The organism is Winogradskyella maritima (assembly GCF_042650215.1).
Classification (GTDB): Bacteria; Bacteroidota; Bacteroidia; order Flavobacteriales; family Flavobacteriaceae; genus Winogradskyella; species Winogradskyella maritima.
The window spans coordinates 1-57,671 of sequence record NZ_JBHSAT010000020.1; the positions used below are offsets into that span (position 1 = coordinate 1).

The window sequence follows — 57,671 nt, forward strand, 5'->3', positions numbered from 1 at the left end:
AATAAGTTGTTAAAACAGGCCTTTGCCATAGCAAAATCAGGACTGATATACGACGATAGTTACAGAAGTACTTTAGTGAAAAATTAATGGGATTTTACTTGTTTTCTACCACAGTACTTTGTTGTGCGTTCGTTATTTTTCGATACATAATATCTGATCTTAATACAAATTTTTCTCCTTCGCTAACTGGTGCTCCTTCGTGTTTTTGTTCGTGGATAAAACATAATGCAGTTCCAGTTTTTGGATTAATAGTTACGTCATTAAATTTAGTTTCTCCTCCAATATAGTCGTCATTTAGGTAAATCATAAAAGTTATTCGGCTTTCTTCAAGTTCATTTCTTTTAAAACGTCCGTCAATATGTTTTTTAAACCTTTGTTCAGATTCATATTTATAAAATCTAAATTGTTCATTTAGTCCAACAGCATTATTGTCTTCAATTTTCTTTGGACAAAATTGATTTAATTTCTTCCAATATTTCTCTGCTAAATTTGGGTCAGAATGGATTAATCGATAATTATTTCGAACTCCTTTCATCATTTTTGCGCCAGATTTTAAGCTAACTGTCGCTTCTTCGTATCCTTTTTGTTCGCTAAAGATAATCAGTTCATCACATTCAGTTTGAGTTAGGAAATTTTCAATTATCCATATAGAATCTGTTAAATGCTGAACTTTCATATTATTCTATTAGTTTGGTTTTTAATGAAGCACAACGGTTTTGTATAAGATTAGTTGCGTGTTTTAAGCACCTAATTTAGCAAATACAAACTGAATAGAAAATCCGCGAGGATTTTCGTAAGTAGGCTTGCACTAGCAATTAATTTTATACTGTGTTGTACACCGTTTTTTTCTTTTTTTTAATCAAATATTCCAACTAACAGGAATGGAATGCAAAAGGTTAGTATTATTAACCCAATTGTCAGTAACGTAAATATATTTGTAATTTTTTTTGTCTTAAGTCCCGCTATTATTGTTATTAAAAATAGTATTCCTGAAATGATTGAATTTATAGTCCAAGACATCATAAAAATCATTGCAACACCAATTCCTGAATTTGCAGAACCATAATTAGGCGTATTACTTTTATATTCGCTTATGTCATAATGAATATATAAATTCACTAAAATTAGAATTAGACAAATTATAGTCATTATGATATTCAATTTCTTCATTCAGCTCTATTTTCCAATCTGTTTAGTTTACGAAATTTTATTTTTCCAAGTGTAGTTTAGTCACGTTTCGTTTATTCAATTCTGTTGGAATTGTTTGATTTTCATAAAATTCTTTAAAAATCAATTCCGCATCTTTTAAATTTAACACCTCTTCTTTATGAACCATAATTGGTCCGACATTATTTTGTAGAGCAATCCAACTCACTTTCATAGGACTTTTATCTTTCCCTTTTCCGAGAACATAATGTTTGAAATTAGGTTTTGAATTCAGTCGATATTCCACTGTCAGCATACTTTTATTCCCAGCACATTGAATATAATCGCCATTATCATTTTCTAAAGTCAAATATCCGTTTTCAATTCCGTCCAACTTATTCAGTTCAGATTTTATTCCGTCCCAATTTATGCTTTTCAATTCCGCTTTTTGAGTTTTTAAATCCATAGTATTATTGTCCGACGAAGTTTTTCTCAAATGGTGTACAACTCATAAATATACGCAATATCCCAAATACTATATAAATTGAATCAAACCTTTAGTTAACAGATATATATTCGCTTCCAAACGAAAACAAATAGTTGTAAACGACAACAAACACCTACTGATATAGTTTGTAAAAAAAAAGCCAAACCACAAGTCCTTCAACCCGTCGTTCAGCTTTTTATAGATTTAGTTTATTTCTTTATTTAGCGTTCTGCTTCTTAATTAAATTCAATGCAGAACCTTCATCAAACCATTCTATCTGTGCATGGTTATAGGTGTGGTTCAATTTAATCACGTCCTTAGAGCCATCAGCATGCACAACTTCAATCGTTAATTGCTTGTCTGGTGCAAACTGGTCTAAATCCAAGAAGTTGAAGGTGTCGTCCTCTTGTATTAAGTCATAGTCGGACTCATTTGCAAAAGTCAAGCCTAGCATCCCTTGTTTTTTCAAGTTGGTTTCGTGGATACGTGCAAAGGATTTTACAATAACCGCTGCAACACCTAAATGTCTTGGTTGCATGGCTGCATGTTCTCTAGACGAACCTTCACCATAGTTATGGTCACCCACAACAACTGAAAGTACACCTTCTTTTTTATAGGCACGTTGCACATCTGGCACACCACCGTAATCCCCAGTAAACTGGTTCTTTACAAAGTTGGTCTTTTTGTTAAAAGCGTTTACCGCACCAATTAAGGTATTGTTGGCAATGTTATCTAAATGTCCACGGAAACGTAGCCACGGTCCTGCCATAGAGATATGGTCAGTGGTACATTTTCCAAAGGCTTTAATCAATAGCTTAGCACCTTTAATATCTCTACCTAAAGGTGTAAAAGGCGTCAATAATTCCAAACGCTCAGAATCTGTGGCAACCTTTACTTCTACGCCGCTTCCGTCAGCAACTGGTGCTAAATAACCGTTCTCTTCGACTTCAAAACCTTTTGGTGGCAATTCCCATCCTGTTGGCTCTTCAAAGCGCACTTCTTGGCCGTCTTCATTAATCAACGCATCGGTCATTGGATTAAAATCCAATCGGCCGGCGATGGCAATGGCTGCAGTTAATTCTGGAGAGGCAACAAAAGCGTGTGTATTTGGGTTTCCATCCGCGCGCTTAGCGAAGTTTCTATTAAAGGAATGTACAATACTGTTCTTTGGTGCATTCTTTGGGTCGCTATATCTCGCCCACTGACCGATACACGGCCCACAGGCATTGGTAAATATCTTAGCGTCCAATTCTTCAAACACCTGTAAAATTCCATCGCGCTCAGCCGTAAAACGGACTTGCTCAGAACCTGGATTAATCCCTAATTCCGACTTCATCTTTAAGCCTTTGTCTAAGGCTTGTTGTGCAATGGATGAGGCTCTCGATAAATCTTCGTATGATGAGTTGGTACAAGACCCTATCAATCCCCATTCTACTTGTAATGGCCATTCGTTTTCTGTGGCTTTTTTGGTCATATCAGTTCCAACAGAGGTCGACAAGTCTGGCGTAAAAGGTCCGTTCAATAATGGCTTCAACTCATCGAGATTGATATCAATTACCTGATCGAAATAGTTTTCAGGATTGGCATAGACCTCGGGATCTGCCGTTAAGTACTCTTTTATTTGGTCTGCAGCATCGGCAACATCAGCACGTTCCGTCGCTCTTAGGTAGCGCGACATAGAGTCGTCATACCCAAAGGTTGACGTCGTAGCTCCAATCTCCGCACCCATATTACAAATAGTACCTTTACCAGTACAAGACATGGATAAAGCGCCTGGCCCAAAATATTCAACAATGGCACCTGTACCGCCTTTTACGGTAAGGATTTCCGCCACTTTAAGAATCACGTCTTTTGGTGCGGTCCATCCTGATAGTTTTCCGGTTAAGCGCACACCGATTAATTTTGGGAATTTAAGTTCCCAAGGCATTCCTGCCATTACGTCTACAGCATCTGCTCCACCAACACCGATAGCTACCATACCAAGACCGCCTGCATTCACGGTATGTGAATCCGTACCGATCATCATCCCGCCAGGGAAGGCATAATTTTCCAATACCACTTGGTGAATAATTCCCGCACCTGGTTTCCAGAACCCGATACCGTATTTATTAGAGACGGACTCCAAGAAGTTAAAGACTTCACTACTGGTTTCGTTGGCGTGCTTTAAATCAGCTACAGCGCCAGATTTTGCCTGTATTAAATGGTCACAATGTACCGTGGTTGGCACAGCGACTTTTGGCTTTCCGGCTTGCATGAATTGCAACAAGGCCATCTGCGCCGTTGCGTCCTGGCAAGCTACTCTATCAGGGGCAAAATCCACATAGTCTTTTCCTCTTGAAAAAGCCTTAGTTGGTTTTCCATCCCAAAGGTGTGAGTATAATATTTTTTCTGAAAGGGTTAAAGGTTTTCCAACGATGTCTCTGGCCGCGTCTACACGCTCTGCCATACTGGAATACACCTTTTTTATCATATCAATGTCGAATGCCATATTTTAGTTTTAAAAGGTTGAATTTTAAGTCTTGCAAAATTACGAATTATCTAGGATTTTTGAAAATATGCAACGATATCTATTTTTCTTTGAATTATATTCAGCACTAGTGAATATTTGAAAGAGAATATTGAAGGATTGATAGAAAAGAAGATGTCAAATTACGAAATTGGTAAATCACGAATGGACAGCTTATGATAATCTAGGGACTAAAGTCTTTCGAATTTTCAAGAATGGACGTTCAATGCTTCTATAAAGTATTTCAGAAAGAACGAATGACAGCACTAGAAAAATAATGATAACGCCCCACGAATTTTCAACATAACGTTGCAAACTCAACAACACTAAAGAGTAATTGACGAGGTATAGGGCATAAGAGCGTATACTGATGTAGGTCACTATTTTCTTTAAGATTCCATATCCTGAAAGCGACATACAATAAGGGAAACAAAGCCCCAAACTGAGTACAACTACCGTAAGGTAAACGAAGACGTAAAATGCCAAATGTGTATTCGGGAGAAGATTGAACCCAAAGATTAAGGCATGTATTCCCATGAATGATGATAGACCTACTAAAAATAATAACCTTTTCTGAGTCGTAAACCAGTTTAGTCTCGAATACAAGTAAACCAATAAAAAACCAAAATATATGGCATCCAATCTGTAGATAACAACTTTTCTAAAAGTGGCGCTCCATGTTTTATAATCTTCAACTGAAGCATTCAAATAATACAGCACTTTCAGTCCGAAAAGCAATACAATAGACAGTATCGTTAGATTTAAAAAGGTCTTCGATTTATCGGTTTTCTTAAACAATTTGGATGCTCCAAATAACAGCAAAGGCAATAACAAATACGCATATTCTTCAATGGACAGACTCCAAGCCTCTGTAAAGAAATCGGGATGAGGCCAGGCAAAATTCTGAAGAAATAAGGCATAAGATGGTGCTTTGGGCATTATATACCCTTCAAACCAATAGAAGACCAAAATATTCAGAATGAAAATGACCACATAATTTGGGAGTGTTCGTAACCAACGTCGTTTCCAAAAGTGAACCAAATGCTTCATTGAGATTTGATTATTTTCAAACTTCCGAAGTAGAATGCCTCCAATAAGAAAACCACTTAAAATAAAAAAGAGATCAACGCCAATGGCGCCCATTAACCGAATCCCCTCAATAATAAGACCGTCTTGATTAGGCAAAAGATAGGTACAATGCGAAAGCAACACCAAAAGAATGGCAATGGCTCTTATTACATCTAATCCGAAATTGCGCTGGGTTAAAGTCGTCACCTTACAAATGTAAGATTCTGGACGGATTGCTTAAAATAAGCTTTTGATGATTTGTTGATCGGAAATGTTTTCTGCGTCGGCCTTGTAATTCTTAATGATTCTGTGACGTAGAATGGACGTCGCAACGGCTTGCACATCTTCAATGTCTGGAGAGAACTTCCCATTTACAGCTGCATGTGTTTTAGCCGCCATAATTAGGTTTTGCGAAGCTCTAGGACCTGCACCCCAATCCACAAACTCCTGAACTAATTCTGCCGCCGCATCTGTATTCGGACGCGTTCTTCCTACCATAGTCACCGCATATTCAATAACATTTTCCGGTACAGGAATACGTCTAATTACCTGTTGATAGTCAATAATTTCTTGGGCTGTAAATAAGGCATTTACCGTTTGTTGCAAATCACCAGTTGTTGATTTTACAACATCAACTTCTTCATCAAAGCTAGGATATTCTAGATTTATGGCGAACATAAAACGGTCTAACTGCGCTTCTGGCAAAGGATAGGTTCCTTCTTGTTCAATAGGGTTTTGCGTAGCCAATACAAAATAAGGTAAGGCCAATTTATATTGATGTCCGGCAACAGTGACTGCACGTTCTTGCATCGCCTCCAACAAGGCGGCCTGCGTTTTTGGTGGTGTTCTGTTAATCTCATCCGCCAAGATGATGTTGGCGAAAATCGGGCCTTTTATAAATTTAAACTGTCGGTTTTCATCTAAAATCTCACTCCCCAGAATATCACTCGGCATCAAATCTGGCGTAAACTGAATACGCTTAAAATTCAAGCCCAAAGCCTGTGCGATGGTATTGACCATTAAGGTTTTTGCCAAGCCAGGAACACCAATCAATAACGAGTGCCCTCCTGAAAATATAGAGATAAGTATTTGGTCGATAACCTCTTCTTGACCAACGATAACCTTGGCAATTTCAGATTTTAAAGACGCGTATTTTTTTACAAAATTTTCGATGAGAGACACATCAGACATAGACTATTCGTTTTTAAGCCAGTTACTTGTGAATTCGCAAGATCTGTATTCTCCATTAATTTTAATATAGGTAGACATAATGGTTTCCTCTTGCCATTCGCCAACGGCATCAAAATGCTTACTCTGAAGTGCCAATCGTTTTATTTTTAAGTAATCTCTAGAGAAATCAGCTTCGTGCTCATCAATTCTATTGGTTACTGTAACTAACTTGAATTTAAAAGGGTTTAAGCGGTCGCCATCCTCCAGAACCTCACTGATTTCACCGTCTTCCAAATCTTGTATTTGTGCATAGATTTCAGGTTCCATCTTGGTTAACTCAAAATTAAAATCTTGAGTCAGTGGATTGGTGAGTTTACCACCTTCAAACTTCGTTTCTTCTTCATCACTAAACTCTCTTGCCGCCTCAGCAAAGGTAATTTTGCCTTCTATTAATTTTTGGCGAACTTCATCAATCTCATCTTTCGCTTTTTGAATAGCTTCTTGAGATAATTCTGGACGCAATAAGATATGACGAACTTCGTAATCCTGACCTCTAATGGCTTCTAGCCACACAATGTGGTACCCGAAATCTGTTTCAAATGGTTCAGAAATATCACCTTCTTGCATAGAAAACACAACATCCCTAAATTCCTTTACCATACGTGGGTTTTTACGGTTCATAACCCCAAGTTTACCACCGTTATTTTTTGAGCCATCCATTGAATAGAATAAGGCTTTTGTATTGAAACTGGCGCCATTCTCTAAAATATCGGTTCGCATTTCCTTTAAACGGTCTACGGCATCTTGCTTGGCTTCTTCGGTTACTTCAGGAATGATAACAATGTTGGCGACGTTTAGCTCGGTACCAAAAGTTGGCAATCCGTCTTCCTTTAATTCATTATAAAACTGACGAACTTCTTCAGGAGTGATTTCTATATCAGCAATGATCTTTTCACGCATTTGAGACGACAACGCTCTGTTTTTATTGATTTCGTACATCTCCTCACGTAAATCTGCTTCATTATCTTTTTTGAAAATTTCCAGTAAATCTTCGATCCCATCAACATTAGGTTGCGCTAAAAACGACTGAATTTGCTGTTCAGTCTGAGAACGCATCTGCAACTCATTGACAATGATACTATCTTGAATTGCTTGATGAGCATATAATTTTTCTTCTAAAAGACTTCCAAAAAGCTGACATCTTGTAACCTCAGAAAGGTCGGCGCCTTGCACTTCGAGTTGATCAATACGACGGTCTAAATCTGAATCTAAGATGATATAATCACCAACAACTGCTGCAACACCATCTGCTTTTATTCTATTACCTAATTTAACAGGTGTCTTTACCTCTACCTTTTTCTCTTCATCATTTATAATTTCCTGTGCCTGTAAAATTTGAAAACCAATCGCCATTAGGGCGAAAACCATCGTTTTAATTAAAGACTTCAAATTGTTTGTTTTTAATTGCATCTGTTCTAATATCATTTTCTAACTGCTTGATCAGCTCTAGTTTACGTTTGTTTATTACAATCTGTTTTATGGATGGTTTTACGTACTCAAGTGGTGCATAGTCATTGCGAAGGAGCACGTCATTAATCTGCATCAAATATAGGTTTAATGAATCTTTGAGCTGTATAAAATTAGATTTTTTTAACAGTTGATCTTTATCTCCTGTATCTAAAGCCGGAACCTTCTCTATCACCTGACTTGCCCTTACCCAAATGGAATCATTTAAGGAGTAGGCCCTAAACTGTGTGGATATGGAATCTAGAACTTTTTTATCCTCGCTATTAAAGCGCTGAAAGCGTGTTTTTAGATCAGAAAGGTTTACTGCATTTTGAGGTAAACTGATATAACGCAAGCGCAATAATTCATCGTTAAGTTTAAAGCTTTCTTTATTGGCTTCAAAATATGCTTCGGTTTCTGAAGCATTAACGGCTGTGTCTATGTTCTTTTTCACCAAAGCTTCTAAGTACGATTTGGTATACAGATCTACTTTGTACTGATTGACCAACTGCTCAAACCGTGCTTGCTTGTCTTCTTCAAGATTCAGCTTGGCATTATCTAACAACAAGAGATTACTCGCCCACTTATTGATATAACTGGTGACAATTTGAACGCTATCATCGTCGGACACATTGGCTGGTAATAAATTTTGAACGTCTTCAGTATATAAATAATTATCGCCCACACGAGCTATTGCGCCTTCGCTCCTATCGTCTTTTTTACAGGAAACATATCCCAAAAGACTGATCAATATGATTATAATGACACGTTTTCGCACTATTTATTGATTTAGTCGTTTTTTCAAGGCTTCTAGTGCCTCTTCGTTCACTTTAACTTTATATTTTTCCTTTAGTGCGTCAATCCAGTTGGCTTCCAATTGCGTTTGGTAATCATTAATGACTGCGCCTTTGGTTTCATTAAACGGTTTTATTCCTGAAGGCAAAACCTCTAAAACATTTAAACTATGATAGTTTTCATTATGCTTATAAATTGGCGATAATCCCAAGTTGAACTGAAGATCCTGTGGGAATTTTGTGTCATCTCTGGCAAACACGCCGTTTGTAAAAAGTACTGCTTTTCCTGAAGCATCCAAAAGCGTTTTTATTTCCTCTTTGGATTTTCCTTGTGCTCTAAAGCTATGAATACGTTCAGCCAAAGCCTTATCCTTTGTAGAGGCCATTTGCACTTTAACCCTATCCTTATATGTGTAATTTGAAGCGTTAGCCTCATAAAAAGCTTTTAATCCCAAAGTATCCTTTGAAGCTTTATTCCAGATTTCCTTCTCCATAAGGTCAAAAAGCAATAAGCCATCTCTATATTCCTTTAGGATACTTGCGAATTCTTTGTCTTCAAACTCTAAATTTTTCTTTCTATAATCCAGCAAGCTGTTCTCTTTAAATAGGGTCAATTCATCACTTAGCATTTGCTTAGTAGGAACTTGCTTTCTCATATATTTACGTCGAGCACCTTGCAAATGTTTTATAAAATCGGAATTTGAATACACCGAATCATTGATTTTCAAAACATAGTCTTCACCCTTAAACGTTTCAGGCAAAACAAATTTTCCTGAAAAGAAATCATCGTTTATAATAGTGGATAGATAAGTTTGCGCATTCGGATTAAGATTCACAGTATAGCGCTCCATTAATTTTGAAGCCATGGCACTATTGATTAATTTAGATCTAGAATCTCTCTTTATCTGTGCTTCCAAACCTGGCTTGGCATCTTCAAATTCTGGTACTTGTTTTTTGTTAAGTAGCTTTACAATGTGCCAACCATTTTGGGTTTGGATCGGTTTTGAAATATCGCCGACATTCGCCAAGCCGAAAGCCGTATCTTCAAATACCGTAGAATTAAGTTGGCCACTTTTGAAGGGTGACAATTTTCCACCATTCCGAGCTGAGCCTTTATCATCGGAAAACTGTTTGGCCAAAGCTTCAAAGGATTCACCTGCTTCTATTTTAGCATAAATATCTTTAATACGAGATTCAGCATTTACAGTAGAGTCCTTCTGCTTATGCAATACCATAATATGTGCCGCAGTGACAGTCCCTCTTGAGGGTTTTTTATCCAAAACCTTAACCACGTGGTACCCAAAACTCGTCTTGAATGGCATAGAAATGGTACCGACAGGTGTATTATAAGCTGCGGACTCAAAATCATAAACCATTTTAAATGATGAAAAATAACCTAAGTCTTCTACAAAAATGGTTTGGCCGTTATGCAGTTTAGCTTTGGTGGCTTCAAATCCTTCATCATCTAGTTGTTTTCTATAGTCCAACAATTGGTTGTAAATCGCTAATGTATCTTGACCTGTTGCGCTAGATTTAACTAAAATATGAACGGCATTGACATCATATTTCATACGGTTATAGGCTTCCTTAACCAATTGGGAGGTCACCTCGTGCTCTTTTACATAACTGTTGATAAGTTGCTCCTTGTATTTCTCGTAATCCTTAAGGTAAGTTGGGGATTTATCTAAACCCAATTGTTTCGCTTCTTGAAGCTTGAGTTGGTAGTTGATAAATAAATCCAGATAACCATCAATGCTTTTTTGCGATTCGTCTTGAACTAAATCTAAATTCTTTTTATAAACACGTAAGAATTCCTCTACTGAAATATCGTCCTTTTCTACGGTTAATAAAATGGTGTCTGAGGATTGGGACACGCCTGATAATGAAGTCAATAAAAACAATAAAAATAAAAAACTGTTTATAGTTTTGTTCATAAGTACTTATGGTTTTTTTTTAATTGATTTAAATAATCACAAACTTTGAGCCAAGGCCAAAAATGACACGGTTTTTTCATAACGCATTGGGATCAAAAATAATATAAAATGCTAAAAATAAGTCCTTCGTCGAGGATATGTTGTTCTGTGTCTAAAAAAGTTTGCCAGCTTTTATAGCCAACTTACATTTAGGCTCTAAACTTAAACCTATTACTTATGAGGAAAATTTACACTACATTTTTTTCACTTTTGTTCTGTTCTGCTATTACGGCGCAAGAGTTTTTATTGTTTGACAACTATGACGGCGCCACCGAAACAGTAACTTCTGGTGCGGCAACCGTTAATGATGGAATTATTATTGGCCTTAAAGACTTAGATATCGTCAATAATTTCTTTACCCAAGGATTTACTGAAATTTACATGTTTGCAGGATTAGATACTGAAAACGGAACCTTTGATGGCGCCCCAATGCAAACGGATCTAGCTAACCAATTAGAATTGGGCATTATTGATTCTAACGCAAATACACCTGCAAACACCTACACGGGTTTTATAAACTTGTCAGAATTATTTACTAACGTTGCCGATGGTACTGAGGTTTATGGTGTAAATCTTAAGTTTCAAAATGCGAATGCAGACGGTGGTAATAACGAAACAGTTGAGCTTTATATCGATTTGGTTGACGCAGAATTGCGTGGTATGACTTTAGGAACACCTAACGCCATTGCCAATACCTTTGATGTTAAGTATTTCAACAACAGCTTAAATATTGCCAATTACCAAGGTTCAGTTAACATATCTGCTTATGATTTAAATGGTCGTGAGTTGGTTCGTACAGAAGCTACGGTATCTTCAAATACACAACTACAATTGGATCTTCCAAGCCAACAGATTGTGATTTTGCAAGTATATACTGATCTTGGTATAAGAAAGACTTTAAAGGTAATTACGCAGTAATCATACTTTTTTATAACACAAAAGCGCCTTTTTAGGCGCTTTTTTTATGAAGCCTTAGTATCTTTAACTACATGAAGTATTCATCTGAAATAATAATTGAACAAAATCTAGACTATGTCATTGAAAAGCTAGATTCACGTGATAATCTTAAACATTGGCAGAAAGGCTTAGTTAAAGCAGAGCATATCTCAGGAACACCTGGAGAACTCGGCTCTAAAATGAAGTTGGAATATGATATGGATGGTCGAAAAATGGAATTGATTGAAACCGTAACAAAGCGTAATTTTCCAAAAGAATTTCATGCCACTTATTCTACTAAAGGAATGCATAATCACCAAGAAAACACCTTTGAATCCACACCTGAAGGGTTTACAAAATGGATATCTAAAAATGAATTCTTACCCACCTCTTTTTTTATGAGGCTTATGCTCGTGGCCATGCCAGGCGCTTTTAAAAAACAGTCCATGGTTTTTATGACCAATTTTAAGAATTTTGTGGAGAATGGAACTTCAGTAGCTAATGCGTAAACTTAAGCTCATTTGGGATTTTAGAGGACCTGCTTCTGAAAAAACGGCGGAACACCATCTTGTTCACCTAAAAGAGTACATAAATCTTGAAAAGCTTGAAGTCACTGTTACTGGTGTAGAAAAGTTCGGTGAGATGCACAGCTTGGCATATATGGTCGTGGACGAAAGTGATATGCCAAAGGTAAGAGATCTACTAAAACCGCATCGTGGACAAGTGTATTCTGACTAAAACAAGCGCTTAAAAAAAGCTCTTATAAAACGATTTGGTGGCACAGCTGCAATGATTTTTAGGTCTTCTGAAAAATGCGATTGCTCATCTAAAAATCGGAATACGCTTTTTAAGGATGTCTTTTGAAATAAACTTGAAAACAATCGTGACCCAAAAGCATTATCGGCATACAGAACATCCAAAAATATTAAATCGTAAAACCAAAATTTCGACCGTTTGTGAAACGATTTGAAGGATTTTCTTGTTTTCAAAAATTCAGTTAATTCCGAAGATTGTCGCCAAGATTTCATAAAGGTAAAGCCAGTACTCGCCTTAGTCCAACCGCCAGCCGTACCAATATGTATCACATTTTCCGTATTTTCCTTATTGAATTTGTATGAAGTCATTGGTATAATCCCGAACTCAGTTTCAATAATATCGTAATCGTCAATACCTTTCATTTTTAGGTAATCTTTGATTGAAGATTCATATTCGGATATGTCCAGAATATCTTCAGAAAAAAGCGTGTATTCAAACAAAGCGTAATCTTTAGCAAAAGGTAAAACATACATAAAGCGCGTGTTGCCATTTTGGGGCAAATCAAAATCCATAAAAGTGGCTACGCTATCATCAAACTGCGGTGTTTTGGTTTTTATGAACCATCCCAAAAAATGCTGATTGAGCAATGGATATTTGTCTTGATTCTTATAGTTTGAAGACAGCATAAGACTATTCAAAACACGCTTGGCGTTTACAGTTGATGTCGACAACTGAACCTCGACCTTATCTTCAAGATCTTGAATAGAAACTACTTCAGATTGTAAAAATTCGATATTGGTTTTTGTTTGAAGAACATCCCAAATTTTTGAATAAAAGTCTGAACTTCGAATCGTTTTGTAATTGTAATTATCACCTTTAAACGTTTTGGAAAAATATGAACTTCCGAAGTAAATTTTAGACCACGCCTTTATGACACAATCGTCCCATTCGCCTTGCCCCTCTTCCCAAAATGACCAGGTTCGGTCGTTGCCCTTATCTTTTTCCTTATCTATGATTAAGATGGAAGATTCATCAAAAAAAGGGTCTTTCGCCATGCGATAGGCCATCATTAAGCCGGATGCGCCTGCACCAAGAATAATATAATCGTATTGCCTAATCTTTAAAGTCATAGCATTACGAATATACGATGAAAAGACGTTGAATTATCTCGAATAATTTGGAGCTTCTTTGGTAATGGTAACATCGTGAGGATGACTTTCATGGATACCAGAGCTCGTGATTTTCACGAAGCGTCCTGTTTCCTTTAAGGTATTAATATCCTTTGCGCCACAATAACCCATACCTGCTCTCAGTCCACCTACGAACTGATGGATACTTTCGTATAGTTCACCTTTGTATGGAACACGACCTACAATACCTTCAGGTACCAGCTTTTTGATATCGTCCTCCACATCTTGAAAATATCGATCTTTACTGCCTTGTTTCATGGCTTCAACAGAACCCATGCCACGATACGATTTAAACTTTCGTCCTTCATATATAATCGTTTCGCCTGGACTTTCCTTTGTTCCAGCCAACAATGAGCCTAACATTACTGTGTCCGCACCTGCTGCAATAGCCTTAGGAATATCACCTGTATAACGAATACCACCATCTGCAATCACTGGTACACCAGAACCTTTAATGGCTGCTGCAACTTCCAATACCGCTGAAAACTGTGGGAATCCCACACCAGCAACAACACGCGTTGTACAAATGGAACCTGGTCCAATACCGACTTTAACAGCATCGGCACCAGCATCAACTAAATATTTTGCTGCTTCTCCTGTAGCAATATTTCCGACGATAACGTCTAAATCTGGGAATTGGGATTTGATATCTTTCAATACCGAAACTACACCTTTGGTATGCCCATGTGCCGTATCAATAACAACAGCATCAACACCTGCTTTGACCAAAGCTTCTGCGCGTTCTACTGCATCGCCTGTAACGCCTAAAGCCGCCGCAACTCGTAATCGACCGTAATGATCTTTGTTAGCAATTGGCTTTTGAGTGACTTTAGTAATGTCTCTAAATGTAATTAACCCTGCCAAGCGATCACCGTCGACAATGAGGAGCTTTTCAATTTTATTTTTCTGTAGGATTTTTTCAGCGTCTTTTAAAGACGTTCCTTCTGGAGCCGTTACCAAGTTTTCAGTAGTCATCACTTCAACTATTGGTCGATCGTTCTCATGTTCAAATCGTAAATCACGATTAGTGACAATACCTTTTAGTAATCCTTTGTCATCCACTATTGGAATACCACCAATACTATGCTCGCGCATAGCGTTTTTAGCATCACTAACTTTGGCGTCCATCGGCAAGGTAACAGGGTCGATAATCATACCGCTTTCCGCACGTTTTACTTTACGAACCTTCATGGCCTGTGCCTCAATAGTCATATTTTTGTGAAGTACACCAATGCCACCTTCACGTGCCATGGCGATAGCCATCTGACTTTCGGTTACCGTATCCATAGCAGCTGAAACCACAGGGATATTAATGGTAATGTTTCTCGTAAACTTTGTTTGAATATTGACTTCTCGTGGAAGAACTTCCGAAAAAGCCGGAACTAAAAGAACGTCATCATAGGTTAAACCTTCTCCTAGAATCTTATCGTTATGTGCAGTCATCGCAATTAAAATATAATTGCATGCAAATATAGACTATTTCTAATCATATTGAGGCGAAAATCTCTCAGAAACTGAAATTCAAAGGGTTAAATATTCGTCTTAAATCGAAAGAAGAATTTTAACACATCTTATTTTTATTTATTCTAAATAAACTTGTTTAAAGTTCATATTGGTTATAAATTTGCCGACTGAAAACCAAATCTTATTTTTAATCAGTCTAAATAAATGAAAAAAATACTGCTTTCAGGCGTAGCATTCTTAGGTTTAATAGCTAGCGCACAAGAGACCAAAAAAGCAAACGATTCTATACAGAAATTAGATGAAGTTCTCATCAATGCCAACACCATCTTTGGAAGTAAATATGTTGCCAGAAACCGCACAGGTTCTTCCTATTACGTATCACCTAAAGAATTAAAACGATTCAACTACACCAACATCAATCGTGTGTTGAATAGCGTTCCTGGTGTTAACTTCTATGAGGAAGATGGCTTTGGTCTACGTCCAAACATTAGCTTACGAGGTACGTCTCCAGAGCGTAGCGCTAAGATCTCTTTAATGGAGGATGGCGTTTTAATTGCCCCTGCGCCTTATAGTGCGCCTTCGGCCTATTATTTTCCTAGTGTTGCCCGTATGCAAGCTGTTGAAATCTTAAAAGGAAGTAGTCAAGTACAATATGGTCCGTTTACTACTGGCGGAGCTATCAATTTTGTTTCCGCACAAGTTCCAAAAACATTTAATGGCGAAGTAAGAGCACAATATGGGTCTTTTGATACCGCACAACTCTTAGCCCGTATCGGAGATACCAAAGGGCAATTTGGCTATGTGGTTGAGTATTTGAATTACAATTCCAACGGATTCAAAAACCTGCCAGATGACAGTAATACAGGATTTGACAGAAATGAAGTATTGGCCAAAGTAGGATTTGCCAGCAAGGCAGAAGCAAAAACACCACAATCATTAGAATTGAAATTTCAATATTCTGACGAAGTCTCTAACGAAACGTACTTGGGATTAACCGAAGATGATTTTGCATCAAGTCCATTTTCGAGATATGCTTCGTCACAGGAAGACCAAATGAATGCGGATCACCTTCAATTTATGCTAACCCATAATATTGACTTTGCGCCTAGCATGCGTTTAACTACAACGGCTTACAACAACAATTTTAAGCGTAACTGGTATAAGTTAGATGACGTAACCTTTAATGACGATAAGCAGGGTATTGCCAATGTTATTTCTAATCCGGAAGCGTTTCCAGATCATTTTGCCATCCTTAGAGGTGATGTCAATACTGGTGCAAACGATGCACTTTTAGTTAAAGCCAACAACAGAGAATATTTGGCGCAAGGTATTCAAACTAAGTTCGATTATCACTGGTCTGGTGGCTCTGTATTTCATGATCTTGAAATTGGTGCGCGTTATCATTATGACGAGGAAGACCGTTTTCAATGGGAAGATGAATTTAGTTTAATCGACGGCGAAATGGCAAAAACACTTGATGGTCCACGTGGAGCCCAAGGCAATAGAATCAGTAGTGCAAAGGCATTTTCGGCTTTTACAATGTATAAAATCAAATTTGACAACTGGACGTTCACCCCAGGATTGCGTTACGAATCTGTAAAACTAGAACGTGAAAACTTTGGAGATAATTTTGATCGTGAGCCAGCTGGTGATGTGTCTGTAAGAGAAAACAGCATTGATATCTTTATTCCTGGGATAGGATTTAACTACAAGTTTTCTAATGATGCCTCTGTATTTGGTGGTATACACAAGGGTTTTTCACCTCCGAGCAATCAGCCAGGGCAGAAAGCAGAAGAAAGCATCAATTACGAAATCGGAACACGTTTTATGATTGGTCAATTGCGTGGTGAGGTCGTTGCTTACTACAACGACTACAGCAATCTTCTAGGTAGTGATTTGGCCGCAACTGGCGGTACAGGTTCCCTAGAACAGTTCAACGCTGGTGAAGTTGCTGTGAAAGGTTTAGAAGTTTTATTCAACTATGAATTATTGCCAAACTCACAAAAATTCAAATTACCGATTACCTTCGGATACACCTTAACAGATACAGAGTTCTTGAATAGCTTTGGCTCCAACGATGACCTTTGGGGGGAAGTGACTGCTGGCGACGAGTTGCCTTACATAGCAAAACATCAGTTTAATACCGCCATTTCATTGGAGCATGAAAAATTCAGTTTGAATCTGAACGGACGCTACAACGGTGAGTTTAGAACATTAGCTGGCTCTGGGGATATTCCAGATGATGAGCGTGTAGATTCTAATTTTATTGTAGATTTTTCAGGGAAATACCATATCTCAAAAAGCTGGAGCTTAACGGGTCGCGTTATTAACTTATTTGATGAAGCCTATGCGGTGTCTCGCGTACCAGCAGGTTTACGACCAGGGCACCCTTTTGGAGCATCAGCAGGATTTGAATTTAGATTTTAAAATCTGAACATTATTTAAAATTGAAAAACGAAAAGCGTCCAGAAATGGGCGCTTTTTTAATGGTATTTGCTGAAGATTTTTGTGGCTTCATTATAAGCGCTTTCGAAACTCATGGCATTAAGATCGTGTGCTTTCTTTTGTGTGAGATAAGACAGTACTTTTTCAGTAGGCATATTACCTGTTAATTCGTCTTTGGCCATGGGGCAACCGCCAAAACCTTGTATGGCACCATCAAATCGACGGCATCCTGCTTTGTAGGCGGCATCTACTTTTTCGAACCACGAAGAAGGTGTTGTATGCAAATGCGCCCCGAATTCAATATTGGGATACTTCGGGATTAAGTTCGAAAATAGATAATCAATGTTCTCCGGATCAGAACTTCCAATGGTATCGCTAAGCGACAAAATCTTTACACCCATTTTCGCCAAGCGTTCGGTCCACTCGCCTACAATATCGACATTCCAAGGATCACCATACGGATTTCCAAATCCCATGGAAATGTAGACCACAACTTCTTTGTTGTTCTTATCGGCCAATTCCAAAATTTGCGATAAGGTAATAACGGATTGCGCAATGGTTTTGTGGGTGTTACGCATCTGAAAATTCTCCGAAATCGAGAATGGAAAACCTAAATAATCAATTTCAGAATGTTGCACAGCATCGTTGGCACCTCGCGTATTGGCAATGATCGCCAAAAGTTTACTAGTGGTTTTGCTTAAATCGAGCTCTGCTAGCACAGCAGCAGTATCCACCATCTGCGGAATGGCTTTTGGCGAGACAAAACTTCCAAAGTCAATGGTATCAAATCCAACCCGAAGCAAAGATTGAATATACTGCACCTTTTGTTCCGTAGGAATAAAATCTCTAATGCCTTGCATGGCATCCCTTGGACATTCAATAATCTTTACGGGTGCTTTCATTTCTTCAAATATAAAACTAAAGTCGTCTATATCATAGCGGTCTTAGGGCAATAAAATAAATACCGCTATGCCAATAAATACGACAATCTGTAGCCATTTTAAAATTAATGCCGCATTATTACTTCCCAATAATTTATCCTTTATGCTACCCGCCAAAAGAGCAATCAACGAGAAAATAAAGAAGCTCACCAACATGAAAATACCTCCAAGAATATAAAACTGCCAAACCGTGCTTAGAGTTTCACTGAACAAAAATCCTGGAAAAAAAGCCAAAAAGAAAATAGTGACTTTAGGGTTGAGGACATTCATAAAAAAGCCTTGGACAAACAATTGCTTTGGTGATTTTTTGGGTGCACCAGAGGCGTCGATATTTAAACGTGCATCACTTCGAAATACCTTGTATGCCAAGAACAGTAAATACAAGGCTCCAAATAGTTTTATGATAAAGAAGACGGTATCGTTCTCAGCTATAATTGTGGACAAACCAAAAGCCAACAAAGAGGTATGAATAATGCACCCTGTAATCAATCCAGCTACGGTAGCAATTCCATATTTAACGCCATTGGTTAAACTTTGCACTAGGACGTAAATATTATCCGGTCCGGGAGATATGGCCAAGGCGGCGGTTGCGGTTACAAATAAGAAGAGGGTTTGATAATCCACTTTAAGCGCGCTTTAAAATAGCCTTGTTAATGGATTTTATCAATCGTGGCCCTTCGTAAATAAAGCCCGTGTAAACTTGTACTAAATCCGCGCCAGCGTCCAATTTTTCCAAGGCATCTTCAGCAGAGTGAATACCGCCAACACCAATAATCGGGAATGCTTTATTACTTTTTTCCGCCAAGAATTTAATGACACGTGTCGATTTAGTTTTAATCGGCTGACCACTTAATCCACCATTTCCAATGTCTTTTAAACGTTCGTCCGAAGCTTTTAAACCAGCTCTATCGGTTGAGGTGTTGCTGGCAATGACGCCATCGAGTTGCGTTTCGTTGACTAGATCTATGATTTCTTGAAGTTGGCCGTCGTTTAGGTCTGGTGCTATTTTTAGCAATATAGGTCTCTCCCGACGCTTCGGGACCGCTCGACCTGACAGACGGACATTTGCATCTTGCACTGTTGCAATCAATTCCAATAAATAATCCTTATCGTTAAGCTTAGCGTGGCTATTCACATTTGGGCAACTGACATTCAGTACAAAATAGTCCACATACGGATGTAAAGCCTCAAAACATTCTAAATAATCATTGGTGTAATCTTCAGGTTGGGTTTGGGTGTTTTTCCCAATGTTTCCCCCGATGATGACTTTACCTTTATTAGTTTTTAGCTGTGCAATCGCTGCTTCAAGCCCTTCGTTATTAAAACCCATCCGGTTGATAATCCCTTTGTCATCCTTCAATCTGAATAAACGTTTCTTAGGATTGCCAATCTGGCCTTTTGGCGTGACTGTTCCGATTTCTATAAAACCAAATCCGAAGTTGGCCAATTCATTATACAAGACTGCATTTTTATCGAATCCGGCCGCCAACCCGACTGGGTTTTTAAATGTCAATCCGAAAAGCTCTCGTTCCAATCGCACATCTTGAATTACATACAGGCTTCTGAAAATCGAAGGAACTCCAGGGATTTTTGACAAGAATTTGATGAGGGCAAAGGTAAAATGATGTACGTTTTCGGGGTCGAAGCAAAAAAGAAGGGGTCGTATGAGTGACTTGTACATGCGTTGTGTTTTGCAGAGCAAAAATACATCAAATTGTATGAATTATAAATATTCAATCGATACCGCTTGTTTGCCTTCTAGGCTATGATTATTTTTGAATAAATCTACAGTAAAAATGATTAATAAACAAGATATCATCAACCGTTTTATCAGTTATGTCACCATAGATACAGAGTCCGACCCAGAATCTGAAACCACGCCAAGCACAGAAAAACAGTGGGATTTGGCTAAAAAATTAGCTGATGAACTTCTTGACATGGGCATGAGTGACGTCAGCATTGACGACAACGCTTACATTATGGCCACCTTACCGAGTAACGTTGATCATGAAGTGCCGACTATTGGGTTTATTTCGCATTTTGATACCAGTCCCGATTTTACAGGCGCTAATGTAAAACCTCAAATCATAGAGAACTATGATGGCAAGGATATTATCTTGAATGCTGAACAAAACATTATTCTTTCTCCAGATTATTTTGAAGATTTGTTGCAATACGAAGGCCAAACCCTTATCACTACAGACGGCACTACCCTTCTTGGTGCGGATGATAAAGCAGGAATTACTGAAATCATGTCCGCCATGAAATATTTATTAGAACATCCTGAAATAAAACACGGGACCATTAAAGTAGGCTTTACGCCGGATGAGGAAATTGGACGTGGCGCGCATAAATTTGATGTAGAGAAATTCGGTGCCGATTGGGCGTATACCATGGATGGTAGCCAAATTGGGGAACTAGAGTATGAGAATTTTAACGCGGCAGGTGCTGTGATTACGGCTAAGGGTAAAATTGTTCATCCTGGTTATGCCAAAGGGAAAATGGTCAATTCCATGTACTATGCTTCAGAATTTATTAATACTTTACCACCACTAGAACGTCCAGAACATACGGAAGGTTATGAAGGCTTTTTCCATTTATATGATATTGATGGGAGTGTTGAAGAAACCACATTAAAATATATCATCCGCGATCATGATGCCGACAAATTTGAAGCGAAGAAAGCCCTCATGGAAAAAATTGTTCTAGATCTGAACACCAAGTTTGAAGCCCTAATTTTTGATATCGACATCAAAGACCAGTACTTTAATATGAAGGAAAAAGTTGAGCCTGTAATGCATATTGTTGATATCGCCGAAGACGCCATGAAAGCCTTAGATATTGAACCACTCATTAAACCAATACGTGGCGGTACGGACGGCTCACAATTATCCTACATGGGCTTGCCCTGTCCTAATATTTTTGCAGGTGGGCACAACTTCCATGGACGCTATGAATATGTTCCTGTTGAGAGTATGATTAAGGCGACAGAAGTGATTTGTAAGATTGCGGAGCTGACTGCGGAGCGGTATGAGTAGTTGGCAGTGGTTTAGTAGGCAGTTTATATATGAACGCCTTTTGAGGCAATTAAGGTTGATGATTCAAGATTTTACAAAATTCCACTATATTTATTGGACATGTAATGCAATGTCAAATGAAAAATATATACATCTTCGTAGTTGCACCCTTCCTGTTTTTTTCCTGCAAAAATGAGGAAGTCAATGCACCAACCTTTGAACTTAAGCAACAAATCGAAGCCATTACCCTTTTAGGCGATACCCTTAGGAGTCCGTCTTTAGAAGATAATCAAGCCTACAAAAATTACCAAAATGCCAAAATAGCCTTTGAAAACGCACCAAAAAATGCCGATTCTATTATTTGGTTTGGGAGGCGTACAGCCTACCTAGGTTATTTTAAAGACGCGATAGATATTTATTCCTACGGGAACGAATTGTATCCAGAAGATGCTCGGTTTTTACGTCATCGTGGGCATCGCTATATTTCCATACGGCAGTATGATAAAGCGATTTCTGATTTTGAAAAGGCCGTTCAACTCATAAAAGGCAAAAAAGACATGATAGAACCCGATGGTCTCCCTAATGCCCGAAACCTGCCCTTGAGCACCTTACACGGAAACATCTATTATCATTTGGGTCTGGCCTATTATTTAAAAGGCGATATGACCAATGCATTGAAAGCCTATTCCAACCGAACCGTGACGGAAAAGTATCCAGACAATTTGGTTTCTGGGGGCTATTGGCAATATATGATTCAGAGGCGACTTGGTAATGACGAAAAAGCCAAGGAAGTTATTGAAAACATTGATCCAGAAATGGATATTATTGAGAATATGAGTTATCATACTATGTGCCTATTCTTTAAAAATGAATTGGACGATTTAAAAATTGAAACTATTGGCACCTCCTCTAGCGATGTCCTAAGTTATGGCCTTGGAAACTGGTATTTGTTTGAACAGCAAGACAGCCTGAAGGCCCAAGCCCTTTACGGACGATTGCTCCGCGAAGGTAATCCTTACTCATTCGCCTATCTCGCGGCGGAATCGGATTGGAATCGCTTATTTGCTGAAAACGATTAATCTCTATAGGCATGAAAAAAGTTTACTCCGTAGAAGAATACATAGAAACCAATGACCATTGGAAAAAGGAACTTGATCTGTTGAGAAGTATCTTACTTAAAACTGAACTTAACGAAAACATTAAATGGAGCGCTCCCGTTTATGATGTCAACGGAAAAAATGTGGTTGGGCTTGGCGCTTTTAAACAGCATTTCTGCTTATGGTTTTTTAATGGTGTTTTTCTAAAAGATAAAGAAGGGCTTTTAATGAATGCCCAGGAAGGTAAAACCAAAGCCTTGCGACAAATGCGATTTACGAGCATGGAAGACATTCAACCCAATGTAGTGTTCGACTATGTAAAAGAAGCTATCGCTAACCAAAAAGCGGGTAAAGAGCTAAAACTCACCCGAACGATAAAACCCGTAGTAATTCCTGAAGAACTAAAAGCCGTTTTAAAAACCGACAAAGACCTCAACACAGCATTTAAGGCCTTAACGCCCTCCAAACAGCGGGAATACTGCGAACACATTGCATCAGCCAAACGTGAAGCGACAAAGCTATCGCGACTGGAGAAAATTACCCCGATGATTTTAGAGGGTAAAGGTTTGCATGATAAGTATAAGAATTGTTAAATAAATCACTTAATATTTTACACTAGGATTTCCTGTTTCCAAATAACTAATGAGGTTGTGATAAGACTGCTCATTTCCCTTAATGAAAAACTTCATTAAAGACATATACTTTTCGTTGTGCTTATAGCCTATACCATAGGATGTAATCTTTGTTTTAGCTGCATCTATCTCTTCAAAAAGAATCATGTTATATAAGTTCTTTTCATCTTCCTTCATAAATTCAGGGAAGTTTTCTGTAAGTTCAGCTTGCAACGTTATCATACGCTTAGGAACATAATTAATAACATGCAGTACAATTGTAGAATTATCACCTACTTGCCCGTCTTTATTGTAATTGGTCTTTATAGTTCCGTTAATTTTAAAATCTACTTCAGCAATAGCAGTTGCCCAACTTTCCCAGCCGTTCTTTGTAGTGTATGCATTCCAAACAGAATCAACACCTACCTGCACAACAAAAGATTGCTTTAAAACCATGTTATTGAATTGGGAAGAATCCACTATAGACTCTACTCTACCTTGTGCAGATATTGATGAAAACGATGATACGAGAAAACAACTAAACAGTGTTATAAAAAGAAATTTCTTCATGATATTAGGTTTTTGAGAGGAATTGAGATAAATATACCAAATATGTAGAATACTGATATGAAAAACGCCCCCTTTCGGAGGCGTTTTCAAAATTATAACCAACGTTTTATTTCGCTGGGGTGTTTAGTTTTTTACTCATTTCCATGGAAATGGCAGAACGGTCAAACTTAATTTTACCAGCTAGGGTTTCAATAACACAGCTGTTATCCTTATCGTTGAGATCCGCTACTTTTCCATGCATACCACTTTTGGTAATGACACGGTCGCCACGTTTTAACTCCGAAGAGAACTTTTTTTCTTGCTTTGCACGCTTCATTTGAGGTGCAATCATAAAAAAGTAAACCACAGCGAACATTGCCACAAATGGCAGTAATGAACTTAATCCTTCCATTAAAGTGCTTTCTTAGTTGTGGTTATGACCTTCGTGTCCTGGTTGTGTGCTGGTCTTAACCGCTGGCTGTGACAAGATAGACTGAGTACCTGCCGTTGTTGCTGGCTTAGCTGCATTAGGATCAGCCTCTACAAAAGCAGAAATACGTACTTGCTCAGAACCTTTCTCTGTATTAGTTGTCAAAGTAACTGTTTTAGATACTTTATTACCGTTTCCTTTTCCGTTGAACTTTACCACAAACTGGCCAGTTTCTCCCGGAGCTACATTTTCAGTCCAATCTTTCGGTACCGTACAGCCACAAGTACTTTTAATATCACTTACCACTAACATAGAGTTACCTGTGTTGGTGTATTTGAAGATCGTTTCTACTGGTGTACCGTTTTCAATCGTTCCGAAATCATGATCAGTCTTGTCGAAACTGATTGCTGGAAAATCACCTGCATTAGCATCACGTTCTGCTGCTGCTGCAACGTTTTCAGAATTCACTTTACTCGTTGCGTCATCTTTACAAGATGTGAAGGCAATCATAGATAAGGCGCTAAGACCTAAGATTAACTTTTTCATTTTTATTCTTTTAAATTAATAAGTAGATTATAATTTTCTGGGCTAAATGTAACAATAATATCGAGAAATAGAAACTTTTGGGCAAATTCTTAACAAAGAAAAGCCTTGTAAACAAAAGCTTTTCGAGCTGAAAACCTAAACCAATCCTCTACCGATTTTGTTGTGAATATTGGCCTGTTTATATTCTTTAATCGTTTTGTCTAAAATACCATTGATAAACACACTACTTTTTGGCGTGGAGTATTCCTTAGCGATTTCTAAATATTCATTAATCGTTACTTTAACAGGAATAGACGGGAATTTCTGAAGTTCGCAAAGCGCCATTTTTAATAACACACCGTCTAGACTCGCCAAACGGTCAGCATCCCAATTGGTGGTTTTTTTTGATATTTCCTCTTGAAACGCACTACTATTCAGCAATGTTTTGTACAACAGGTCTTTAGCAAATTTTCGATCATCCTCATCTTTGAATAACTCCGCAATCAAAAACGTTTCAGGTTTTGTGAGTTTTAACTTTTTAAATAATCGAACGATAGCCGTATTAACTACCGGAAGATCATCTACCCATGTTAGGCGTTTGTCTTCAAAATAATCATAGAGCTTATCGTTAGGTGCAATGACTTCGGAATAAATATCAATAATAAAATCCTTGTCTTCCTTTAATGTTGAAGGCCCTTTTGCCATATACTCCTTGTAGACATCACTTTCTTGAATGGCTTTGTAAATTACATCGACATATTCAAAATCGAGATCCCAAAAATTGAGTTTTCGCTTTTCAATAACTTCTCTCAGCATGGTGTTGGAACTGATAAATTCCAAAACCACATTATCGGCAAATTTCCTATTTGGATTGATATCCGCTTCTGTAGCAAGTAGCTTTTTTTGGGATTTTTCGAGATGGCTTCTAGATTTCTTTTGTACTTCAATGAGCAATGCCATAATGGCGAAGTACAAATCGGACATGCTTTCTATACTGTGAAACAAGAATTTTTCGTCTTTTGAAAAATCATCACTTTCCGAACCTTTGAATGCAAAAATGGATTGCATGACTTTTATACGGATGTGTCTTCGGTTTAGCATGTCTAAGAACTTTATAATTAAAGAGTTAAGCAGTAAAAAGGCGGAAACGAATTTCCACCTTGCAAAAATAGTATTATTTAGTTTCCGACGAAACTATTTGTTGTTTTCTCGCTTACGTGCGGCGATTCGTTCTTTGGCGATATTGAGTGCTGCAACGTGTGTTGTAATCCCGTTAGCATTTGCATTATCTAAAATCTCCAATGTCGTATTATAGATATTCTCTGTTTTACGCATAATTTCTTGTCGGTCGTAATTTTCCAACTCCGCATACACATTGATAATTCCACCTGCATTGATTAAGAAATCTGGCGCATAAACAATACCGCGTTCCTGTAATAGTTTACCGTGCACATTCTCATCGGCAAGCTGATTATTTGCTGCACCTGCCACGATTTTTGCCTGCAATTTATTAATGGTTTCATCATTTACGGTTGCTCCTAAAGCACATGGCGCATAAATATCCATAGCTTCAGAATAAATATCATTACCACCGTAAATAGTGGCTCCGTATTTAGAACGGACTTCCTCCAAACGTTCTTGGCTGATATCGCTTATGGTTACCAAAGCACCTTCGTTTGTTAAATGCTCGACTAAAGCTTCGCCAACATTACCAATACCTTGCACAAAGACACTCTTGCCTTCCAAAACATCTGAGCCGTATTGATACTTTGCAGCAGCTTTCATCCCCATGAATACGCCGTAAGCTGTAATTGGGGAAGGATTCCCGGCACCACCGATACTTTCTGAAATACCGGTAACGTAAGGTGTTACCTCTCTTACCGTATCCATATCGCCTGTAGTCATCCCAACATCCTCAGCTGTAATATATCTACCGCTTAACGAGTGGACAAACTCTCCAAAACGACGCATTAATTCAGGCGTTTTCTGTGTTTTTGCGTCGCCTATGATTACTGCTTTTCCACCACCAAGGTTTAATCCGGTAATGGCCGACTTAAACGTCATACCACGAGATAGACGAAGCACATCATTAAGCGCTTCCCATTCGTTATTGTATTGCCACATTCTGGTGCCACCAAGTGCAGGTCCCAAAACCGTATTGTGAATTCCAATTATTGCTTTTAAACCAGTATCTTTGTCGTTGCAAAAAACGATTTGTTCATGGTCGTCAAAAGAAAGTTGACCGAAAACAGGATCTGCTTTTTTAAGGTCTTCAGGAGCAATTATATCAGATGTCATAAGGTGTAATTGTTTTTTATTTTAAAAAATCTGTAAAAACAGCGTGCAAAAATAAATCAATATTGGAGGATTAGCAAAATATTAACTATTAAATAGGAATATGACAATAGCTTTGTTCTACCAACACTATTAATGAAAGAACTAAAACATTTAAATAAGTACTTCTACAAATACAGATATCGACTCTTGGTCGGTATTTTTATTACCATCATTGCCCGAATATTTGCGCTCTTTACACCGCGCTTAATCGGTGCCTCGATTAATGTCGCCTCCGATAAATTGAAAGGCAACATTTCTATGGAACAGTTTAAGGATGATTTAATGCTAAACATCCTCTTGTTGTTAGGTGCCGCCGTTTTGGCTGGCATTTTCACCTTTATGATGCGACAAACCATAATTAATGTGTCGCGTTACATTGAGTATGATCTTAAAAATGAAGTGTATCAGCATTACCAAGTATTGTCGCTAAAATTCTATAAGTCCAATAGAACTGGCGATCTAATGAACCGTATTAGTGAGGATGTGGGCAAAGTACGCTCCTATGCTGGTCCGGCATTGATGTACAGTATCAATACGGTGACCTTATTTATCGTCGCGCTCATATACATGTTTAATCGTTCGGTAGAATTGACTTTATATACCATCTTACCCTTACCAATTCTATCAGTCTTGATTTACAAGATTTCGAAAATTATTAATCAGCGTAGCCGTATTGTTCAGGAATCACTGTCGACATTATCCACGTTTACCCAAGAACACTTTAGTGGAATTTCTGTCATAAAGTCCTACGGTATTGAAGACCGAACCAATACAGATTTTGAAACCTTGTCTTCAGAAAACCGGCAAAAACAGATCAACCTCGCAAAAATACAGGCGTTGTTTTTTCCGCTAATGATATTGATTATCGGACTTAGCACCATTATGGTCGCTTACATTGGTGGGCGTCTATACATTAACGGCACTATTGCGGATATTGGGACCATCGCCGAATTCCTTATTTATGTAAATATGTTGACCTGGCCCGTTGCCGTTATAGGCTGGGTGACCAATATGGTACAACAGGCGGAAGCTTCTCAAAAACGAATCAATGAATTTTTGGAAACCAAGCCGGATATTGTCAATACCAAAAATGAACTTACAGACATACAAGGCGCGATTCGCTTTGAAAATGTTTCATTTGAATATCCCGACACCAATATTGTAGCATTAAAAGGGGTAAGTTTTAATATTGAAGCCGGAAAAACGTTAGCCATTCTTGGTAAAACTGGCTCAGGAAAAACAACCATTCTTGATTTAATAGGCCGATTATACGATATCCAAGATGGCGAAATTTGGATTGATGACACCAAAATAACCGATCAGAATTTGTATTCACTTCGCGAGGCTATTGGTTATGTACCGCAGGATGCTTTTCTGTTTTCGGATAGCATAAAGAACAATATTAAGTTCGGGAAGGAAAATGCCACAGATGAGGAAGTCATTACTGCTGCGAAAAATGCCATGGTGCATAAGAATATCGTCGGGTTTAAAAACGGTTATGACACTGTTTTGGGAGAACGCGGTATTACATTATCGGGCGGACAAAAGCAACGGATATCCATTGCAAGAGCCATTATAAAATCACCTCAAATTTTGTTGTTTGATGATTGTTTGTCGGCAGTAGACACTGAAACGGAAGAGAAAATCCTCAAAAACCTCAACAAAGTTTCCAAAGACAAAACCACGGTGATTGTGAGTCATCGGGTATCTTCTGCCAAGAATGCCGACCATATCATAGTGTTGGAAGATGGTAAGATTATTCAGACAGGAAATCACGCCAGCTTAATAAATACAGACGGTTACTACAAAGACCTTTACCTTAAACAACTCTCCGAAAAAGAAATTTCATAATTTCTTGTAAGCTCCATTTTTTTTTAGATATTTGGATTGAAATTAAAATTTGAAATTGACCTATGAGCGATAACGGAATGATGGACAGGGAAGAGATTTACTCAAAAGTATTGCGTGCAGGAAGACGTACATATTTTTTCGATGTACGTGCCACAAAGGCTGGTGATTACTACCTTACCATTACGGAAAGTAAAAAGTTCACCAATGACGACGGTTCTTTCCATTATAAAAAACACAAAATCTACTTGTACAAAGAAGATTTCACCGAATTCAATGAGATTATGTCAGAAATGACGGATTATATCATCAATGAAAAAGGTGAGGAAGTGATCAGTGAGCGTCACCAAAAAGATTTTAAGCGTGAAGAGGATGAGTTTCAAATCGCAGAAGCCAAAACCCCTGAGGACGCAGATTTAGGAAAGACAGAATCTTTCACAGATATTAAATTCGAAGATATTTAGAACATATCTTTCTGTTAAATAAATTGAAAACCGCTAATATCCATAGCGGTTTTTTTATTTTTAATGCTTTCGAAAAATAAACTTCAGACTAACTAACCAACTTCGATATGAAATTACGTTTTGCCTGCCTTGCCTTTTTTGTTTCTGCTTTTCTTATTGCTCAAAATCCAAAAGGACTCGACTACTTTTTACCAACAGATGTTTCTTATAACGAAAACATGCCAACACCTAAAGATATTATCGGTCACGAGGTTGGCGAATGGCATATTACCCATGACAAGTTAGCCCAATACATGATGAAGCTCGCAGAAGTTTCAGACCGTATTACCATTGAAGACCGAGGCAAAACCTTTGAAGACCGACCACTACTGCTTTTAACGATCACCTCTCCAGAAAACCACCAAAATCTTGAATCGATTAGACAAGCGCATGTTGGTGCTACAGAATCCGGAAATGCAAATACCACTAACCGTCCAATTGTGGTGTATCAAGGTTTTTCCATTCATGGTAACGAACCTAGTGGTGCCAATGCAGGCTTAGTTGCTGCCTATTATTTGGCTGCTGCACAAGGCCCAAAGATTGATGCTATGCTAAAAAACACGGTGATTCTATTCGATCCGAGTTTTAATCCCGATGGCTTACAGCGTTTTGCCTATTGGGCCAATACCAATAGAAACCAAAACTTGAATCCAGATCCCAACGACAGGGAATATTCGGAAGTATGGCCCGGCGGACGAACCAATCATTATTGGTTTGATATGAACCGTGATTGGTTGCCAGTGCAGTTACCAGAATCCAGAGCGCGCATTAAGTCCTTCCACAAATGGATGCCAAATATTCTCACCGACCATCACGAAATGGGCACCAACAGTTCCTTCTTCTTTCAGCCGGGTATTCCATCCCGGACACATCCATTAACGCCGAAAATGAATCAAGAATTAACCAAAGGCATTGCCAAATATCATGCTAAGGCTTTAGATAAGATTGGCTCTTTGTATTATTCTGAAGAAAGTTTTGATGATTTCTATTACGGAAAAGGCTCTACCTTTCCAGACATTAATGGAAGTATTGGGATTCTGTTTGAGCAAGCTAGTTCTCGTGGACACATTCAGGAAAGTGATAATGGATTATTGACCTTTCCGTTTACAATAAGAAATCAATTCACAGCGGCATTATCAACATTGGAAGCTGCCAATGCCATGCGTACCGAGATTTTAGACTATCAGCACGATTTCTTTAAACAAGCCCAGAACGAAGGAAGCAGAGCAGGAAGCAAAGCCATCATCTTTGGTGATGAGAAAGATGCGGCAAAGACCTATCATTTAGCCGAAATTTTGAATAGACACCAGATTGCCATTCATGAGTTGAAAAACGATGTTACCCTCAACGGGAAGCGCTACACCAAAGACCACGCTTTTATCGTTCCAAAAAATCAGAAAAACACCCGTTTAATTAATGCAATGTTTGAAAAGCGAACGACCTTTCAAGACAGTTTATTTTATGATATTTCTGCATGGACATTTCCGTTATCCTTTAATGTAGATTATACGGAAACAACAACTGCTAATGCAGGGGAGAAAATCACCAGTTTAGAGCTACCTACTGGTCGTGTTCAAGCCAAAAGCGAATATGCTTACTTAATGGAATGGCACGAGTATTATGCACCAAAATTGGTATACGAATTACAGAAGAAAAATATTCGTCTTAGAGCGAGTCTGAAACAATTTTCCACCAATGGTAAAACCTACGATTATGGAACGGTGATGATTCCCGTTCAAAATCAGGAATTATCGTCTAGCGAACTTTACAGTTTACTTCAGGAATTAGCCAAAGATGCGCACGTAAATATTGACGCTGTCGGAACTGGACTTACAGAAGGCATAGACCTTGGTAGTAATAATTTTAGACCTTTGGAATTGCCTAAAATCGCTTTATTGGTCGGTGACGGTATGAACTCCTACGATGCTGGAGAAATTTGGCATCTATTGGATACACGCTATGATATGGCCGTAACGAAGTTGGATACTCGCAATTTCAGTCGTGCAGATTTAAGTCGTTACAATACCATCATTATGGTGAATGCCTTTTCCCCATTGGATAAAGGCCAAACGGACAAAATAAAAAGTTGGATACAGTCTGGCGGGACGCTTATCGCCTACCGAAATGCTCTGCGTTACCTCAAGAACAACAAACTTCTCAATATCGATTTTAAAGAAAGTAAACTCGAAGCCAAAAACATTTCATTTGAAGAACGTGGCGATTTTAGAGGTGCACAATTTATTGGCGGAGCCATTTTTAATACCAAAATTGACCGGTCACATCCGATTAATTTCGGATTTAAGAATGAGAATCTTCCGATGTTTAGAAATACAACCTTATTTGTAAAGCCAGCTAAGAACAGCTATGACAACCCGATTCAGTACACTGAAAACCCATTGTTGAGCGGTTATATCTCAAAGCAGAATTTGGATAGCTTGGCGAATACAGTCCCCTTAAAAATTGGAGGTATGGGCCGAGGAAGCATTGTGGCATTAACGGACAACACCAACTTTAGAGCCTTTTGGTATGGGACTAATCGCTTGTTGTTGAATGCGATTTTCTTTAGGGACGAGCTGTAAAAGCCCCTTGGAGGTTCTTAGTTGAAGGCCAAATGGTTGGTTATATTCCCCAAGGGGAACGGATAGAGGTTCGTTATTTGGGATTGTATTCTAAATTGATTCTAGTTTGATGTCACACTGAGCGCAGTCGAAGTGCTTAACTTAAACTCGTCACATATTAATTTGATGCTTTAAAGCGCTACATAACACCATCAATTTACCGCCTTTCCATTCGGCACCTTACTTTCTGGAGAAAGAAGAAACACATCATTCTCCAACACGGCGCCCATCACCAAACATTCGCTCATAAATTTAGCAATCTGTTTTTTAGGAAAGTTGACCACAGCTACAATCTGTCGATTCAGCAAGTCTTCTTTATTGTAAATCGTTGTGATTTGCGCACTTGATTTTTTAATCCCCAAAGGCCCAAAATCGATTTTCAGTTGATAGGCAGGTCGTCTCGCTTCAGGGAAATCCTGCACATCAACAATCGTCCCGATGCGCAAATCGACCTTTGTAAAGTCTTCAAATGTTAGTACCTTTTCACTCATGTTTGTCGCCCGAGATGTCGGGTGTTTTTATTTATTCCTAAACTACTAAAAAATGGCATTAACTCCATCAAATATGTTACCTCTGGGCACCAAAGCTCCAGACTTCAAACTACTTGATACAACCGATGATCAATTAAAATCCCTTGACGAATTAAAAGGTACTAAAGGTACGCTCGTAATGTTTATTTGTAACCATTGTCCGTTTGTGATTCATGTGAATGCCGAATTATCCCAACTCGCCAAAGATTATGTCAGTAAAGGTATTAACTGTATTGCCATCAGTAGCAACGATGTAGACAACTACCCGCAAGATGGCCCACAATACATGAAAACCACGGCTATTGAAAACGATTATATTTTCCCATACCTCTATGACCAAACACAAGCCGTGGCTAAAGCTTACGATGCGGCCTGTACCCCAGATTTTTTTCTGTTTGATGAGGATTTAAAATTAGTGTACGCCGGACAGTTAGATGATTCCCGTCCAGGAAACGGCATCCCTGTCACGGGTAAGGATTTACGTTCTGCAATGGACAATCTAATTGAAGGAAAACCAATTGATAAGAACCAAAAACCGAGTATGGGTTGTAATATTAAGTGGAGGGCAAGCTAGTCTTGAGTCAGTAGCTGTGAGTCGAGAGAAAACCCTTTAATTCTTGCTTGTGTAAGGTAGCAATCATGTCTTCTACAGTCTACCGGCTATAATCTACCAACTTACGACTAAAGATTATCCAATTGATTATCGGTTCCATTTTCACTAATCGTCCAGAAGAAACCGATGAAAAAGAACTGGTCCTGTGCCGGTCGTAACGTTTGCCTATCAAAATTACCGTTGGCGTTTGGCGTATTGGCATACTGATAACCATTGACGTTTTTAAACCCAAGTACGTTGTTTACTGAGAAGTATAGAATCTTTTGCTCGTCCAGAAGATAGGCCCAGTTTAGGCTTAAATTGTTGAAGCTTTTGGTGCGTTCCGCTAAAAAGTCGTCCGTATTTGGATTGTTATATGGACGTCCTGACGAATAGGTGTACGAGAACCCTGCTTGAGATTTCCAATCCTCTATCCAATACTTACCAACGACAGAAAGGTTATGCTTCGTGGCAAAATTTGGTGTTGCCGATTCTAAGAAATTCCGATGGTCGCGCTCTGTATCTAAATACGAATAACTCACCCAATAGTCCACATTTTTAATCCCCGTGTTATCTCTCCAAAACAAATCTATACCTTGTGCATAACCGTCACCAGAACTGGAATAATCCGATTCAAAATTGGGGAAGTCGCCCGTAAATTTCACTAAGTTGTCATAGGTTTTTCGGTAAGCTTCCGCTCTAAGGATTTTTCCATTATTCACATATTGGTAATTGAAAATATAGTGGTCCGTATTCTGCGGTCTTAAGTTGGTATTGAATTTTAAAACCTCAGACGTTGGATTCTGAAAAAAGGTACCATAGGCCAAGGACACCTGACTTTTCTTTCCGGTTTTGTATGCTAAAGATACTCTTGGCGCGACGTCAGTTTGCTTGAACAATTGCGAGTAGTCCGCACGTAAGCCAACTTTTAAAGCTAATGATTTTGAAAACATCACATCCGTTTCTACAAAACCCGCCGTGATATTGTTGTCATAACCATAGGTGGCGTTGATGTCGCCGTCGGAAAAGCTTTCTTCAAAATTGGTTAAAAACTTCTCAGCACCAAATTGCACTTTAACGCGATTGCCAAAACGTTTTTTCAGCTTTAACTTAGCATGAATGGATTGCTCTGTATTCGTGATATCCGCGGTTTCCACCCCTAAGTCTGAATTTGACCTCGTATAACTCAATCCGGTTGTCATCGCCCAACTTTCACCTAGCACGCCATGGTATGATGTATTCGCGTAAAGGTTATTGTTCTTTAATTTAAAGTCGAAACCGTCTGGTTGATTGATGTCGGGTTGAGTCAATTCAAAATTTACTGCATCGAATGCGGTGTAAAACTTAAATAATCCAGAGTTGGTCTTTAAACGGAATACCGCTTCACCTTGAGCACCTTCATAAGGTGATTGCCAATCGTTACGGTCATCAAAGGCTTCGAGATAAGGCGCCAGGTTGATATAGCTCGCATTAACACTAAGGGACGACTTTTCCCATTTTTGGGTGTTTCCCAAGGTAGCGCCAACGGTCATAAGCCCAATATCGGTTTTTTCTTGGTCTGGCTCATCAATGGTATTTAATAACAGTACGCTAGACAAAGCCTGTCCGTACTCCGCAGAATAACCGCCTGTGGAAAAGGTAATTCCATCGAACAAAAATGGTGAGTAACGACCTCGCGTTGGTGTATTACCTGCGGTTGGCGTGTATGGTGTAAATACACGGATACCATCAATAAAAATCTGGGTCTCCTCTGCTCTACCGCCTCTGACAAACAATCGCCCGTCTTCAGCATTTGTTGACGTTCCGGGTAAAGTTTGAATGGCACCTAGCACGTCCCCCAAGGCACTTGCTGTGGTTACGACGTCCAAAGAATTTAAAACGGAAACTTTGCTATTGTCGTTGGCTTCGAAAGTTCCCGCGGTGATAACTACTGCATCCAAGGCACTGACATCGTCTTTTAAAGTGATAACCAAGTCTTTCATATTCACAACATCCAATTCCAGCGTTTTGGTTTCGTAGGATAAAAAAGAAACGATAAGTTTTTGGGTACCTTCTTCAGAAGTTTCAAATTTAAAAAGACCGTTTTCATCTGAAGTGGCGCCATCATAGGTGCCATCTAAATAGACATTCGCACCGGGAATCGGGAGTTTTTTATTGTCGAGGACTTTTCCGGATATGGTGGTTTGTGAATTACCTTCAAACTGAAACAGAAGAATAAAAATGATGATGAGCGTTCTCATGGGATGGTGTTGATTTTGATTGATGTTTCAAATGTCTTTCAAACTCCCTTCAGAATAAATTGAAATAGACTGAACTGTAAAATTTCCCTTCTGAATTGTAAAACAGCCGCAGGAGCGAGGTGCCTTCCGACGAAAAACCCTTTAAAATCAAAGGCTTGCCAGACGCTTGAAATATTATCGGATTTTAATGTAACATTGTAATAGAGAAGACTACCAATAAGCAACCAAACTAACTGACACTATTGAACAAAGAACTAGAACATAGTTTTGTAGAACAATTAAAAGAACACCAAAACATTGTACATAAGGTGTGTCGCCTGTATACCAACAATCAGGATGCGCACAATGACTTGTTTCAGGAAATTACCATACAGTTATGGCGCGCCTACCCTAAGTTTAGAGGCGATTCTAAATTTAGCACGTGGATGTACCGTGTGGGTCTTAATACGGCAATTACCTTATACCGAAAGTCTAAAAGACGAGTGCAAACCACCGATTTTGATGCAATACAGTTTAGAATTAAGGCGGAAGAGTATGATGATACCGAAGAGCAACAATTAAAGCTAATGTACCGTGCGGTAAAACAATTGAATGATATTGAAAAAGCCTTGGTGTTCCTCTATTTGGAAGATAAGGACTATAGAGAAATAAGTGCGACTTTGGGTATTTCTGAAGTGAACGCACGCGTGAAGATGAATCGCGTAAAAAAGAAATTAAAAACCATATTAAATCCGTAGGATTATGGACGAATTAGAATTATTAAAGAAAGATTGGAATGCCACGAGCAACGACTTTCAGACCTATGACGATGCCGACTTGTATAGAATGAGTCACAGAAAATCGTCTTCCATTGTTAAAACATTGTTCTATATCAGTGTTGGCGAATTGCTTTTTTGGGTGCTTTTAAATTATGTTCCCATGCTATTCTTTGATACGTTTAGAGAACGTATGGAGGAGTTAATGCACGACAATCTCTATGTTGGATTAAGCATTTTTGGGTATTTAGTTATTGGCGTTTTTGCCTTTCTTTTATGGAAATCGTACAAGTCAATTTCGGTTACCGATAGTTCAAAAAAACTGATGGAGAGTATTCTCAACACTCGAAAAATCATTAAATACTACGTACTGTATAATTTGGTGGTTATTCTAATTTCCATACCGTTTAGTGTGTATTCGGGCTTGCAAGAAGATGCGGATTTAGCGGAGAAAGTAGCAAGTTTTGATTCCGGACAACTGACCATAATGTACAGCGTGATTATCGGGTTTACAGCGATTTTCTTAGTGCTGGTCTGGTTATTCTATAAATTGATTTACGGAATATTGATTAACCGTTTAAATAAGAATTACGCAGAATTAAAGAAGATTGAGGATTAAAACACAAAGACTAACAACTATCCAAGTCGCTTTGATTTTTGGAGTGCCATTACTTCTATTTTCAATTCTATGGATACTTACCAAATCAGCTTTATTCAATTCTGAAAACCAGCTTTTATCCATAGCAATCTCAGCAGATGTTCTGTTGACCGTTCCATTGATTTATTTCTTATCTATCAGAAAAACAAAAATTCCTAGAATAAGTGTTGTTCCCATCACTATTATCGGTTTACTCATTGGTTATGTCATTTTACCTTTGGAGCAACAATTATATTTAAACCTCTTTAAAGCTTGGGCGCTTCCGGTTATAGAAGTTGGAGTAGCCTCATGTATTATATTCAATGTTTATAAGACATTGAAGGGTTTTAAAAAGGAAAAACAAACTGGACTCGATTTCTATGACGCCTTAAAAGCAGTTTGTGAAAAATCCCTGCCAAAGGCTGTCGTGCCTTTTTTAATTACAGAAATCTCAGTGTTTTATTATGGGTTTTTATGCTGGAAGGGTCCCAAATTAAAAGATAATCAGTTTACGTATCATAAAGATTCTGGTAAACCAACGTTGCTCATGGCATTGATTTTCCTGATTGCTGTGGAAACTTTTGCGCTTCACTTACTAATCGCAAAATACAGTACCGTCAGCGCTTGGATTTTAACAGGGTTGAGTATCTATTCTGGTATTCAAATTCTTGGATTTTTAAAATCAATTTACCAACGGCCAATTACGATTGATGATGATAAGGTGTATCTGAATTATGGTATTATGAAATCCACCATCATTCCTCTAAGAGACATTGCCTCTATTGAATTATCCACAAAAGATTTTGATGAAAAATCCGAAATCAAAAAGTTTTCATTTCTAGGAAGTTTAGAAGGTCATAACATCATACTTCACTTGTCCGAAGAACATAAAATGACTGGTTTGTACGGCACTTCCAAAACTTATAAAGGTTTGGCTTTGCACGTGGATGAAAAAGTAGCTTTTAAGGCATTTATAGAACACAAAATAAAGTGTGAGTAAAGCTTAAAGGCGCGAAGCGGAAATTTCAAAACACAAATACCAAATTCCAAAATGTTTTCGCGCAAAGACGTTAAGAGGAAACTATTAGTTAAATATGATTCGTAAAATCATACAAAAATCTCATACCTAATGCTTCACACCTAATTTTAGACACTTTACACTAAAAACTTAATACTGAAAGACTGCTAACTGCCTACTAAAACACTGCCAACCGAAACTACCAATCCCGCAACTCCTGATTCAGTTTCTCCTTCTCAGCCAACTCGTCTTGCGGAATGACCTTTAAAAATGATGGATGTTGCTCAATGGCATATTCAATCTTTTCTACGATTTCAGCAATGCTTTCATTGTCGTAATCAATGTCCAGAGGTTCTTTAACTTCAAAAGATTGGTAGATATTCTTCTTTTTAATCCGAAGGCCCTTTTTATCAAACGAACGTCTAAAGCCATCAATAACAATTGGCACGACTAAGGGTTTATATTGTTTAATGATATGTGCGGTTCCTTTTCTAATCGGTTTAAAAGGTGTGGTGGTTCCTTGAGGAAATGTAATCACCCAACCATCATCCAAGGCTTTCTTGATGGCTGTGATATCGCTCATCTTTACTTGACGGTTCACATCCTGCCCTTTAGAACGCCAAGTACGCTCAATACTAATAGAACCTGTATAGGCAAATATCTTTGGTATTAAACCAGACTTCATAGTCTCCTTGGCCGCTACGTAATAGATGTTCAGCTTGGGATTCCAGAGATAGCCAACATTTTTAATATTATCTAATCGCCCACTAAGACTCGCGTTAAAGACATGAAACATGGCAATAACATCCGCAAAATAAGTTTGGTGGTTAGAGATAAACAATACATTGGTATCCGGAAGGTTCTTAATAATTTCAGATCCTTCAATCTGTAATTCATTAAAGCCTCTAAAGCGTCGGTGTGTCGCTATACCGAGGATTCTTATGAGCCATTTTTTGACGAAAAGTATATGTCCGAAAGGATTTTCTTTGAATAATCCCATAGTTGATTTCAGAAAGTTAGAACTACAAATGTAGCAAAAGCCACTAGTTTAAAAGACCTCATTTAACAAGAGTTTTAATTCACTTAGCATCATGGCCGTTGCGCCCCATACCACATAACCGTTCAATTTTAGCGCTGGGACTTCAATATCAACATTATAACTTGTCGGTACTTTAGTAAAAATGATTGCCTTATCGTCTAAAAAGTCAGCAAGTTTTACTTCAATCAATGCCTCTACTTCGTCATCTTGCCTTATAAAACTTGGCGTTTCTTCGCAATACCCAATGAAAGGATGTACTAAAAAATTACTTGGTGGAATGTATAAAGGACTCATAGCTTTAACCATGGTAACGGAATCCATGGCAACACCAACCTCCTCTTCCGTCTCACGTAGAGCCGTCATTTCTAAACCCGTATCATCATCTTCCACTTTACCCCCAGGAAATCCCACTTGTGCGGAATGAACACCTTTGTAGGTCTTCCGCAATATCAAAATAAGATAGGTCTCTTCATTTTTAGGATAGAACAAGGCCATCACTGCCGCTTTCTTGGCTGTCTTTCGTTTGGCCTTCATCTGCTCGGCCAACTTTAAACGATAGGGTGGCGATAGTTTTGCATGCGCTTGTTCGCCCAAAAGCGGAACATTTTTTACTTTTACGATATTAGTTACAAATGCACTAAACTCCATTTATGAGGCTCTACGTTTTATTAATTTTTCTTTTACTTCTGAATTGTGAAGATAAACAATCCAAAAGCAACCAAAATACCAAAGTGCAAGATTCCGTTGCCGTCAAATCTGAAAAAGCTACAGCAACAAACAAGGCCAAAAAACGAGAATACCCTAAGCTCACAGACAAAAATGCTATGGATTTCTTTTTAGAGTACGAGAAGGAAAATCCTGAAACCAAAGTACGACTCACCACAGATTACGGCACAATTGATTTAGAATTATATACCGAAACCAAATTTCACCGCGCAAATTTTATTTACCTTACTAAGCAAGGCTATTTTGATGGCACGCAGTTTTACCGAGTGGTAAAGAATTTTGTCATCCAAGGCGGTAGTAGCGATGATTTTAAAATCACCAAAAAGCGAAAGCGTATTGGCCGTTACCTTTTACCCACCGATGCCAGACACGGGTTTACCCATAGTCGTGGCACCTTATCTACGCCAAACGCCACCATTGACAATCCGTATAAATTAGCGTCACCATATCAATTTTTTATTGTGCAACAGCCAGGCGGTGCATCTTTCTTGGATGGCGATTACACCATTTTTGGCCGTGTTATTGATGGTATGGATACAGTGGATAAAATCAACGCTGTACCAACGGACGAAGGCGAATGGCCTCTAAAGAATGTGTATATCTGGAAAGCAAAAATTATAGATTAAATTATATCAATAAGAATTTAAAATTTTTGTAAAGCTAGTTACACTACGCTTCATCCTTATACAAACTCGGCAAACTGATTTGAAGCTTAACGGCTAAAAGTCTAACTACAATGACGACCAATCCGGCTATCACGAAAATAATGTTGGTATCCGCAGTCAATTCGCGAAGCAAAAAATAGGTGAAGCCTCCAAGAATACAGGCTGTAGCATATACTTCTTTTCTGAAAATCACAGGGATTTCATTACACAAAATATCCCGAATCACACCCCCGAAGCAAGCGGTCATAGTTCCTAGTGCAATGCATAAAATGGGATGAATCCCAGCGACAATGCCTGTTTCTATTCCAACTACGGTAAATAATCCGATACCAATAGTGTCAAACAAAAACAAGGATGTTCTGAGGTATGACAATCGCTTTCGGAATACGACAGCAAACAAGGTAGAGCCAAGTATCACATAAACTATGGTCATATTTCGCATCCAAGACACGGGTTCTATACCAATCATCACATCGCGTAAGGTGCCACCGCCAACTGCTGTAACAAAGGCAATAATCAAAACCCCAAAGGGGTCCATTCGTTTTTTTAGTGCAACCAAAACACCCGAAATGGAAAACGCAATGGTTCCCAAAATATCAATGACATCAAAAAACATAAGTTATAATTGTTGGGTGTAGTAGTTATAATCTGAAATGACCTTCGCCACAAAATCCGTTGCGTTTTCTTTGGCTTCAATCTTCATCACCTTTTCGAGACGTTGGGCAATATTCAGAATAACATTATGGTTGCCACGTCTTACCGCTTTGGTGTATAGTGACTTTATAGTTTGCATATCAGCATCGTTCAACACGGTAACTTGGCTGTATGTTGGCACATAATTTAAAGGCACCTCCTTCATAATGGTATCGTTGATGGTGACTTTTTTACGTTCGCTAATGACCGTCGTTCCTGCCGCCATATCGCCCAAACGTTGTCCGTTACCCTTAATCAAAATAGTCAGTACGGCACAGCCACCTGTTGTAATGACAACATCTACAATTCTAAGAATCCATCTGATGAAGTAATTGGCAAAACTTGGTTTAGAACCATCTAATTTTACCACTCTGGTACGTTGCACATATTTTCCAACGGTTTGCCCATTCCAGAACGTTTCAAGCAGGACATAGTAGAGAAACGCTGGTAAAGACACCAACAAATAAATGGCCCAAGTGTCTCTCATGTCCAAATCTAAAGACACCAATAACAAAATACTGGCAATGAGATAAAATAGAATAATCAAACTGTCAATAATGTATCCCAAAAGCCGATCGCCGATATCAGCGGCATTTTGTGTTATCCCTACATTTTGGGCAGTTTCTATTTGGAATTCATTCATATTTTCTTTTCTTTGATTACCTAAAAAACAGGCTATGCGCGAAGCGGCTTTCGTAAAGCAAAATAAAGATAAATGGTTAGAATTTGAAAGCGTCTTAGCAAATAAAACCCATTTAGACCCCGACCAACTTTCGGACTTGTACATAGAAATTACTGACGACCTCAGCTATGCCAAAACCTTTTATCCTGGCAGTAACACGGAACGTTACGTAAATCAACTATCGTCTAATGCGCATCAGCGTATTTACAAAACAAAGCGTGAGCCAAAAAATAGATTGATTTCCTTCTTTAAAACAGAGTTTCCGCTCATGTTCTATAGTCATCATAGAGAACTACTTATTGCGTTTTTAACCTTTGCCCTATTTGTCATTGTAGGTGCGTATTCCGCCGCCAATGATGGCGATTTTGTGCGTAGCTTTCTTGGTGATGGGTACGTTAACATGACTTTGGAAAACATTGAAAAAGGCGACCCCATGGGGGTTTATAAAGAACAGGGCGAATTTAATATGTTCTTAGGCATTACCCTTAATAATATAAAAGTGGCGCTTATGGCTTTCGGCTATGGCATTATGCTCGGTGTGGGCTCATTATACATCATGATGCAAAACGGTATTATGCTGGGGAGTTTTCAATATTTCTTTTACGAGCAAGGCTTACTTTGGGAATCTGCACGAACCATTTGGATTCACGGCACTATTGAAATTTCAGTCATAATCATTGCAGGCTGTGCAGGTTTGGTGATGGGAAATGGTATATTATTTCCGGGCACCTATCCTCGATTAGACTCATTTGTAAGAGGTGTTTTTAATGGGCTAAAAATTGTGGTGAGTACGGTACCGCTATTTATCGTTGCCGGCTTTTTGGAAGGTTACGTGACCCGCCATACAGAAATGCCCGACTGGTTAGCCATACTGATTATAGCCAGCTCATTGGCACTCATTTTATGGTATTATGTGTTTTACCCCATAAAATTGCATAAGCGTATGGAGAAAGAAAGCCAGACTACCGAATTTATTGAATTACACCAACTAGAAACAGCATGAGAAACTATATAGAATTTAAAAAACAGCGCGATTTCGGGACGATACTCTCAACCACCTTTGGGTTTATTAGAAATGAATTCAAACCATTGATGCGCGCTTTGATGCAAATTGCAGGACCAGCCATTTTACTGTTCTTATTCGCTTTGGCATTGTATACCTACAGTGCTGGGGATGCCTTTAACTTTGATGTCAACGACCCAGACCCATTTAGTGTATTTGGAGATGGAATGATATTCATTGCATTAATTGCTTACGCTATAACTGCAGTGGTTGCTTATATTTTATCAGAGGCAACAATCCTTTTCTATATTAAATCGTATGTAGACAATAAGGGTGCGGTAGATATGACCGAAGTCAAGCGCAATGTATACGGTGCATTTTGGGGATTTTTCGGATTGGGCATATTGAAAGGGATTACCGTATTTTTTTCACTATTACTATGTATACTTCCTGTATTTTATGCCATGGTCCCAATGACTATTGTATTTAGTATTTATGTGTTTGAGCGTCGCAGAGGTGCAACAGACTCCTACAGTCATAGTTTTTATTTGGTTAATGAAGATTTTTGGTTGGCCTTAGGAACTATTATCGTCCTAGGTCTTATCTTCTATGCCTTAAATATGGTTATTGCTATACCAACCGTGATATACACTTACGCCAAAATGGGGATTTTCTCAGGGGAAATAGACCCTGCTAATTTTGATACGTTTACAGACCCATTTTATATTCTGCTAAACGTTGTCGGCACGTTATTTCAATTCCTATTAAGCTTTATTATTACAGTTGGTGGTGCTGTCATCTATTTCCACCTTAATGAAAAGCGCAACTTTACCGGGACTTACGAAAGCATTAGTAATATTGGAGGCCATATAGAAGACTAGATGCTGAGACTCACCCTCGTTTTATGTTTTGTTTGCCTTGTCCAATTCAGTTTTGGTCAAGACACCCTGCAATCCCAATATTACGATACCGAGACTTTTGTAGCACCCGAGATTTCTGAAGACGACCTAAAAAACTATAAAGCTGATGATGACTTTAACTACGTTGAAGTTGAGCCGGAAGACAACCTTTGGACCAAATTTAAACGCTGGCTCAGAAACATATTAACCCGATTTTGGGAAGCTATTTTCGGCGTAGGTACGGCTGAAGGATTCCTATACTTCATGCTAAAAGTTGTCCCGTGGATTCTATTGGCTCTGCTCCTATTTCTGCTGATTAAATTTTTCCTACGAGTCAATTCCAACAATGCCATGACCCTCAGCCGAAATAAAGGCTCTATTTCACTGTCTGAAGAGGAAGAAATAATTAAAAACGAAGACATCCCAGCATTAATCAAGGAGGCCATCAATCAAAATAATTTTAGACTGGCGATTCGGTATTACTATTTGTTAAGTTTGAAGAAACTCTCCGAAAACGAAACCATAGAATGGCAACCACAGAAAACAAATTCTGATTATTTGAATGAGATTGAAACGCCACTCCTAAAAACCCATTTTAAAAATATCACACGGATTTATGATTATGTGTGGTATGGCGAGTTTGAAGTAAACGCCCTAAAGTTTGAAACTTTGAAACTGCCTTTTTTAACCCTTCAAAATGATATAAAGTCCTGATGAGTAAAAAAGGAAAACTCTATATCGCCCTGGCTAGCCTTGTTATTCTAGGTCTTGTGTTTGCAGAAGTGACCAAACCGAAACCCATTAATTGGTTTCCCTCGTATACTACACATCATAAAATTCCTTTTGGTTCTTATGTCTTTAAGGAACAGTTAGAACGGCTTTCTGACCAAGTACAAACCGTAGACCGTCCACCGTTTGAATATTTACGGAACAATGATATCTCCGGCACCTATGTATTCTACAACAATGGTGTTTCCTTTGATGATGCCGAACTGGAAATCCTGCTCAACTGGACTGCTAAAGGGAACACACTATTTGTAGCATCGGGCGATATAGGCTATCAACTTATGGATACCTTGAATTTGGATACTAGTGTTATCAATACTTTCAATAATTTCAACAATCAGTATCAGGTAAAATTGGCTAACCCCAACCTAGACAAAAACACAACCTATGTCTTCGATAAGGCGAATTTTCTCTATCATTTCACGGATATTGATTCGTCACAGACCAAGATTATTGGTTTGGTTGACAAATATTCGGATTCGTTGGGTATGGAACAACCGTTGGCCAATGCTATAAAACAGCCTTTTGGCGATGGTAACATTATATTGAGTACGTTTCCGCAAGCCTTTACCAACTATTTTATGCTGAATTCGCCCAATCAAGATTATACGGCTGGCTTGCTGTCATACATCAATTTAGACGCGCCTATTTATTTAGATGCGCATTACAAATCGGGCAAAAAGTTCTACACCTCGCCCATGTATCTGTTTTTAAATAACCGCTATCTCAAATGGGCATATTACATGGCATTGATTGGTGTTTTGTTCTATATCATTTTTGAAGGACGACGCAAACAACGGGCGATTCCGGTGGTAAAACCATTGACCAATCAGACGATTGCCTTTACTCGCACGATTTCAGACATGTATTACCAAAGCAGTAAGCATAAGAAAATTGCAGAACATAAGATTCAACATTTCTTGGAGTACATTCGGAATGTGTTTCATCTTCAAACGTCGCAAATCGATGCATCATTTTTGAAGAACCTCGCTTCCCGAAGCAACAATTCTTTGGAAGACACCGAGCATTTATTTCAATTTATATCGGACATTCAGAATAATCAAACTATAAATAACATACAACTAGAACGGCTCAACAGCCTTATAGAAACATTTAAATCCCATAACACATGGAAAACGAGTTAGAACAAAATGATGGTTTAAATTTTGACAATCGCATTAATCTAGATGGATTAAAAACTGCGGTAGAAAACATTAAAGCCGAGATGAAAAAAGTCATCGTTGGACAAGACAATTTTGTGGAATTGCTCATTGTAGCACTATTCGCGGATGGTCACGTCCTTATTGAAGGTGTTCCCGGTATTGCGAAAACTGTGACTGCGAAGTTGTTTGCAAAGGTGTTGAAAACAGATTTTAGCCGTATTCAGTTTACGCCAGATTTAATGCCGAGTGATGTTTTGGGAACTTCTGTGTTGAATATGAAGACTTCGGAGTTTGAATTCAATAAAGGTCCTATTTTTTCTAACATTGTATTGATTGATGAAATCAACCGTGCGCCAGCCAAGACCCAGGCCGCATTGTTTGAAACTATGGAGGAACGCCAAGCCACAGTAGATGGTACAACTTACAAATTTGAAGCGCCGTTTATGGTCTTGGCCACCCAAAACCCGATTGAGCAAGAAGGGACTTACGCCTTACCTGAAGCGCAATTAGACCGTTTTATCTTTAAGATTAAGGTCGATTATCCGTCAGTAGAGGAAGAAATCGAAATTATAGCCTCTCATCACGAGCGTAAAGGGAAAGCACCGCAAACCTTAATCAATCCTATTTTAGATACGGCCTCGCTTGAAGATTATAAGCATAAAACACAATCGATTATCGTTGAAGAAAAGATCATCAAATACATTGCGGAATTGGTTTCTAAAACCAGAAACCATCCGCATTTATATTTAGGAGGTTCGCCGAGAGCATCCATTGCTATTTTAAATACGGCCAAAGCTTTCGCCGCCATTAACGGTCGGGATTTTGTCACACCAGAAGACGTAAAACGCGCCTTGAATCCAGTTCTAAATCACAGAATGATACTTACGCCAGAGCGAGAAATGGAAGGAATGAATACGGAAAATGTGGTGGAAATGATTGTGCAATCGGTGGAGGTACCGCGCTAGTCATCAGTTTACAGTCGCAGTAGGCAGTCATTCTAAATAAAAAAATGAAATTCTTAAAATCGTTATACATCCATAAACAGTTCTATTACTATATAGGGCTGGCATCGCTATGCTTTTTAGTATCGTATTGGGTGCCCGTATTTTTTACGGTGGCTTGTATAGTGGTTTTAATTTTGGTAGTGTTGTTCATTTTAGATTTAAGTTTGCTTTACGGCAAAACAGACCGATTTAAGGCAAGACGTTTATTACCAGACAAGTTTTCAAACAGTGATCCTAATCCAGTTCCGATTTCATTAATTAATCGCTATGGTTTTAAAACCCATGTTGATGTCATTGATGAATTACCAAAGCAATTTCAGAAGCGTGATTTCTCATATCAAGTCAACATTGCGCCACAACAGTACCATGATTTTCAGTATTTGGTAAGACCTGTTGACCGTGGCGAATATGTTTTTGGACACTTAAATGTTTACGTCTCTTCGCCTTTAAAAATGGTAAAACGAAAATACCAGTACCAAAAAGACCAGATGGTGATGGTCTATCCGAGTATCATTCAGATGCAGAAATACGATTTCTTGGCGATTAGTAACCATTTAACAGAATTTGGCTTTAAAAAGATTCGCCGTATTGGACATACTTCGGAATTTGAACAGATTAAGGAATACGTTAAAGGTGATGATTTTAGAACCGTAAACTGGAAAGCGACAGCCAAAGTTGGACAGTTGATGGTCAATCAATATCAGGATGAAAAATCACAACCCATTTATTCTATTATAGATACGGGACGTGTAATGAAAATGCCGTTTAACGAACTGAAGCTTTTAGATTACGCTATTAATTCGGCCTTAGCCTTTAGCAATGTGGCTTTGAAAAAGCATGATAAAGTCGGGCTATTATCCTTTTCAAAACAGATTGAAACGTTCCTGCCAGCCGTCAATAAAATCACCTATCTCAACAAAATATTAGAGACCTTATATAATATTGATACACAATTTTCTGAAGCCGACTTTGGCTTACTCTACGCGCAACTAAAACGGAAGGTAACACAACGTAGTTTTTTGTTTCTCTACACCAATTTTGAACATATAAGTGCCTTAAAACGGCAGTTGCCTTATCTCCAGGCGATTTCAAAAAAACACATGTTAGTCGTGATATTGTTTAAGAATACGGAATTGGACACACTTATTGAAACCAATGCAGAAGACCTTCAAACCATCTATCATAAAACTATTGCGGAGAAATTTGCTTTTGAAAAACGATTGATGGTTAAAGAACTTCAGAAATACGGTATTCAGTGTATTCTTACTGCACCTGAGGATTTGACGATTAATACCATCAACAAGTATTTGGAGATTAAGGCGCGAGGTTTGTTATAGGTTTTCCAATTACCGACTACAGACTACCTACTAAACTACAATTCATCCTTCAAAATTTACAACTCGGTCAGAACGATTTAGTGAAACTAGGAATCTGTCGCATCTTTGAAGCATCAATCAAGACAAACAGATTTTAATAACACAAAAACCACAACATTATGAAAAATTTAATCTTAACCATCGCCTTAGTCGTTTCTAGTTTAATGGGATTTGCCCAAGACACGAGAACTATCACTGTAACCGTAGACAATGTCGTCAGTAATGAAGGAAAAGTATCCTTTGCATTGCATACCAAAGACACTTTTATGAAAGCCGCACCTGTTGCCACTGCTGAAAGTAAAATTGAGGACGGTAAAGTATCCATCACGTTTGAAGATGTTGCTCCTGGAGAATACGCTATCATTGCCTTGCATGATGCCAATGAAAATGATAAAATGGATTTTCAACCAAACGGAATGCCAAAGGAAAACTACGGAACGTCCAATAACGTGATGAGCTTTGGCCCACCACAGTATGATGATGCCAAGTTCATTATATCAGATAAAGATTTAGACCTTAAGATTAGGTTCTAGTCATAACAATTCAATCAATCAAAAATCAATAAGAAAAGTCGCTATATGCGACTTTTTTTATGACATATCAAAACATATTTCGATAGGTTTTATAAATCGGTTTTTGTAATTTTATAGTCTAATTGAATTACCCATGACTATTACACAACTTAAATACGCGCTAGCGATAGCCGAACACCAAAACTTTACTAAGGCTGCGGAAAAATGCTTTGTTACCCAACCGACGCTAAGTACCCAAATTCAAAAGCTTGAAGACGAATTAGATGTCCTCATTTTCGACCGTAGCAAAAAACCTATTGCATTAACGGACGTTGGGCGAAAGATTGTGTATCAGGCGCGGAATATTGTAAATGAAGCAGATAGAATTCAGGACATCGTGGACCAACAAAAGGGGTTTATTGGCGGGGAGTTTCGTTTAGGTATCATTCCGACCGTAATGCCAACCTTACTTCCTATGTTTTTAAAGAACTTCATCAAGAAATATCCTAAGGTAAAACTTAAGATTGAAGAGTTAACCACAGAGGAAATCATGACGCGCATCAGTGATGGCCATCTAGACGCTGCCATTGCTGCAACACCGTTGGAGAGTGACAATATTAAGGAACGTGTGCTGTATTACGAGCCTTTTGTGGCTTACATTCCCGACCATCATCATTTAAAAGATAAAGAAAAATTAAAGGTCGAAGATTTAGACCTCAACGATATTCTTTTGTTAGAAGATGGTCATTGTTTCCGTGACGGCGTTATGAATTTATGCAGAACCATAGATGAAACGGCCGAAGACCACTTTCAGTTGGAAAGTGGCAGCATAGAAACGTTAATAAAACTGGCTGATGAAGGTATGGGCATGACACTTCTACCCCATTTACATACTCTGGATATCAGCGATAAAATGAAGCAGAATTTAAGACAGTTTGAAGAGCCTTCCCCAGCACGGGAAGTCAGTATTATTTATCATAAGAGTGAATTAAAGATGCAGATTATTGACGCACTCTTTAATGAAATCTCTGGAATCATAAGAGGCGCCATTGCCTTTAGTAATGTGAAGATTATCAGCCCGATTTCCAGGTAGATATACGGAAGGAGTTTTAAACTACAATTATTTTAGAAGATTTTTACAAGGTTCGCTCCTGAAGCGTCATTAAGAATTACACAAAAGCGTGATGTGGTAATCTTTTAAAGTCAATTTTCAATAAATAATGAGATCACCACGGCGCTCTTTACAATCACTTCTTGCGATGACGTTCTTAGGACTATAAACTAAAAATAGCGACCGTGGGTCGCTATTTTTTATGCTTTTAGGTAAATTAGACATTGATTGAGTTCAGGATTTTGATGTACCAAACTTTGAATAAAAATTCTTAGTTCTTCTAATTCATAAGGTAATAAGCGTCTTACGGCTTTTTGAACCTCCTTACAGAATAATGTAGCATCAAAACTAACCTTTCTAAGTACAGTTTTAGTGTACTCAAACATTGCTCTCGCCATAGTTATTATAGGTTTAGTTAAAAAGGGTAAAGTATGGAATAGGCACTTATGGTTTTAATTCATCTTAAATATATAAAAAAAAGCGATTGTTTAATTCTAAGGCTTCAAAGTTTAACACAGGATTATGTTAATAAATACGACCTAAAACCGATTATCCCCATCCAACAAATCACCTAATCCACCGAGAATACTGCCTTCTCCTCTATCCTTTCCACCGCCGCGTGGTGCTGTTGCCAACACACGACCAGCCAATCTGCTAAATGGCAAAGATTGAACAAACACGGTTCCCGGTCCTTCCAACTTTGCAAAAAACAAGCCTTCACCTCCAAAAACAGTGTTTTTAAAACCACCTACAAACTCAATATCATAATTGACATCTTGCGTAAAGCCAACGATACATCCCGTATCTACCCGTAAAGTTTCGCCTGGTTCTAAAACACGCTTAGCCATGGTACCTCCGGCATGGACAAAGGCCATACCATCGCCTTCCAATTTTTGCATAATGAAGCCCTCACCTCCAAACAAACCACGCCCCAGTTTTTTACTGAATTCTATACCAACACTTACACCTTTTGCGGCGCAGAGAAAGGCATCTTTTTGACAAATGAATTTACCGCCAAATTCAGTGAGGTCTACAGGTATAATTTTTCCGGGATATGGCGATGCAAAAGAAACGCTACGCTTACCAACAAGATTATTGTAAAAGGCAATCATGAATAAGCTCTCGCCTGTGAGTATGCGTTTTCCGGCACCAAGGATTTTGCCCAGAAAACCAGAATCTTTTTGAGAACCGTCCCCAAAAATAGTTTCCATTTTTATACCATCGTCCATCATCATAAAGCTTCCTGATTCCGCGATGACACCTTCTTGTGGGTCTAATTCTATTTCTACGAATTGCATTTCTTCGCCGTAGATGCGATAGTCGATTTCATGTGACGTCATTTTTTAAAAATTTATTTGATTAATATTTTGATTGACTGTTTATATGTAATGAAGTTTGAAGAATTGTTACAACCAATATAAATTTCATGAACTAAATTCCAAATTCCAAGGCATGCTGAAGTTGTCTCACGCAAAGTCGCAAAGACTCATCCGAAAAATTCCAAAATCAAAATTCCAAAATCCAACCCTTATGATATTCGCTACTGCAAACTGCGACTGAATACTTCGACTCTACACTTTACACTAGAATTACGATTTCACTTTAAGCGTCCATTCAAAATTAAAATCCGAAACTTCGATGCCTTCTTCATTAGTGCCTTTAGCATTGAGCCAAACGGTTTGTCCTTCATTGGTTGCTATGGCTTTGGTGATGGCGTCGTCAATTTTATGACCCTCGGTGCATTGAAATATAATTCGGCCCGTAGCTTTTTTAGAAAATGATGCATTGTTATTGGCAACGAGCATCGAGACTTTTTTACCACTTTCGCGAATCTTTTTCATCACCAATGCGCCTGTTGTCAACTCTGCGGCCATACCTTGAACGGCCCAAAACATAGAATTAAATGGATTCTGATTTATCCAACGATGTTTAACGCTTACGGTGCACGTATCATCTGAAAGTGCTGTTGTTCTTACCCCACAGAAATAAGCGGCAGGTAGTTTAAACATCAGGTATTTATTGAGTTTGGAAGGTGTTATGGTCATTGTCATATCTATTTGTAAGGCTAAAAATAGACCATATATTCAAGATTATCCAATGTTAATAAAATGTTAATTTATGGTACTATGTTTTGCATAATACCTTTTTTTAGATATATATTTGCATAAGAAACTATTATATTCTTTTTCAACCATGCCAGATAACCACCAAAAAAACATCGCCACGTTTATTCATTTATCGACGTTTTCGAGATTCTTAATTCCGTTTGGGAATTTTATTGGCCCTATTGTTTTGTGGGTAGCGAATAAAGACAAATCAGAATTTGTGGACCAACATGGTAAACAGGCCATTAATTTTCAGATTAGTATTTTGCTTTATGCCTTGATTATTGGGACCATTTCAATTCCATTTTTTATTTTCAAGTTTTTTCACGGTATTGACTTTATCGATTTTAATGGTTTTGACAATTTCCATCTTAACATAGGAAAACCTTCCCCTCTACTTTATATCGGAGGTGGTCTGGGTATTCTGGCCTTTTTGGGTTTCCTGTTGGAATTGGTTTTTATTATAAAAGCAAGCCTTTCGGCACGAGACGGCAACACCTATACCTATCCATTGACTATTCAATTTTTAAAATAACCGAAGTCCTATTCCGACAAAACTATGAACCCTTCAAAAAACATAATGAATCTTAAGTATATCGTTATCTGCCTATTGGCGGTAGTGTTGACTTTTTTGCTCCATGAAGGTGCGCATTATCTCACAGGTACACTTTTGGGTTACGATATGGAAATGACATTGAATTCGGTAAGTTTAGCTGAAGGTCAGAGTTATAGTGAGCCATGGCATCAACAAGCGGTAAGCATTGCTGGACCTGTTTTTACGATGCTTCAGGCTGTTGTGGTTTACAAATTGTTAAGCACATCTGGCTCAGTATTATGGTATCCGTTTCTGTTTATTACGGCATTAATGCGATTGATGGCCAGTGTTATCAGTTACATTGGGATGCCAAACGACGAAGCACGGGTTAGCTCTTGGCTTGGAATTGGTAAAATGACGCTTCCTGTGATAGTCACGCTATTGTTAATTACACTTAGTATTCAAGCATCACGACAACATTTAATTCCCGTAAAGACCAATGTTTTTACATTCATAATTCTAAGTATTGGCATTACAGGACTGGTCTATTCAAATCAATATTTATCGACATAAAAATCATCAATCAATCAAATACTCAATCAAATCAATCAACCAATCAATGAGCTGAGACTATCCCGATGGACTGTCGGGATGGCTTCAGTTCAATCAAAAAACGAACAGTTTAAAAAATTAAAAATCAAGGTCTAACATGAAGATAGAAAACACAAAAGCACAAATGCGTAAAGGCGTGTTGGAGTACTGTATCCTCTCCATTTTAAAGGATGAAGATGCGTACGTCGCAGAGATTCTCGGCACGTTGAAGGACGCTAAAATGCTTGTTGTAGAAGGAACGATTTATCCGCTATTGACAAGATTAAAAAACGCCGGCCTCCTCAACTACCGTTGGGAGGAATCCACCTCGGGACCGCCACGCAAGTATTACGGGCTTACCGAAACCGGAAAATTATTTCTCAATGAATTAAATGGTACTTGGAGCGATCTCCAAAACGCCGTTAACCTAGTAACCAGCACAAAAACTACCAAATAATGAATAAAACAGTCAATATAAATTTAGCAGGTGTATTTTTTCACATAGATGAAGATGCATTCTTGAAGTTACAGCGCTATCTTGAGGCTATAAAACGTTCATTTACTGACTCTCAAGGACGGTCGGAAATTATTGCCGACATCGAAGCTCGTATTGCAGAACTCTTTAGCGAGCGTATACAAAATGATAAACAAGTGGTCAACTCTAGTCTTGTAGACGAGGTGATTACCATTATGGGACAGCCGGAAGACTATTTGGTCGATGACGAAATTTTTGAAGACGAGCCACAAGCTAGCAGACAAAGACGTCCTCAAGGCTCAAGCAAAAAGTTATACCGAGATACGGACAACTCCTATATTGGTGGTGTATCGTCTGGATTATCACATTACTTGGGTATAGACATGGTTTGGGTACGTCTCTTATGGATACTCTTAGCATTAGGCTCTGGCGGTACATTTATCCTCATCTATTTGCTGTTTTGGGCTTTAGTGCCTGAAGCACGAACTACGTCTGAAAAATTGACGATGACGGGCGACCCGGTGAATATCAGTAACATCGAAAAAAAAATTAAAGACGGATTTGATTCGGTTTCAGATTCGGTAAAGAATGTCGATTTTAAAAAGCATGGTGACCGTATAAAAGAGGGGTTTGACCAAGTGTCCGATAATATATCGGATGCGGCGAAGAAAGTAGATTTTCAGAAGCAGAGTGACCGATTAAAATCCAACTCTAAAAACTTCTTTGATACTTTTGGGGATGTCTTACTGTTTTTCCTGAAGCTGTTTGCCAAGTTTATCGGTGTGATTCTTATCATTACAGGTATCAGTGCTTTAATAGGGCTTATTGTTGCCTTTTTTACCGTAGGAATTACCAATGCCGTACATTTCCCAGGCTGGGATTTTGTTGAAGCTTCCAATATGGCCAACGTCCCAATTTGGCTAATGTCAACGCTGTTGTTCTTTTTGGTTGCCATTCCTTTTTTCTTTGTCTTTTACATAGGATTACGCATTTTGGTCAACAATTTGAAATCCATCGGCAATGTGGCAAAGTTCGCATTGCTGGGCGTATGGTTGATGGCGCTAATTGGCATCATCGTTATCGGCGTAAAACAGGCTACGGAACGTGCCATTGATGCGTCTAGCGTTAGTGAATCTTATCTCGACATTAAACAAGGCGATACACTTAACCTAAAAATGGTGACCAACAGAAATTACAGTCGTAATTTTTATAGAAATTCGCACGGCTATCACATCACTAGAGATGATAATAATGAAAAGATAATTTCAACTTCTGATTTAAGACTTATTGTTCGCTCTACAACGGATTCTGTAGCACGATTAGAAATTGAAAAAGTGGCCTATGGCAGTAATTTTGACATCGCCAAAGAACGCGCTGACAACATAAATTATAACTATGACTTTGCCAATAACGAATTGGCGTTAGACTCTTATTTAACCACGAATGCCGATAATAAGTTTAGTGACCAACGTGTAGAGTTAATTCTCTATTTACCTGAAGGGTCTTATCTGTATGCTGACGACAACACACGGAGTTTCCATAGAAATTCTAGCTGGTATAATGATATTTTAGACAACGGTCAAGAAGGTCACTATCTAGAAATCATTACTGATGATGTCATTTGCGATACCTGTCCAACCGATGATGATGACGACAGTATTAAGGTAAATATTGACATCAACGGTGATAAAGGCAGTCTCAAAATCAATGGCGAAGATGGCCTAAATATTTCGAGAGATAGCTTAAATATTAGCATCAACGGTGAAGGCTTCAAAGCTGAAGGAACTGATGTAAAAGTAAAAATCAATGACCAGGACGGCGTCAGTATTACTACTGATAGTATTAACCAGTAAGTTATTAGATAATGAAAATACATAATAAAATAAACGTTTATTCAATTATATGCTTTCTGTTTCTAGCGCTATCAGTTAATGCACAGGCCGAAAAGAACTCCGAGTTATATGACACTATAATGTATAACGACAGCCTGTTATTTAATGAAGGGTTTAACAATTGTAAGCTTTCAATGTTTGAAGACCTATTGACTGATGACCTAGAATTTTATCATGATAAATCAGGCGTAGAAAATTCAAAATCTGAATTCCTGAGCTCCATGCAAAATGGTATTTGTAATCCGGCAAACACGGAAAAAATATATCGCTATTTAGTACCAGGACGAAGTGCCGTTTTTCCACTTTACGATAACGGAAAACTATACGGAGCCCTGCAAAATGGTACGCACTTTTTTTCGCAAAAGCGTAATATAACTTTTGAAGAGAGTAATAACTCTGCTTTGTTTTCCCACTTGTGGCTATTAGAAAATAAGTCTTGGAAGCTAAAGCGTGTTTTAAGCTATAATCATATATCTAAAGATGTTCAAACGGATACTGAATCTGTTTCAGTTTCAATGGAACTATTAGAATCCTATACTGGGCATTACGTAGCTCCGAAATCTGGAGACGTGCACATTTATCTCAATGAAAAGGATTTAACCCTAAAAGCAGGACAAATGAATTCTGTGATTAAGGCATCATCCGAATCGATATTTTTTCATCAACAAGCACCTTTAACTTTTGAATTTATAACAACTGAAAGTGGCGACGTAGAAAAGATGATTGTACGCGAAAATGGAAACATCGTGGAAGAAGCCATAAAACAATAATTCAAACCATCAATCAATTAAATCAATCATTATGAACACACTAATCAAACTAATTACAGCAACATTACTGTCTATGATGCTACACTCTTGCCAATTCGATATGAATATCAACACAGGCGTGAGTGGAAATGGTACAGTAGTCACTGAAACACGAGAAATAAATTCAGACTTTAACCGAATTTCGGTAAGCCGTGGCTTGGATGTTTACATCACACAGTCTAATATTCCCAACCTTGAAGTGGAAGCCGATGAGAATCTTCATGATATTATAACCACGGAAGTTGAAGGTAATACACTTCGTATATCTGCTTCGGACAATATTAGACGTTCCAAAGCACAAATTGTTCGTGTTAATGTGAAAGACTTAGAAGAAATAAAAGCCACAAGTGGAAGCGATGTATTTTCGGAAACGGTTTTGGTCTACGACGATTTAATCCTGAAAGCCACTGGCGGTGCCGATTTAAATGTTGAAGTGAAAACCAAAAATCTTGAATGCCGTTCCACCAGCGGTAGCGACCTAATTGTCCGTGGTACAACTGTCAATCTTATTGCCGAAGCTACTAGCGGAAGTGATATCAACGCGAAAGATTTAAAAGCCGAAGACTCCAAAGTATCAGCTACAAGCGGTTCGGATATTAGAGTGCATTCGTCTAATTCGCTTAGCGCAAGTGCCACAAGTGGTGCGGATGTTAGGTATTACGGTAATCCTACTACTGTGAAAAAAAGTGACAATTCATTGGGGTCGGTGCGTAAGCAGTGATTTTTAGTCGCAGTTGGCAGTTGGCAGTTGGCGGTAGTGACTTTGGGTGAAGTGACTAAAAAATAAAAACCAATCAATCAAAAAAGCGAAAGCCATTTCAGGGCGTTGAATCACTTTGGGATGGTTTTTGTATATATTTGTTTATTACAAACAGAATATAAGATGAAGCGATATATCATTGGTTTAGTTTTAGTGCTTGGCGCCTTTAGTGTGAGTGATGCACAAGATGAAAAAATTAAGGGCGACCGTAACGTTACGGTGAAGCAGACCTATTTAGATGCCTTTCAGGGTTTGATTATCAGCACGGAGTTGGATATTGATTTGGTCTATAACGCCAAACCTTCCGTTGAAATTGAAGCTGACGACAATCTGCATGATGTTATTGTGTTTGAAGTTTCCGATGGCGTCCTCAGTATTGGTGCCACCAAGCGAATCACTTCAAGACGAAAATTAAACATTACCATAAATTATTCGGAACCCTTGAATCTTATTGAGGTGCATGATAAGAGTGAGTTACATTCCCTTACGTCTTTAGAATTAAATGATGTGGAATTGACCACAACAGGAAACTCCAAAACCTACCTTAACATTAAGGCCAAGAATTTTAAATACACTTCTGAAGGTAAATCTAAAATGCGTCTCAATCTCAGTGCAGATTCCACCGCGATTGTTCTGAGTGATGACAGTAAGCTTGAAGCCTTAATCAATAGTCCATCCGCGACGTATGACCTTTACCAGCGCGCCGATGCCGATATAGAAGGTGATGCTGAAAACGTTTCATTTAGAATAGATAATTCTTCAAATTTCAAAGGAAAAAATTATACCATAATGGTCGCTAGTCTTTTAATTGAAGGCAATAGCGATGCTACGCTTCATGTAGAAGACAGTATAAGTATCAATGCTTCTGGCGATAGTGAAATCTACCTATTTGGTGAACCAAAAATTTCCTTAGATACTTTTACGGGGACTTGTAAGTTGCAGAAGAAGGAGCTTTAAGGTATTCAGTCCGAATTTATTACGAAATAGTTTAGTCTACAGCTTATCTAGTGGGCTTTCAATATTATTCAATGCTTTTTTAGAGACGTGTGTATAGGTTTGCGTTGTTTTAATGCTATTGTGACCTAACAGTTTTTGAATGAATCTTAAATCCGCGCCACTCTCCAATAAATGCGTCGCGTAACTATGACGTAAGCCA

Annotated in this window: 58 protein-coding genes (1 of these 58 running past the window's edge); 30 read left to right on the forward strand and 28 right to left on the reverse strand. The window is 38.3% G+C overall.

What is annotated here, in order from left to right; genetic code table 11:
* Nucleotides 1-94: 94 nt before the first annotated feature.
* From ACFOSX_RS11195 to ACFOSX_RS11230, 8 genes are all read right to left on the reverse strand, one after another.
* Nucleotides 95-676: a 2OG-Fe(II) oxygenase gene (locus ACFOSX_RS11195; protein WP_386100886.1), complete on the reverse strand. Its 582-nt coding sequence runs from the start codon at nt 674-676 to the stop codon at nt 95-97.
* Nucleotides 677-1,207: 531 nt separating this feature from the next.
* Complete coding sequence (locus ACFOSX_RS11200; protein WP_386100888.1) at nt 1,208-1,612, reverse strand: hypothetical protein; 405 nt, start codon at nt 1,610-1,612, stop codon at nt 1,208-1,210.
* Nucleotides 1,613-1,850: 238 nt separating this feature from the next.
* A complete protein-coding gene (locus ACFOSX_RS11205) occupies nt 1,851-4,121 on the reverse strand; it encodes an aconitate hydratase (protein WP_386100890.1) in 2,271 nt (756 codons plus the stop codon).
* Nucleotides 4,122-4,313: 192 nt separating this feature from the next.
* Nucleotides 4,314-5,414: an acyltransferase family protein gene (locus ACFOSX_RS11210; protein ID WP_386100893.1), complete on the reverse strand. Its 1,101-nt coding sequence runs from the start codon at nt 5,412-5,414 to the stop codon at nt 4,314-4,316.
* Nucleotides 5,415-5,444: 30 nt separating this feature from the next.
* Entirely contained in the window at nt 5,445-6,398 is a 954-nt protein-coding gene (locus ACFOSX_RS11215) for an AAA family ATPase (RefSeq protein ID WP_386100896.1), read from the reverse strand.
* A gap of 3 nt (nt 6,399-6,401) precedes the next feature.
* A complete protein-coding gene (locus ACFOSX_RS11220; protein ID WP_386100899.1) occupies nt 6,402-7,826 on the reverse strand; it encodes a peptidylprolyl isomerase in 1,425 nt (474 codons plus the stop codon).
* Nucleotides 7,810-8,661, reverse strand: coding sequence for a peptidyl-prolyl cis-trans isomerase (locus ACFOSX_RS11225; RefSeq protein ID WP_386100902.1), 852 nt, complete (start codon nt 8,659-8,661; stop codon nt 7,810-7,812). Before ACFOSX_RS11225 ends, ACFOSX_RS11220 begins: the two co-directional genes overlap by 17 nt.
* 3 nt (nt 8,662-8,664) lie before the next feature.
* Entirely contained in the window at nt 8,665-10,611 is a 1,947-nt protein-coding gene (locus ACFOSX_RS11230; protein ID WP_386100905.1) for a peptidylprolyl isomerase, read from the reverse strand.
* 216 nt (nt 10,612-10,827) lie between these two features.
* On the opposite strand from ACFOSX_RS11230, the gene ACFOSX_RS11235 reads away from it, so the two are divergent.
* The 3 genes from ACFOSX_RS11235 to ACFOSX_RS11245 all read left to right on the forward strand — a co-directional run bounded on the left by ACFOSX_RS11235 (nt 10,828) and on the right by ACFOSX_RS11245 (nt 12,324).
* Entirely contained in the window at nt 10,828-11,568 is a 741-nt protein-coding gene (locus ACFOSX_RS11235; protein ID WP_386100908.1) for a hypothetical protein, read from the forward strand.
* 71 nt (nt 11,569-11,639) lie between these two features.
* Complete coding sequence (locus ACFOSX_RS11240) at nt 11,640-12,095, forward strand: SRPBCC family protein (RefSeq protein ID WP_386100911.1); 456 nt, start codon at nt 11,640-11,642, stop codon at nt 12,093-12,095.
* A complete protein-coding gene (locus ACFOSX_RS11245) occupies nt 12,088-12,324 on the forward strand; it encodes a hypothetical protein (RefSeq protein ID WP_386100914.1) in 237 nt (78 codons plus the stop codon). The genes ACFOSX_RS11240 and ACFOSX_RS11245 overlap by 8 nt, the downstream gene beginning before the upstream one ends.
* On the opposite strand, the gene ACFOSX_RS11250 is transcribed toward ACFOSX_RS11245, so the two are convergent.
* Together ACFOSX_RS11250 and guaB are read right to left on the reverse strand one after the other, a co-directional pair.
* Nucleotides 12,321-13,472, reverse strand: coding sequence for a lycopene cyclase family protein (locus tag ACFOSX_RS11250; RefSeq protein ID WP_386100917.1), 1,152 nt, complete (start codon nt 13,470-13,472; stop codon nt 12,321-12,323). The genes ACFOSX_RS11245 and ACFOSX_RS11250 overlap by 4 nt on opposite strands.
* A gap of 33 nt (nt 13,473-13,505) precedes the next feature.
* The gene (guaB, locus tag ACFOSX_RS11255; RefSeq protein ID WP_386100920.1) at nt 13,506-14,975 is read right to left on the reverse strand and encodes an IMP dehydrogenase; all 1,470 of its coding nucleotides are present in this window, start codon (nt 14,973-14,975) and stop codon (nt 13,506-13,508) included.
* Nucleotides 14,976-15,200: 225 nt separating this feature from the next.
* Here guaB and ACFOSX_RS11260 point away from each other — a divergent pair, with 225 nt between their 5' ends.
* Nucleotides 15,201-17,423, forward strand: coding sequence for a TonB-dependent receptor family protein (locus ACFOSX_RS11260; protein WP_386100923.1), 2,223 nt, complete (start codon nt 15,201-15,203; stop codon nt 17,421-17,423).
* A 56-nt stretch (nt 17,424-17,479) separates the two neighbouring features.
* On the opposite strand, the gene ACFOSX_RS11265 is transcribed toward ACFOSX_RS11260, so the two are convergent.
* Genes ACFOSX_RS11265 through ACFOSX_RS11275 form a run of 3 tightly spaced genes read right to left on the reverse strand, consistent with a single transcriptional unit; the run spans nt 17,480 to nt 20,063 of the window.
* Entirely contained in the window at nt 17,480-18,343 is an 864-nt protein-coding gene (locus ACFOSX_RS11265) for a hydroxymethylglutaryl-CoA lyase (RefSeq protein WP_386100926.1), read from the reverse strand.
* A gap of 42 nt (nt 18,344-18,385) precedes the next feature.
* Entirely contained in the window at nt 18,386-19,006 is a 621-nt protein-coding gene (locus ACFOSX_RS11270; protein ID WP_386100929.1) for a LysE family translocator, read from the reverse strand.
* 1 nt (nt 19,007) lies between these two features.
* Nucleotides 19,008-20,063, reverse strand: coding sequence for a quinone-dependent dihydroorotate dehydrogenase (locus ACFOSX_RS11275; RefSeq protein ID WP_386100932.1), 1,056 nt, complete (start codon nt 20,061-20,063; stop codon nt 19,008-19,010).
* Between the two features lie 115 nt (nt 20,064-20,178).
* Between ACFOSX_RS11275 and pepT the strand changes: the two genes are divergently transcribed.
* The 3 genes from pepT (at nt 20,179) to ACFOSX_RS11290 (ending at nt 23,089) form a co-directional block, all read left to right on the forward strand.
* Entirely contained in the window at nt 20,179-21,420 is a 1,242-nt protein-coding gene (pepT, locus tag ACFOSX_RS11280) for a peptidase T (RefSeq protein WP_386100935.1), read from the forward strand.
* Between the two features lie 116 nt (nt 21,421-21,536).
* Nucleotides 21,537-22,478, forward strand: coding sequence for a tetratricopeptide repeat protein (locus ACFOSX_RS11285; protein WP_386100938.1), 942 nt, complete (start codon nt 21,537-21,539; stop codon nt 22,476-22,478).
* 11 nt (nt 22,479-22,489) lie between these two features.
* The gene (locus tag ACFOSX_RS11290) at nt 22,490-23,089 is read left to right on the forward strand and encodes a YdeI/OmpD-associated family protein (RefSeq protein WP_386100941.1); all 600 of its coding nucleotides are present in this window, start codon (nt 22,490-22,492) and stop codon (nt 23,087-23,089) included.
* Between the two features lie 9 nt (nt 23,090-23,098).
* On the opposite strand, the gene ACFOSX_RS11295 is transcribed toward ACFOSX_RS11290, so the two are convergent.
* The 5 genes from ACFOSX_RS11295 to ACFOSX_RS11315 form a co-directional block, all read right to left on the reverse strand.
* Nucleotides 23,099-23,677, reverse strand: coding sequence for an SRPBCC domain-containing protein (locus ACFOSX_RS11295; RefSeq protein WP_386100944.1), 579 nt, complete (start codon nt 23,675-23,677; stop codon nt 23,099-23,101).
* A 106-nt stretch (nt 23,678-23,783) separates the two neighbouring features.
* Complete coding sequence (gene yajC / locus ACFOSX_RS11300) at nt 23,784-24,068, reverse strand: preprotein translocase subunit YajC (RefSeq protein WP_386100947.1); 285 nt, start codon at nt 24,066-24,068, stop codon at nt 23,784-23,786.
* A 12-nt stretch (nt 24,069-24,080) separates the two neighbouring features.
* Nucleotides 24,081-24,596, reverse strand: coding sequence for a DUF1573 domain-containing protein (locus ACFOSX_RS11305; protein ID WP_386100950.1), 516 nt, complete (start codon nt 24,594-24,596; stop codon nt 24,081-24,083).
* 171 nt (nt 24,597-24,767) lie between these two features.
* Nucleotides 24,768-25,712 (reverse strand): transcription antitermination factor NusB, encoded by a 945-nt coding sequence (gene nusB, locus ACFOSX_RS11310; protein ID WP_386100953.1) that lies wholly within the window; start codon nt 25,710-25,712, stop codon nt 24,768-24,770.
* A gap of 93 nt (nt 25,713-25,805) precedes the next feature.
* Nucleotides 25,806-26,909, reverse strand: a complete 1,104-nt coding sequence (locus tag ACFOSX_RS11315) for a Glu/Leu/Phe/Val family dehydrogenase (RefSeq protein ID WP_386100956.1) — start codon at nt 26,907-26,909, stop codon at nt 25,806-25,808.
* 132 nt (nt 26,910-27,041) lie between these two features.
* On the opposite strand from ACFOSX_RS11315, the gene ACFOSX_RS11320 reads away from it, so the two are divergent.
* From ACFOSX_RS11320 to ACFOSX_RS11330, 3 genes are all read left to right on the forward strand, one after another.
* Nucleotides 27,042-28,799: an ABC transporter ATP-binding protein gene (locus tag ACFOSX_RS11320; RefSeq protein ID WP_386100959.1), complete on the forward strand. Its 1,758-nt coding sequence runs from the start codon at nt 27,042-27,044 to the stop codon at nt 28,797-28,799.
* Nucleotides 28,800-28,861: 62 nt separating this feature from the next.
* The gene (locus ACFOSX_RS11325; protein ID WP_386100962.1) at nt 28,862-29,260 is read left to right on the forward strand and encodes a PUR family DNA/RNA-binding protein; all 399 of its coding nucleotides are present in this window, start codon (nt 28,862-28,864) and stop codon (nt 29,258-29,260) included.
* A gap of 107 nt (nt 29,261-29,367) precedes the next feature.
* Nucleotides 29,368-31,878 (forward strand): M14 family zinc carboxypeptidase, encoded by a 2,511-nt coding sequence (locus ACFOSX_RS11330; RefSeq protein WP_386100965.1) that lies wholly within the window; start codon nt 29,368-29,370, stop codon nt 31,876-31,878.
* Between the two features lie 191 nt (nt 31,879-32,069).
* Here the strand turns inward: ACFOSX_RS11330 and ACFOSX_RS11335 are convergent, their stop codons facing one another.
* Nucleotides 32,070-32,408 carry a tRNA-binding protein gene (locus ACFOSX_RS11335; RefSeq protein WP_386100968.1) on the reverse strand — a complete coding sequence of 113 codons (339 nt, stop codon included), beginning with the start codon at nt 32,406-32,408 and terminating at the stop codon, nt 32,070-32,072.
* A 52-nt stretch (nt 32,409-32,460) separates the two neighbouring features.
* On the opposite strand from ACFOSX_RS11335, the gene ACFOSX_RS11340 reads away from it, so the two are divergent.
* A complete protein-coding gene (locus ACFOSX_RS11340) occupies nt 32,461-33,021 on the forward strand; it encodes a thioredoxin family protein (protein WP_386100971.1) in 561 nt (186 codons plus the stop codon).
* Nucleotides 33,022-33,128: 107 nt separating this feature from the next.
* Here the strand turns inward: ACFOSX_RS11340 and ACFOSX_RS11345 are convergent, their stop codons facing one another.
* Nucleotides 33,129-35,279 (reverse strand): TonB-dependent receptor, encoded by a 2,151-nt coding sequence (locus tag ACFOSX_RS11345; protein ID WP_386100974.1) that lies wholly within the window; start codon nt 35,277-35,279, stop codon nt 33,129-33,131.
* 242 nt (nt 35,280-35,521) lie between these two features.
* Here ACFOSX_RS11345 and ACFOSX_RS11350 point away from each other — a divergent pair, with 242 nt between their 5' ends.
* Genes ACFOSX_RS11350 through ACFOSX_RS11360 form a run of 3 tightly spaced genes read left to right on the forward strand, consistent with a single transcriptional unit; the run spans nt 35,522 to nt 37,671 of the window.
* A complete protein-coding gene (locus tag ACFOSX_RS11350; RefSeq protein WP_386100977.1) occupies nt 35,522-36,016 on the forward strand; it encodes an RNA polymerase sigma factor in 495 nt (164 codons plus the stop codon).
* A 4-nt stretch (nt 36,017-36,020) separates the two neighbouring features.
* Complete coding sequence (locus tag ACFOSX_RS11355) at nt 36,021-36,653, forward strand: hypothetical protein (RefSeq protein WP_386100980.1); 633 nt, start codon at nt 36,021-36,023, stop codon at nt 36,651-36,653.
* Nucleotides 36,643-37,671, forward strand: coding sequence for a hypothetical protein (locus ACFOSX_RS11360; RefSeq protein WP_386100983.1), 1,029 nt, complete (start codon nt 36,643-36,645; stop codon nt 37,669-37,671). Before ACFOSX_RS11355 ends, ACFOSX_RS11360 begins: the two co-directional genes overlap by 11 nt.
* 217 nt (nt 37,672-37,888) lie before the next feature.
* Here ACFOSX_RS11360 and ACFOSX_RS11365 read toward each other — a convergent pair whose 3' ends face one another.
* A complete protein-coding gene (locus tag ACFOSX_RS11365) occupies nt 37,889-38,689 on the reverse strand; it encodes a lysophospholipid acyltransferase family protein (protein ID WP_386100986.1) in 801 nt (266 codons plus the stop codon).
* Nucleotides 38,690-38,737: 48 nt separating this feature from the next.
* Nucleotides 38,738-39,376, reverse strand: a complete 639-nt coding sequence (locus tag ACFOSX_RS11370; RefSeq protein WP_386100989.1) for an NUDIX hydrolase — start codon at nt 39,374-39,376, stop codon at nt 38,738-38,740.
* Nucleotides 39,377-39,378: 2 nt separating this feature from the next.
* Between ACFOSX_RS11370 and ACFOSX_RS11375 the strand changes: the two genes are divergently transcribed.
* Nucleotides 39,379-40,080, forward strand: coding sequence for a peptidylprolyl isomerase (locus ACFOSX_RS11375; protein WP_386100992.1), 702 nt, complete (start codon nt 39,379-39,381; stop codon nt 40,078-40,080).
* A 43-nt stretch (nt 40,081-40,123) separates the two neighbouring features.
* Here the strand turns inward: ACFOSX_RS11375 and ACFOSX_RS11380 are convergent, their stop codons facing one another.
* A complete protein-coding gene (locus ACFOSX_RS11380) occupies nt 40,124-40,735 on the reverse strand; it encodes a trimeric intracellular cation channel family protein (protein ID WP_386100995.1) in 612 nt (203 codons plus the stop codon).
* A 3-nt stretch (nt 40,736-40,738) separates the two neighbouring features.
* On the reverse strand, nt 40,739-41,455 hold the full coding sequence (locus ACFOSX_RS11385; protein WP_386100998.1) for an RDD family protein: 717 nt from the start codon (nt 41,453-41,455) through the stop codon (nt 40,739-40,741).
* Nucleotides 41,456-41,489: 34 nt separating this feature from the next.
* On the opposite strand from ACFOSX_RS11385, the gene ACFOSX_RS11390 reads away from it, so the two are divergent.
* From ACFOSX_RS11390 to ACFOSX_RS11425, 8 genes are all read left to right on the forward strand, one after another.
* Nucleotides 41,490-42,497, forward strand: a complete 1,008-nt coding sequence (locus ACFOSX_RS11390; protein WP_386101001.1) for a stage II sporulation protein M — start codon at nt 41,490-41,492, stop codon at nt 42,495-42,497.
* Complete coding sequence (locus ACFOSX_RS11395) at nt 42,494-43,378, forward strand: hypothetical protein (protein WP_386101004.1); 885 nt, start codon at nt 42,494-42,496, stop codon at nt 43,376-43,378. Before ACFOSX_RS11390 ends, ACFOSX_RS11395 begins: the two co-directional genes overlap by 4 nt.
* The gene (locus ACFOSX_RS11400; protein WP_386101007.1) at nt 43,379-44,110 is read left to right on the forward strand and encodes a DUF4129 domain-containing protein; all 732 of its coding nucleotides are present in this window, start codon (nt 43,379-43,381) and stop codon (nt 44,108-44,110) included.
* Nucleotides 44,110-45,327: a DUF4350 domain-containing protein gene (locus ACFOSX_RS11405; protein WP_386101010.1), complete on the forward strand. Its 1,218-nt coding sequence runs from the start codon at nt 44,110-44,112 to the stop codon at nt 45,325-45,327. The genes ACFOSX_RS11400 and ACFOSX_RS11405 overlap by 1 nt, the downstream gene beginning before the upstream one ends.
* Entirely contained in the window at nt 45,312-46,310 is a 999-nt protein-coding gene (locus ACFOSX_RS11410) for an AAA family ATPase (protein ID WP_386101013.1), read from the forward strand. Before ACFOSX_RS11405 ends, ACFOSX_RS11410 begins: the two co-directional genes overlap by 16 nt.
* A 44-nt stretch (nt 46,311-46,354) precedes the next feature.
* On the forward strand, nt 46,355-47,686 hold the full coding sequence (locus tag ACFOSX_RS11415) for a DUF58 domain-containing protein (protein ID WP_386101016.1): 1,332 nt from the start codon (nt 46,355-46,357) through the stop codon (nt 47,684-47,686).
* 158 nt (nt 47,687-47,844) lie between these two features.
* Nucleotides 47,845-48,258 (forward strand): DUF2141 domain-containing protein, encoded by a 414-nt coding sequence (locus ACFOSX_RS11420; protein ID WP_386101019.1) that lies wholly within the window; start codon nt 47,845-47,847, stop codon nt 48,256-48,258.
* A 133-nt stretch (nt 48,259-48,391) separates the two neighbouring features.
* On the forward strand, nt 48,392-49,330 hold the full coding sequence (locus ACFOSX_RS11425; protein ID WP_386101022.1) for a LysR family transcriptional regulator: 939 nt from the start codon (nt 48,392-48,394) through the stop codon (nt 49,328-49,330).
* Nucleotides 49,331-49,548: 218 nt separating this feature from the next.
* Here the strand turns inward: ACFOSX_RS11425 and ACFOSX_RS11430 are convergent, their stop codons facing one another.
* From ACFOSX_RS11430 to ACFOSX_RS11440, 3 genes are all read right to left on the reverse strand, one after another.
* Nucleotides 49,549-49,746, reverse strand: a complete 198-nt coding sequence (locus tag ACFOSX_RS11430; protein ID WP_386101025.1) for a hypothetical protein — start codon at nt 49,744-49,746, stop codon at nt 49,549-49,551.
* Between the two features lie 141 nt (nt 49,747-49,887).
* Nucleotides 49,888-50,688, reverse strand: a complete 801-nt coding sequence (locus tag ACFOSX_RS11435; protein ID WP_386101028.1) for a TIGR00266 family protein — start codon at nt 50,686-50,688, stop codon at nt 49,888-49,890.
* A 249-nt stretch (nt 50,689-50,937) separates the two neighbouring features.
* Nucleotides 50,938-51,393: a DUF4442 domain-containing protein gene (locus ACFOSX_RS11440; protein ID WP_386101061.1), complete on the reverse strand. Its 456-nt coding sequence runs from the start codon at nt 51,391-51,393 to the stop codon at nt 50,938-50,940.
* 148 nt (nt 51,394-51,541) lie between these two features.
* Between ACFOSX_RS11440 and ACFOSX_RS11445 the strand changes: the two genes are divergently transcribed.
* The 7 genes from ACFOSX_RS11445 to ACFOSX_RS11475 all read left to right on the forward strand — a co-directional run bounded on the left by ACFOSX_RS11445 (nt 51,542) and on the right by ACFOSX_RS11475 (nt 57,472).
* Nucleotides 51,542-51,988 carry a DUF4870 domain-containing protein gene (locus tag ACFOSX_RS11445; protein WP_386101031.1) on the forward strand — a complete coding sequence of 149 codons (447 nt, stop codon included), beginning with the start codon at nt 51,542-51,544 and terminating at the stop codon, nt 51,986-51,988.
* Between the two features lie 24 nt (nt 51,989-52,012).
* Nucleotides 52,013-52,561, forward strand: a complete 549-nt coding sequence (locus tag ACFOSX_RS11450) for a hypothetical protein (protein ID WP_386101034.1) — start codon at nt 52,013-52,015, stop codon at nt 52,559-52,561.
* 136 nt (nt 52,562-52,697) lie between these two features.
* A complete protein-coding gene (locus tag ACFOSX_RS11455) occupies nt 52,698-53,036 on the forward strand; it encodes a PadR family transcriptional regulator (protein ID WP_386101037.1) in 339 nt (112 codons plus the stop codon).
* A complete protein-coding gene (locus ACFOSX_RS11460) occupies nt 53,036-54,907 on the forward strand; it encodes a PspC domain-containing protein (protein WP_386101040.1) in 1,872 nt (623 codons plus the stop codon). The genes ACFOSX_RS11455 and ACFOSX_RS11460 overlap by 1 nt, the downstream gene beginning before the upstream one ends.
* 173 nt (nt 54,908-55,080) lie before the next feature.
* Entirely contained in the window at nt 55,081-55,716 is a 636-nt protein-coding gene (locus tag ACFOSX_RS11465) for a DUF3471 domain-containing protein (protein ID WP_386101043.1), read from the forward strand.
* 31 nt (nt 55,717-55,747) lie between these two features.
* Nucleotides 55,748-56,476 (forward strand): head GIN domain-containing protein, encoded by a 729-nt coding sequence (locus ACFOSX_RS11470; protein ID WP_386101046.1) that lies wholly within the window; start codon nt 55,748-55,750, stop codon nt 56,474-56,476.
* A gap of 162 nt (nt 56,477-56,638) precedes the next feature.
* The gene (locus tag ACFOSX_RS11475; protein ID WP_386101049.1) at nt 56,639-57,472 is read left to right on the forward strand and encodes a GIN domain-containing protein; all 834 of its coding nucleotides are present in this window, start codon (nt 56,639-56,641) and stop codon (nt 57,470-57,472) included.
* Nucleotides 57,473-57,508: 36 nt separating this feature from the next.
* Here ACFOSX_RS11475 and ACFOSX_RS11480 read toward each other — a convergent pair whose 3' ends face one another.
* Nucleotides 57,509-57,671, reverse strand: partial view of a tyrosine-type recombinase/integrase gene (locus ACFOSX_RS11480; protein WP_386101052.1) — the 3' portion only. The gene runs 905 nt beyond the window's last position; only the last 163 of its 1,068 coding nucleotides appear in the window; the start codon falls outside the window, past its right edge; it ends in the stop codon at nt 57,509-57,511.

Bases quoted from the DNA above. Each gene is read 5' to 3' on its own strand.
- guaB (WP_386100920.1), bottom strand. From the start codon at position 14,975: ATGACTGCACATAACGATAAGATTCTAGGAGAAGGTTTAACCTATGAT.
- ACFOSX_RS11475 (WP_386101049.1), top strand. From the start codon at position 56,639: ATGAAGCGATATATCATTGGTTTAGTTTTAGTGCTTGGCGCCTTTAGT.
- ACFOSX_RS11245 (WP_386100914.1), top strand. From the start codon at position 12,088: ATGCGTAAACTTAAGCTCATTTGGGATTTTAGAGGACCTGCTTCTGAA.
- ACFOSX_RS11275 (WP_386100932.1), bottom strand. From the start codon at position 20,063: ATGTACAAGTCACTCATACGACCCCTTCTTTTTTGCTTCGACCCCGAA.
- ACFOSX_RS11380 (WP_386100995.1), bottom strand. From the start codon at position 40,735: ATGTTTTTTGATGTCATTGATATTTTGGGAACCATTGCGTTTTCCATT.
- ACFOSX_RS11345 (WP_386100974.1), bottom strand. From the start codon at position 35,279: ATGAGAACGCTCATCATCATTTTTATTCTTCTGTTTCAGTTTGAAGGT.
- ACFOSX_RS11400 (WP_386101007.1), top strand. From the start codon at position 43,379: ATGCTGAGACTCACCCTCGTTTTATGTTTTGTTTGCCTTGTCCAATTC.
- ACFOSX_RS11290 (WP_386100941.1), top strand. From the start codon at position 22,490: ATGAAAAAAGTTTACTCCGTAGAAGAATACATAGAAACCAATGACCAT.
- ACFOSX_RS11415 (WP_386101016.1), top strand. From the start codon at position 46,355: ATGAAATTCTTAAAATCGTTATACATCCATAAACAGTTCTATTACTAT.
- ACFOSX_RS11405 (WP_386101010.1), top strand. From the start codon at position 44,110: ATGAGTAAAAAAGGAAAACTCTATATCGCCCTGGCTAGCCTTGTTATT.
- ACFOSX_RS11420 (WP_386101019.1), top strand. From the start codon at position 47,845: ATGAAAAATTTAATCTTAACCATCGCCTTAGTCGTTTCTAGTTTAATG.
- ACFOSX_RS11260 (WP_386100923.1), top strand. From the start codon at position 15,201: ATGAAAAAAATACTGCTTTCAGGCGTAGCATTCTTAGGTTTAATAGCT.
- ACFOSX_RS11370 (WP_386100989.1), bottom strand. From the start codon at position 39,376: ATGGAGTTTAGTGCATTTGTAACTAATATCGTAAAAGTAAAAAATGTT.
- ACFOSX_RS11340 (WP_386100971.1), top strand. From the start codon at position 32,461: ATGGCATTAACTCCATCAAATATGTTACCTCTGGGCACCAAAGCTCCA.
- ACFOSX_RS11205 (WP_386100890.1), bottom strand. From the start codon at position 4,121: ATGGCATTCGACATTGATATGATAAAAAAGGTGTATTCCAGTATGGCA.
- nusB (WP_386100953.1), bottom strand. From the start codon at position 25,712: ATGCTAAACCGAAGACACATCCGTATAAAAGTCATGCAATCCATTTTT.
- ACFOSX_RS11460 (WP_386101040.1), top strand. From the start codon at position 53,036: ATGAATAAAACAGTCAATATAAATTTAGCAGGTGTATTTTTTCACATA.
- ACFOSX_RS11440 (WP_386101061.1), bottom strand. From the start codon at position 51,393: ATGACCATAACACCTTCCAAACTCAATAAATACCTGATGTTTAAACTA.
- ACFOSX_RS11200 (WP_386100888.1), bottom strand. From the start codon at position 1,612: ATGGATTTAAAAACTCAAAAAGCGGAATTGAAAAGCATAAATTGGGAC.
- ACFOSX_RS11435 (WP_386101028.1), bottom strand. From the start codon at position 50,688: ATGACGTCACATGAAATCGACTATCGCATCTACGGCGAAGAAATGCAA.
- ACFOSX_RS11470 (WP_386101046.1), top strand. From the start codon at position 55,748: ATGAACACACTAATCAAACTAATTACAGCAACATTACTGTCTATGATG.
- ACFOSX_RS11465 (WP_386101043.1), top strand. From the start codon at position 55,081: ATGTTTGAAGACCTATTGACTGATGACCTAGAATTTTATCATGATAAA.
- ACFOSX_RS11320 (WP_386100959.1), top strand. From the start codon at position 27,042: ATGAAAGAACTAAAACATTTAAATAAGTACTTCTACAAATACAGATAT.
- ACFOSX_RS11285 (WP_386100938.1), top strand. From the start codon at position 21,537: ATGAAAAATATATACATCTTCGTAGTTGCACCCTTCCTGTTTTTTTCC.
- ACFOSX_RS11235 (WP_386100908.1), top strand. From the start codon at position 10,828: ATGAGGAAAATTTACACTACATTTTTTTCACTTTTGTTCTGTTCTGCT.
- ACFOSX_RS11295 (WP_386100944.1), bottom strand. From the start codon at position 23,677: ATGAAGAAATTTCTTTTTATAACACTGTTTAGTTGTTTTCTCGTATCA.
- ACFOSX_RS11325 (WP_386100962.1), top strand. From the start codon at position 28,862: ATGAGCGATAACGGAATGATGGACAGGGAAGAGATTTACTCAAAAGTA.
- ACFOSX_RS11450 (WP_386101034.1), top strand. From the start codon at position 52,013: ATGAACCCTTCAAAAAACATAATGAATCTTAAGTATATCGTTATCTGC.
- ACFOSX_RS11250 (WP_386100917.1), bottom strand. From the start codon at position 13,472: ATGACTTTAAAGATTAGGCAATACGATTATATTATTCTTGGTGCAGGC.
- ACFOSX_RS11390 (WP_386101001.1), top strand. From the start codon at position 41,490: ATGCGCGAAGCGGCTTTCGTAAAGCAAAATAAAGATAAATGGTTAGAA.
- ACFOSX_RS11375 (WP_386100992.1), top strand. From the start codon at position 39,379: ATGAGGCTCTACGTTTTATTAATTTTTCTTTTACTTCTGAATTGTGAA.
- ACFOSX_RS11425 (WP_386101022.1), top strand. From the start codon at position 48,392: ATGACTATTACACAACTTAAATACGCGCTAGCGATAGCCGAACACCAA.
- ACFOSX_RS11230 (WP_386100905.1), bottom strand. From the start codon at position 10,611: ATGAACAAAACTATAAACAGTTTTTTATTTTTATTGTTTTTATTGACT.
- ACFOSX_RS11330 (WP_386100965.1), top strand. From the start codon at position 29,368: ATGAAATTACGTTTTGCCTGCCTTGCCTTTTTTGTTTCTGCTTTTCTT.
- pepT (WP_386100935.1), top strand. From the start codon at position 20,179: ATGATTAATAAACAAGATATCATCAACCGTTTTATCAGTTATGTCACC.
- ACFOSX_RS11265 (WP_386100926.1), bottom strand. From the start codon at position 18,343: ATGAAAGCACCCGTAAAGATTATTGAATGTCCAAGGGATGCCATGCAA.
- yajC (WP_386100947.1), bottom strand. From the start codon at position 24,068: ATGGAAGGATTAAGTTCATTACTGCCATTTGTGGCAATGTTCGCTGTG.
- ACFOSX_RS11335 (WP_386100968.1), bottom strand. From the start codon at position 32,408: ATGAGTGAAAAGGTACTAACATTTGAAGACTTTACAAAGGTCGATTTG.
- ACFOSX_RS11240 (WP_386100911.1), top strand. From the start codon at position 11,640: ATGAAGTATTCATCTGAAATAATAATTGAACAAAATCTAGACTATGTC.
- ACFOSX_RS11215 (WP_386100896.1), bottom strand. From the start codon at position 6,398: ATGTCTGATGTGTCTCTCATCGAAAATTTTGTAAAAAAATACGCGTCT.
- ACFOSX_RS11385 (WP_386100998.1), bottom strand. From the start codon at position 41,455: ATGAATGAATTCCAAATAGAAACTGCCCAAAATGTAGGGATAACACAA.
- ACFOSX_RS11365 (WP_386100986.1), bottom strand. From the start codon at position 38,689: ATGGGATTATTCAAAGAAAATCCTTTCGGACATATACTTTTCGTCAAA.
- ACFOSX_RS11410 (WP_386101013.1), top strand. From the start codon at position 45,312: ATGGAAAACGAGTTAGAACAAAATGATGGTTTAAATTTTGACAATCGC.
- ACFOSX_RS11430 (WP_386101025.1), bottom strand. From the start codon at position 49,746: ATGGCGAGAGCAATGTTTGAGTACACTAAAACTGTACTTAGAAAGGTT.
- ACFOSX_RS11445 (WP_386101031.1), top strand. From the start codon at position 51,542: ATGCCAGATAACCACCAAAAAAACATCGCCACGTTTATTCATTTATCG.
- ACFOSX_RS11195 (WP_386100886.1), bottom strand. From the start codon at position 676: ATGAAAGTTCAGCATTTAACAGATTCTATATGGATAATTGAAAATTTC.
- ACFOSX_RS11355 (WP_386100980.1), top strand. From the start codon at position 36,021: ATGGACGAATTAGAATTATTAAAGAAAGATTGGAATGCCACGAGCAAC.
- ACFOSX_RS11455 (WP_386101037.1), top strand. From the start codon at position 52,698: ATGAAGATAGAAAACACAAAAGCACAAATGCGTAAAGGCGTGTTGGAG.
- ACFOSX_RS11395 (WP_386101004.1), top strand. From the start codon at position 42,494: ATGAGAAACTATATAGAATTTAAAAAACAGCGCGATTTCGGGACGATA.
- ACFOSX_RS11305 (WP_386100950.1), bottom strand. From the start codon at position 24,596: ATGATTGCCTTCACATCTTGTAAAGATGACGCAACGAGTAAAGTGAAT.
- ACFOSX_RS11315 (WP_386100956.1), bottom strand. From the start codon at position 26,909: ATGACATCTGATATAATTGCTCCTGAAGACCTTAAAAAAGCAGATCCT.